Below are 56512 nucleotides of genomic sequence, written 5' to 3' on the forward strand. Positions count from 1 at the left end.
CTCACGACCCCTTTTCGCACCCCGCCACCGAGCCGCACCAGCCCGCGCCACCGCTCCCGCTGCGCCCCGCCCCGCTCCCGCCCCGCCCCGCTTCCGCTCCGCCTCGCTCCCGCCCCGCGCCCCGCGCCCCGCGCCCCGCGCTCCCGCTTCCGCTCCGCCTCGCTCCCGCCCCGCGCCCCGCGCCCCGCGCTCCCGCTTCCGCTCCGCCTCGCTCCCGCTCCGCTCGCGCTCCCGCTCCGCTCCCGCTCCGCCGCCTCCTGCCCGGCCCCCGCGTCACAGACCACCCCTCCCCGCTGGTCTGGACCGCGCACCCTCCGCGCTCACCCAGTCACCCTCCGCCGGTCGCCGACATTCCGCGGTATCAAGCCGTTACCCCGCCGTTTCCCGAGCCCATTGACGACGTGTGGCCGCGCTCACTACAGTCCCGGAAAACCGTCTGTAAAGTTTCCTAATAAAGGAGCAGCCAGGTGCGAGCCGGCAGTCCGCGAACGTTGCGCGAGATGAACGACCGCGCGGCGATCGAGGCGTTGCTGCGGAACGGGCCGCTCACCCGGGCCGAACTCGAGGCCGCCATCGGGCTGTCCAAACCGGCCACCGCGCAGCTGCTCACCCGGCTGGAGCAGGACAATCTCGTCGGCAAGGCGGGGGAGCGGGCCGGCGGCGGACGCGGGCCGCGCGCTCAGTTGTGGGCGGTCAACGGCGGGCTCGCGCACGTCGCGGCCGTCGACCTCACCCCGCAGGTCGCGGACTTCGTGGTCGCCGACGTCGCCGGTGCCGTGCTCGCCGAGTACCGCGTGCAGCTCCCGGTCGCCGAGGACGCGGACGTGGTCGGCTCGTTCGGCCAGGCGCTCCGGCGGGTCACCAAGGCCGCCGGGATGCAGCTCGACGATCTGGCCAATGTGGTCATCGGCGCGCAGGGCGCGTTCGACCCGCGCACCGGGTTGCTGTCCTCGGCCCCGCACATCCCGGGCTGGCTCGGGTTCAACGTGCCGGCGCGGTTGAGCGACGAACTCGGCGTCACGGTGAAGATCGAGAACGACGTAAACCTGGTCGCGGTGGAGGAAATGACCGTCGGCAACGCGCAGGACGTCGACGACTTCGTGTTGGTCTGGCTGTCCGAAGGCGTCGGTGGCGCGGTCGTCATCGGACGGCGGCTGCTGCGCGGCGCGACCGGTGGCGGCGGCGAGATCGACTGGATGCGCGTCCCCGATCCGGCCACTGTGGACACTGGCGACAGCTGGCCCGCGGCAGGCGCGCGGTTCGGCAATCTGGTCGACTCGTCCGCGATCACCCGGCTCGCCAAGGCGCACGGCATCTCCGCCGACAACGGCTGGGACGCCGTCGCGCAGGCACGACGCATTGCGCACCATGGGTTTCTGGACGATCTAGCGCGCCGCGTCGCCAGCGGAGTCGCCAGCCTGGTCGCGGTCGCCGACCCGCAGCTCATCCTGCTGTGCGGCGAAACCAGCCGGGCCGGCGGCGACGAGTTCGCCGGGATCGTCGCCGGAAAACTGCACGAACTGGTGCTGCCGCGCACGCCCGTCGGCGTCGCTTCGGTACAGGGCAACGCGGTGCGCGCCGGTGCGCTGCAGTCCGCGCTCGCCACCGCCCGTGAGGACGTCTTCGGCGTCGTCACCCCCACGCTCCTCGGGCCGCGCCGGTCCGCGGGAGAGCAAGCCCCGTCCCCGACCGAGTAGACCCACCCGAAGGACAGGAGGGTTCATGTCCGCTCCCACCCGCATCCGGAGGCTCGCGCGCAGGCGCGGTTCTCTGCTGCTCAGCGCCGTCGCGGCGAGCACGCTGCTGGCGACCGCCGCGTGCGGTGCCGCCGCGCCCGCTGGCGGCGGTGACGCCGCGGCCCCGCCGAACAAGGACGACAAGCTCACGATCACCGTCTACAGCAAGTTCACCGACCGCGAGTACGGCGTGGTCACGAAGGCGCTGGACAAGCTGAAGGCGAAGTTCCCCAACATCACCATCAAGCACGAGGGGAACCAGGACGACGACAAGCTCACCCAGTCGATCCGCGGCGGCAACCCGCCGGACGTGGCGATCTCGTTCTACACCGACAACCTCGGCGCGTGGTGCTCCACGGGCAGCTTCCAGGACCTGAAGCCCTACATCGACCGGGACAAGATCGATCTCGAGCAAATCCCGCAGGCGGTCCGCGATTACACGTCGTACCAGGGCAAGCGGTGCGCGATGCCGATGCTCGCCGACGTGTACGGATTCTTCTACAACAAGAAGCAGTTCGAGGCCAAGGGCATCGCCGGCCCGCCGAAGAACACCACGGAACTGTTCGAGGACGTCAAGAAACTCACCGAGTTCAACCCGGACGGTTCGATCAAGACCGCGGGCTTCCTGCCGTCGATGCCGTTCTACGCCAACCAGGCGCAGTACTGGGCACCGAACTTCGGCGCCAAGTTCATCGGCCCGGACGGCAAGTCCTCGCTCGCTTCCAGCCCCGGCTGGAAGGAAATGTTCGAATTCCAGAAGAAGCTCATCGACTTCTACGGCGGGCACGCGAAGGTCGAGAAGTTCAAGGCCGGTCTCGGCGACGAATACTCGAAGGACAACGGTTTCCAGACCGGCAAGCTGTCGATGATCTACGACGGCGAGTTCCGCACCGCGTTCATCAAGGACCAGGCGCCGTCGCTCGACTACGGCACCGCGCCCGCCCCGGTTCTCGACAGCCTGGCCAGCCAGTACGGCGGCGGCTTCGGCACCGGCACGATCATCGCGATCCCGAAGGGGGCCAAGAACCCCGGTGCCGCGTGGGAGCTGATCAAGCAGGCCTCGCTCGACACCGACACCCTCGTCGAGATGGCCAACGGCCTGAACAACGTGCCCAGCACGAAGGATTCGCTGAACTCGCCGAACCTGAAGATGCCGCCGCAGTTCAAGACCTTCACCGACATCTACAACAGCGGCAAGCTGGTCGCCAACCCGACCACGCCGATCGGCGACGCGTTCCTCAAGGCGGTCAACGACTTCGCCGAGAAGTGGCAGGCGGGCTCGGTGCCTGACCTGGCCGCGGGCCTGCAGAAGGTCGACGCGCAGATCAACGACGCACTGGCGCAGAAGGGCGCCGGCGGATGACCACGCTGACCGCGGCGGAATCCGGAACCTCCTCCGCGCCGAACCAGGCGCGGAGGGGGTCTCCCCGGGCCAAGCGCAGGCGCACGGTGTTCTACTTCATGGCACCGGCCACTCTCGGGTTCCTGATCTTCTTCGCCTACCCGCTCGGCGCGACGCTGTTCTACTCGTTCACCCGCTACGACCTGATCAACCCTCCACAGTGGATCGGGTTCGACAACTACGTGCGCATGTTCACCAGCGAACCGCTGGTGAAAACCGCCGCGTACAACACGTTGTGGCTGGTGATCATCCTGACCGTCTGCCGGGTGCTGTTCTCGCTCGGCGTGGCGTCGGTGATTTCGCGGCTGAAGAGCGGCGTCGGCATCGTCCGCACGCTCTGCTATTTGCCCGCACTCGCCCCGCCCGCGGCCGCGACGCTCGCGTTCGTCTTCGTGTTCAACCCGGAATTCGGCCCGGTGAACCGGTTCCTGCGGCTGGTGGGCGTCGACGGCGGACTGTGGTTCAACAGCCCGGAAATGTCGAAGCCCGCGCTGACCCTGCTCGCGCTGTGGGGTTCGGGCGAGCTGATGATCATCATCCTGGCCGCGCTGCTGGACGTTCCGCAGGAGCAGTACGAGGCCGCGGAACTCGACGGCGCGGGCCCGGTGCGCCGGTTCTGGCACGTGACGCTGCCGTCGATCTCGCCGGTGCTGCTGTTCGGCGTGGTCAACTCGATGATCTACGCGCTGCAGTTCTTCACCCAGGCAATCGTCGCGGCGTCCGCTTCGGCGGGCACGGCGGACGTCGCCGGAAACTCGAAACTGATCGGCGCGCCGGAAAACTCGACGCTGACCTATCCGATCTGGTTGTACGTGCAGGGTTTCCGGTACTTCAACATGGGCTACGCGGCGGCGATGGCCGTGCTGCTGTTCCTGGTTTCCGCGGGCTTCACGTGGATTCTCGTGCGGCAGATGCGTAAGTCACAGCATCAGGAGGAGGGGGCATGACCACGATTACGGCCCCTGCGCCCCCGGCTCCTCCGGTGCATCCGCGAGAGAAGTTCAAGCGGCGCTGGGACAAGAAACTGTCCTTTGTGGCCACCCATGCGGTCGGCATCGCGCTCGGCGTGATCTTCATGCTGCCGTTGCTGTTCGTCTTCCTCACCTCGGTGATGAAGAGCGACCAGGCGATGACGTCCAGTCTGTGGCCGACCGAATGGCACTTCGAGAACTTCATCGAGGTGTTCCGGAAGGCTCCGTTGCTGGAGTACTTCGGCAACAGCTTCCTTTATTCGGCACTCGCGACGATCGGGGCGCTGGTCTCGGCGATCCCGGCGGCGTACGGGCTGTCGAAGCTGAAGTGGCGCGGGCAAAACCTGTTCTTCATGCTCACCGTTGTCGCGATGATGCTGCCCCCGCAGGTCACCGTCGTTCCGCTGTACGACCTGTGGGTGCGGCTCGGTTTCACCGGCACTCTGGTGCCGCTCATCGTGCCGTACTTCTTCTTCGACGCCTTCTCGATCTTCCTGCTGCGGCAGTTCTTCCTCACCATTCCGAAGGACTACCTCGAAGCGGCGAAGATCGACGGCTGCAACGAGTTCCGGGTGCTCACGCGGGTGCTGATCCCGATGGCGAAGCCGGGTATCGCGGCCACCGCGATGTTCTGCTTCCTGTTCACCTGGAACGACTATTTCGGTCCGCTGCTCTACACCGGCGAGAACAAAGACAACTGGCCGCTTTCACTGGCGATCGCGTCCTTCCGAGGCATGCACCACGTCGAATGGAACCTCACGATGGCCGCGACCGCGCTGATCATGCTGCCGGTGATCGTGCTGTTCGTGTTCGCGCAGAAGTCGTTCGTCAAGGGCATCACGTTCACGGGAGTCAAGGGATGAAACTGGCAGTGGTCGGCGGTGGGTCCACCTACACGCCGGAGCTGATCGACGGCATCGCCGGACGGCGCGCCTCGCTCGACGTCGACGAGATCGTGCTGATCGACCCGGACGCCTACCGGGTCGAAGCGGTCGGCGGGTTCAGCCAGCGGCTGCTGGACCACGCGGGGCATCCGGCCCGCGTGCGCACCACCGCGAATCTGGAGGAGGGCGTCGACGGCGCGTCGGCGGTCCTCATCCAGCTGCGCGTCGGCGGGCAGAAGGCACGCGCGTCGGACGAGACGTTCCCGCACCTGTGCGGTTGTGTCGGCCAGGAAACGACCGGCGCGGGCGGCCTGGCGAAGGCGCTGCGCACGGTGCCGGTGGTGCTCGACATCGCCGAGCGCGTGCGCAAGGTCGCCGGGGACGACACCTGGATCGTCAACTTCACCAACCCGGTCGGCATCGTCACCCGCGCATTGCTGCAGGAAGGCCACCGCGCGGTCGGCCTGTGCAACGTCGCGATCAACCTGCAGCGCAAGTTCGCGAAGCTGCTCGGCGCGTCGACCGGCGACGTCAAGCTCGTCCACACTGGACTGAATCACCTGAGCTGGGAACGCGGCGTCCTGGTCGACGGCGTCGACCGGCTGCCGGAACTCCTCGCGCAGCACGCGGAATTCCTCGGCGAAGAGGTCAGCGTGCCGGTCGAGTGGATGCAGCGAATGCAGGCCGTGCCGTCGTACTACCTCAAGTACTACTACTCGCACGACGCGCAGGTCGCGAAGCAGCAGACCGAACGTCCGCGCGCCGAGGTGGTCAGCGACGTCGAGGAAGAGCTGCTGAAGATCTACCTCGACCCGGACCAGAACACGAAGCCGGAGTCGCTGGAGAAGCGCGGCGGCGCGTACTACTCGGAGGCGGCGGTGCAGCTCGTGCACGCGCTCACCTCCGGCGGTGCCGCCGAGGAACACGTGGTGAACGTCCGCAACAACGGCACCTTCGATTTCCTGCCGGACGACGCGGTCATCGAGGTTTCGTCCACTGTGGATTCCGCGGGCGCGACCCCGATCCCGCAGACCCCGGTCGACCCGCGGTTCGCCGGCCTGATCGCCGGCGTCACGGCCTACGAGCATCTGGCACTGGACGCCGCGGTCAAGGGCGGCCGGGACCGGGTCGCGGACGCACTGCTCGCGCACCCGCTCGTCGGCCAGTACCCCAAGGCGGACAAGCTGGCGGACGAACTCGTCGCACGCAACCAGGATTTCCTGCCCTGGGCGCGAGCATGAGCGACACCGTCGTCGCGATCGACGGGGGGAACAGCAAGACCGAAGTGCTGGTGGTTTCGCGGGACGGTGCCGTACTCGGCGCGTCCCGCGGCCCCGGCGTTTCTCCCCAGCGCGTCGGAGTCGACGGATGCGTTGCCGCACTGGAAGAATTCGTCCTGGAAGCACTCCATTCCGGTGGTCTGCCGACGGAGCCGCCGTTCGCCGTGCACACCTCGGCCTACCTCGCGGGCTTGGACTTCCCCCGAGAAGAAGCCGCGCTGCACCGTGCCTTGTCGGCACGCGGCTGGAGTTCCACTTTGGACGTCGGCAACGACGTGCTGGCTTTGCTGCGTGCAGGAAGCTCTGACGGCACCGGCGTGGCAGTGGTATGCGGCGCGGGAATCAACGGTGCCGGCTTCGCCCCGGACGGCCGGTCGTACCGATTCCCCGCACTGGGCAAGGTTTCCGGCGACTGGGGCGGTGGCTACCGCCTAGGCGAGGAAGCCCTGTGGTGGGCAGTCCGAGCCGAAGACGGCCGCGGCCCGCGCACCGCACTGGAATCGGCGGTGGCGGAGTATTTCGGTGCCTCGACGCTGCTGGATGTGGTGCAGGGCCTGCACTTCGAGGAAATCGACTCCGCCTCGATCCACGGCCTGTGCCCGCTGCTGTTCGAGGTCGCCGCGGCAGGCGACGAGGTCGCGCAAGACGTGGTGACCCGGTTCGCCGAGGAAGTAAGCCTGCTGGTAGCTGCGATCATGCGCCGCCTGGACCTGACGTCGGCCGCCCCCGAAGTCATCCTCGGCGGCGGCGTACTGACCGGCGTCGGCACATCGGTGATCGCGGACATCGAACGACGGTGTTTAAAGGTGGCACCACGCGCACAGGTACGCGTGGTGGAGGTGAACCCGGTCGTCGGAGCCGCACTGTTCGGTTTGGACAAACTCGGGGCATCCGCCGCTGCGAAAGCCGCACTGAAAGCCGCGACGCAACGCGCGTGAAGCCGTGGGGTGGCCGCACTTTCGCGCGGCCACCCCACGTTCGCGTCAGGCCGTGAGACCCTTGCCGGTCTCCAAAACGGACTTCAGATCCGACAGGACCCACGCCCAGCCACCACCCGCGTTCTCGCCCGGGCCAGCGTTGACGTCCTCCTGCGAGCCAGACACCAGCGCCGCGTGATTAGGCGCACCGGTGACGTCATGGGTGACGGTGAGGCGAGTGCCCGCCGTCTTCGTTTCCTCGATGTCGTAAGTGAGCGTGGTGTACGGCTCCGCGACGAGGCTCGGATCCATCTGCAGTTTCCAGGTGAGCACGAGCTTCCGCGGCGGATCGACCTCGAGCACCTCGCCGTCGAGAAGATCGGTCGTGTACCCCGAGTCGATGAACTCCTGAGTCGGCTTGGTGCGATGCTTGCCGCCGCGCTTGAGGTCGAACTCGGCCAGGCCGGTGTAGCCGTACTTCGCGGTCCACTCCGGCTTGGTGATGGCGTCCCACACCGCCTGCGGGGTCGCCTTGATGTACACGCGGTTGACCTGAACAGTCGTGGTGTCAGTCATTTTCCGGGCTCCTTCTGGGTTTCTTCGGCTTCGAGCCGGGCCTTGAGGTCCAGCAGCGCCGAGGTGTGGTGTGCGGTGTACTTGTCGATCCAGCGATCGTGGATTTGCCGGATCGGGATCGGGTTCAGGAAATGCCGTTTCTCCCGCCCCTCCTTGCGCGAGACGACCAGCTCGGCCTCCTCGAGCAGCTTGAGGTGCTTCATCACCCCGAACCGCGTCATGTCCACTTCGGACTCCAGCTCGGTGAGCGTGCGGCCGTCCCGCGCGTAGAGCAGGTCGAGCAGGAACCGGCGGGTCGGATCCGCCAGAGCCTTGAAAACCAGGTCCTCGTCGGGCACGCACCGAGAATAGGTGACCAAACGGTCACATGTCAACCGGGCAAAGCGCCGCGACCGGACTTCACCTGAGTGAAGGCCGGTCGCGGTCGTGAAGGGGGTTAACCCGAGTGAAGCCTTGCACTGCCATGAACCGGATTAGCCGGAGTGAAGCAACTACGCGGCAGTTAAGGGTGTTAATCAGGGCAAACTAGCGACACTGCCGTGAAGCAGGTTAACCGGAGTGAATCGACAATGCTTCCGTGAAGCTTATTAACTTGAGCGAAGCAGCGACCTCGCGGTGAAGTGGGTTAACTGAAGTGAAGGGGCGACCCTTCGGTGAAGCTGGTTAATCAGGGTGAAGCGGTACCCCGGCCGTGAAGCGGGTTGACCAAGGTGAATCGGCGACACCGCTGCAAAGGGGGTTGACCAGCGTTAAAGCAGCGCGCCCAAGGGGAGGATCAACGCGATCGCGACCACCGAGATCACCGTCTCCATCACCGACCAGCTCTTCAGCGTCTGTCCGACCGACATCCCGAAGTACTCCTTAACGAGCCAGAACCCGGCGTCGTTCAGATGCGAGAAGAAGAGCGACCCAGCACCGATGGCGAGGACCAGGAGGGCGTTGTGTGTCGGATCGAGAGTCGCGGCCAGTGGGGCGACGATGCCCGCCGCGGAGACCGTCGCGACGGTTGCCGAGCCGGTCGCCAGGCGGATCGCCACCGCGACCAGCCAGCCGAGCAGCAGCGGTGACAGGTTGGCGCCTTTCGACAGGCTCGTGATCACGTCGCCGACCCCGGCGTCCACCAGCGTCTGCTTGAACCCGCCGCCCGCGGCCACGATCAGCATGATCCCGGCGATCGGGGCGAGGGAATCGCCGACGATGGACGACAGGCGCTCCCGGTTCAGCCGCGCCGGGCGGCCGAGCACGACCATCCCGACCAGGACCGCCAGCAGCAGTGCGACGAGCGGGTCGCCGATGAAGTCCAGGACCCGGCGGACCGGGTTTCCCTTGTCCGCCAAGATGTCCGCCAATGCCTTGGCCAGCATCAGGACCACCGGCAAGAGCACAGTGGACAGTGTCGCGCCGAAGCTCGGGCGGTGCTTGTCGTCCGTACCCTCCGACTCCGGGACCAGCCGGGCGGGTGGCTCGGCGTCGGGCACCATCTTCGCGGCCAGGCGGCCGAACAGCGGTCCGGCGATCACCACCGTGGGCAGGCCGACCAGGAGACCGAGCGCCAGGGTGAGGCCGACGTTGGCGTTCAGCGACCCGGCGGCGGCCAGCGGGCCGGGGTGCGGCGGGATCAGGCCGTGCAGCACCGACAGTCCGGCCAGCGCCGGGATTCCCAGCAGCAGCACCGGTTTCCCGCTGCGCTTGGCGACCAGCAGCACCACCGGGATCAGCATCACGAGCCCGATCTCGAAGAACATCGGCAACCCGATCAGCGCCGCCACCAGCGCCATCGCCCACGGCAGCCCGGGGCCGCGGACCCGGCCGAGCACGGTGTCCACGATCCGGTCCGCGCCGCCGGAATCGGCGAGCAGTTTGCCCAGCATCGCCCCGAAAGCGATCAGCACGCCGACCGACGCGACCGTGCTGCCGACGCCGTTCGTGAAGCTCTTCAGCAGCTTGTCCACCGGCATCCCGGCGACCAGTCCGAGCACGCCGGAACCCAGCGTGAGCGCGAGCAGCGGATGCAGTTTCACCTTGCTGATCAGCACCACGATCACCGCGATGGCCAGCACGGTGGCGAGGATCAGGCGGGTGTCGTGGCCGGTCCAGCCGGCGGCGAGGGTGTTCATGCGCGCTCCCGGAACGTCTTCAGCGCCGACGCGACGAGGTCGGCGGGGGAGAGGCTGATGTCGAAGGTCGCCCCCGGCTCGTCCGCCTCCAGCGGTTCGAGGTCGGCGAGCTGGGAATCGAGCAGCGAGACCGGCATGAAATGGCCGGTGCGGGTCTTCATCCGCTCGGCGAGCACGTCGCGCGAGCCGTTCAGATGCAGGAACCACACGTCCCAGCCGCCGCGCAGCACGTCGCGGTAGCGCCGCTTCAGCGCGGACGAGCTGACCACGCCGCCGCGTTCCTGGTGCTCCGCGATCCACAGCGCGATCGAGGCCAGCCACGGCTCCCGGTCCTCGTCCGTGAGCGGGTGGCCCGCGGTCATTTTCTCGATGTTCGCCTGCGGGTGGAAGGTGTCCGCCTCGGCGTACTCGACCCCGAGCGCCTCCGCGACGGCCGAACCGACCGTCGTCTTGCCCGAGCCCGACACGCCCATCACCACGATGACCGTCATCCGCACCTCCCACGTCTTTGTGCCCTGGAGAGTCAAACTCAAAAGTACTACTTAATCAAGAAGAAGTAGTACTTAATCGAGTCAGAGCGTTACGTTAACCCAGTGGGCAATGATCGGCACGAGGAGATGCTCGACGAGCTGGGCGCGGCCATCGCGAGCGGCGAGCTGCCGCCGGGCGCGGTACTGCGCTCGGAAGAGCTGCAAGAGCGGTACGGAGCTTCGCGCACCGTCGCCCGCGAGGTCGTCCGGGTTCTGGAGACGATGGGGCTCACCAGCAGCCGCCGCCGCGTCGGGGTCACCGTCCGCGAGCCGGCCGAGTGGAACCACTATGACCCGAGACTGATCCGCTGGCAGCTCGACGGCGCGGACCGGCCTGCCGCGCTGCGCACGCTGACCGAACTGCGCTCGGCCGTCGAACCGTGTGCCGCTCGCTTCGCCGCGATCCGGGCGACCCCGGAGGAACGCGGCCGCATCCGCGCGCTGGCGGTGCACCTTCAGCGCACGGCCCGGGCCCGCGATCTGGACACCTTCCTCGGCCACGACATCGCCTTCCACGATCTGTTGTTGTCGGCGTCGAGGAATCCGATGTTCGCGCAACTGTCCTCAGTGGTCGCCGAGGTGCTCGCCGGCCGCACCGGGCACGGCCTGATGCCGGACGAACCGCAGCCTGAGGCGGTCGCGCTGCACGTCGAAGTCGCCGAGGCGATCGACCTCGCCGACCCGGTGCGCGCCGAACGCGCGATGCGCGACATCGTGGAGCAGGCACGCGAGGAAATCGCCGCCGCGGTGTCGAGTAATCTCGGCGACTGAATCGTCCACGTTCGGGGGGCTGCAAGTGAGCGCGGCGCGCGCGATCGGCTTGATTCTCGGTTTGGCCGCCGACGGTGCACTCGGCGATCCGCGGCGACGGCCGCCGGTCACCGCGTTCCGTCAGGTGGTCGCGTCCACCGGTTCGCGGCGCGCGACCGGGCTCGGAATCGCTGGCGCGGCAGTGGCCGCCGGCGTGCTCGTGGAGCGAACCGGGCGGCGCAGCCCGGTGTTGCAGGCGACTGCGACGGCGGTCGCGACCTGGGCGGTCGTCGGCGCGGCCGGGCTGGCCACGCAAGGCACCGAGCTGGCCCGTGATCTCGAAGAGGGCCGCCTCGAACCCGCGCGCGACACACTGTCCGAACTGGACTCGCGCGTCACCGACGGACTCGGCACGATCGGGCTTTCCCGTGCGTCCGTGGAAACTCTGGCCGAGAACACGTCCGAAGTGGTCGTCACGCCGCTGCTGTGGGGCGCGGTCGCGGGCGTGCCCGGGCTCCTCGCGGCCCGCACGATCGGACTGCTGCGCCGCCTGCTCCCCGGACACTGGGCCATCGACCGGCTCGACGAACTCGTCCACCTCCTGCCCACCCGGGTCGCGGCCGCGCTGACCGTGCTGGGCGCGCCGGTCGTCGGCGGTTCCGCGGGCGGGGCGTGGCGGGCCTGGCGGCGCGACACGATCGCGCACCCGAGCCCCAACGCCGGGCGCGTCGAGGCGGCTTTCGCCGGTGCACTGGAGATTCGCGTCGGCGGGAGGACCGAGTATCCGCAGGGCGTGGTGGAACTGCCGGTGCTCGGGGTCGGGCGGAATCCGGACGCGGGGCATGTGACGCGTGCGGTGGAGCTGTCCCGAGTGGTCGGTTGGCTGGCGGCTGGGACCTCGGTGGTCGTGGCGGTGCTGAGCGGGGTGCGCCGCCGAAACTCCTGAGCTGTCAGGGTTTCAGGTGTGCCACGGCTTCCGCGTCGTTGAGACCGTCCCTTTCGGACAGCAACGCGCCGATCCGCTGCCGGTCCTCGGACTTCTTGTTCCCGCCGTACTTGAACTTCGCCCGCACCTCGGTCACGGTCAGCTCGATCCCGCGAATCCCCGGCAGCAGCCGCCGATCCGGAGCGTCCACAGCGGACACTGGAGTGCGTTTGCCGTCCGGCTCGAAGTGCGCCAGCTGAAGGTTCAGCAGCGCGGCCTTCTCCGCCGGATCGTCGACGAGCCGGACGTCGCAGGCCAGCTGCACGCTCGCGTAGTACGAAGTGGGCACGCCGAGCGCGGGGTCGTCGGCGGTGTTCCAGTCCGAGCGGATGTAGGTGTAGTCGCCGGTCACCGTCAGCAGCGCGCGCGGGTGTTCCTCCAGCAGCGGCCACACCGGGTTCGGCCGGGCGAGATGCAGCCGTACGGTCGCGTCGCCGTCGAAGACGAAGTGCGTCGGCACCACCACGGGCAGATCACGGCCGCGGCCGCCGGCGACCAGCTCGCCGAAGTCGTGTCCGGCGAGCCAGTCCCGCCATTCGTTCTCGTCCGCGGAGTCCCAGGGGTGGATCAGCATGCCGCCAGTATCGGCTCCGCGAATGGACCTGCCAAAGGGCCATTTTCCAGCGAAACGACCAGGCCACTCAGTCGGTCGGCGTGTACTCGTCCTCTTCCTCGGCGAGCATCTCCGCGACGGACTTGCGGCGACCGCGCTGCGGCCGTTCGGTCGTCAGCGCGCCGCCCGGGCGCAGCTCGCGGATCGTGAAGTACAGCCAGCCCAGCAACGCCATCGTGCCGAACGCCAGCCACTGCAGCGCGTACGAGAAGTACGGGCCCGACTCCAGCTGCGGCAGCGGCAGCGCCTTCAGCACGCCGGGTTGGTTGCCGTCGAGCTGGAAGTAGCCAGGCCGGATAGTGAGGCCAGACGCCTTCGCCACTACGCGTGAGTCGACGGTGTAGCTCTGCAGCTTCCCGTTCGTCGACGCGTCGGAGAACGCTTCGCGGTTCTTCGGGTCTGTCTCGTCGCTTCGCACGCGCGCGACGACCGTGACCTGTCCGCCCGGCGCGGCCGCGTACGGGAGCACGCCGGAGTCGCTGTTGAGCCCCACGTAGCCACGGTCGATGAGGTACACAGTGCCGTCGGTGGCGCGAAGCGGCGTGAGGACTTCGTACGCGCCTTGGCCCTGCACAGTGCGCAGCCGCGCGACAACCTCCGCCGAAGGCAGGTACGTGCCGGTGATCGTCACGAGGTGCCACTCGGTGTTCTTGTCCGGCTTCGTCCCGGGCGGCAGCAGTTGCGCGGCGGGGGCGGGCTTCGCGGTGAACGACGTGCTCAGCGCGTTGTTCTGGGTGACCTGTTCGCCGTCGCGGCGGAACTGCCACGGGGCCAGCAGCGTGTAACAGCAGATGGCGAACGTGAACACCACCACTGTCAACGCCAGCCATCCCGGCCGGAGCAGAAACCGCAACCGCACCCCTCTACGGTAGGCCGTCGCGTTCCGTGCGCGCACCCGGACCGGACGTCACGCCTGTTCGCGGACCCAGTCCAGCAGACCCGGCACGCTCCGCTCGATCATCCCGAGCACGTCCTCGAAGCCGTCGCCGCCGCCGTAATACGGGTCCGGCACCTCGGCGCCCTCCGGCGCGGACGGGTCGAACGAACGCAGCAGCCGCACCCGCGAAGGGTCTTCGACCCGGGACTGCAGGAAGTCAAGATGACTCTCGTCGGCGGCGAGCAGCAGATCGGCTTCGAGGTCTTCGTCGCTGACTTCGGCCGCGATGTGCTCGGTGGGGTAGCCGTGTGCCTTCAGCGTGGCGCGTGCCCTTCGGTCGGCTGCCTCGCCGACGTGCCACGGCCCGGTGCCCGCGCTCGACACGCGCACAGCGTCGGCGAGACCCGCGTCGGCGAGCTTCGCGCGGAACACCAGCTCCGCCATCGGGGAGCGGCAGATGTTTCCGGAGCACACAAAGACGACGGAAGGCATGGCCGGAAGTCTTCCAGAGCGACCGTGCGAGGATCCCCAGGTGCCTGCATTAGCCGAGATCATCGCCGTCCTCGAACGCAGTTACCCGCCCCGGCTGGCGGAAAGCTGGGACGCGGTCGGGCTCGTCTGCGGAGACCCGGCCGAGGACGTCGCCCGCGTGCTGTTCTGCGTCGACCCGGTCGAGGAAACGCTCGCCGAAGCGGAGGAAATCGGCGCGCAGCTGATCGTCGCGCACCATCCGCTGCTGCTGCGCGGCGTGCACGGCGTGCCGGCGGACACCGCCAAGGGCTCGCTCGTGCACCGCATGATCCGCGGCGGCATCGCGCTCTACTGCGCGCACACCAACGCCGACTCGGCCGACCCCGGCGTGTCCGACGCGCTCGCCGCGGCCATCGGGCTGGAGGTCGACCGGCCGCTCGACCCGCACGAACCGGGCGGCCGCACCGGGATCGGCCGGATCGGGCACCTGCCCGCCGCCGAACCGTTCGCGCAGTTCGTCCAGCGGGTCGCCAGCGCGTTGCCGGCCACCGTGCCCGGCGTGCTCGGCGCCGGCGACCCGGACCGGCCGATCCGCACCGTCGCGGTGTCCGGCGGCGCGGGCGACTCGTATCTCGCGAAGGCGACGGCCGAGGGCGTGGACGCGTACGTGACCGCGGATCTGCGCCACCATCCGGCCGGCGAGCACCTCGCCGCCGCGGCCGCCGTGCCCGCGCTGGTCGGCCTCACGCACTGGGCCAGCGAGTGGCCGTGGTGCGGACAGGCCTCGGCCCTTGTCGGCGGCGCCTTTGCGGGTACCGTCGAAGCTCACGTCTCCACGCGGTGCACCGACCCGTGGACCATCCGCGCTACCGCCCAGTAACTAAATCAGGGAGCACAGTGAAGGCCGACCCCGCCGTCCAGCGTCAGCTGCTCGAACTCGCGAAGGTGGACGCTGAGCTTTCGCGCGTCGCGCACCGCCGCCGCACCTTGCCCGAGCTTGCCGAGATCGAGGCCGGGGAAAAGACCGTCCGGGAGAAACGCGACGCGCTCGTGTCCGTCGAGACCGCGTCCTCGGACCTCGACCGGGAAATCGCCCGGCAGGAGAAAGAGGTCGAATCGGTGCGGGCGCGCGTGGACCGCGACCGCAAGCTGCTGGAATCCGGATCGATCGGCGCCAAGCAGATGACCGACGTCGAGCACGAGCTGCAGACCCTCGGCCGCCGGCAGGGCGCGCTCGAGGACGACCTGCTGGAGCTGATGGAGCAGCGCGAGGCACTGGGCCTGGACGCGCAGCGCACCAGCGCCGAGGTCGACAAGGCGGCGCAGGAGGTGCAGGCCGCCGAGGGCCGCCGCGACGAGGCGTTCAAGGACCTCGACACCACCGAAGCCCGGCGCAAGGAGGACCGCGCGAAGCTGCTGCCGCGCTTCCCGGAGCCGCTGCTCAAGCTGTACACCCGGGTCTACGACCACAAGGGCATCGGCGCGGCGCTGCTGCGGGCCCGCCGGTGCGGTGCGTGCCAGCTCGAACTCGACCGCAACACCATCTCCGAGATCAAGGCCGCGGCCGAGGACAGCGTCGTGCAGTGCGACAACTGCGGCGCGATCCTGGTCCGCACGCTGGAGTCGGGCCTGTGACCGACCGGGTGATCGTCGAGGCCGACGGCGGGTCGCGGGGCAACCCCGGCCCGGCGGGCTACGGCGCGGTCGTGAAAGACGCGGCCACCGGCGAGGTGCTCGCCGAACGCCACGAATACCTCGGCGTCGCCACGAACAACGTCGCGGAGTACTCCGGGCTCGTCGCCGGGCTCGCCGCGGCCGCCGAACTCGGAGTGTCCACTGTGGACGTCCGGATGGACTCGAAGCTCGTGGTGGAGCAGATGTCCGGGCGGTGGAAGATCAAGCACGCCGCGCTGCAGCCGCTCGCCGCGCAGGCGCGCGAGATCGCGGCGGGCTTCGACCGCGTCGGCTACACCTGGATCCCGCGCGCGGAGAACTCGCACGCGGACCGGCTCGCGAACGTCGCGATGGACAGCGCGGGGTCCGGCGCCACCGCGCCCGCCCCGGCTCCCGCGAAGGCGAAAGCCAAGGTCGTCGAACCGGACCGGGTGTCCCCGGCAGGCTGGACCGGAGCCCTCGGCACGCCCACCAAACTGCTCCTGCTGCGGCACGGCCAGACCGAGATGTCGGTCGACCGCCGCTACTCCGGGCGCGGCGACGTCCCGCTCACCGAACACGGCCGGGGCCAGGCCGCCGCGGCGGCGAAACGGCTGGCCGCGATGCCGGGGCTGATCGGCGAGGACGGCGAGCCCGCCCCGATCGTCGCGTCGCCGCTGATCCGCACCAAGCAGACCGCGCAGGCGGTCGCCGACGCGCTCGGCGGCCGGGTCGAGACGCACCCCGGGCTCATCGAGACCGACTTCGGCGAATGGGAGGGCCTCACCTTCGGCGAGGCCGCGAAGCGGGACCCGGAACTGCACCGCTGCTGGCTGAGCGATTCGTCGTGCCCGCCGCCCGGCGGCGAGAGCTTCGACGCGGTCCACGAGCGGGTCGGCAACGCCCGCCGCGACCTGGTCGAGCGGTACGACGGGCGCACGGTGCTCGTGGTCAGCCACGTGACGCCGATCAAGACCCTGCTGCGGATGGGGCTCGACGCGGGGCCGTCGCTGCTGTTCCGGCTGCACCTGGACCTGGCGTCGCTGTCGATCGTCGAGTTCTACCCGGACGGCAACGCCTCGGTCCGGCTGGTGAACGACATCTCGCATTTGTCCTGAACGGGACATTTGTGAGGTGGATCACGCTCGGGGATGACGTGTGAACCGGCCCGGATGAGGTATTGGCTAGAGTGCGGTGTCGACCGCGGCGCCGCGGCGCAGGTCCCGGCCGGGACTTCAAGGGGGGCGCAGGCTCGTGCGTTTCTTCGGCAGCATCCGCAAGTGGAAACAGTGACGAGGACATGACGGCTAGCGCACTCACCGCAGTATCCGAGCCCGACCTGCCGGGGGAGAAGACGTCCGATCCGCCCGCGCGGTTCCGGCTCAGCTGGCTGGCGTCGACGCTGGCGGTGCTGGCCGGCGTGGCCGCGGTCGCGTGGCACGCCACCCGCTACGGGCACTGGATCGTCGACGACGCGGCCATCACGTTCTCCTACTCGCGCAGCGTCGCCGACGGGCTCGGCCCGGTGCTGGCCCCCGGCGCGCCGCCGGTGGAAGGCTTCTCGGACCCGACCTGGATGATCCTGCTCGCGCTGGGCAAGGTCGCCGGCCTGTTCGACAAGGGCCTGCTGTTCGGCATCCCGGACTACGTGCTGTTCCCCAAGCTGCTCGGCCTGCTCTTCACCGCGGGCATCCTGGTGCTGTGCCATCTGGTGGCCCGCCAGGTGTTCCGCAGGCACGCGTGGGCGATCACGCTGGCCACCGGCCTCGGGCTGGCGGCGATCCCGTCGTTCGTGATCTGGGTGGTCTCCGGCCTCGAGAACTCGCTGTTCGCGTTCTTCGTCACCGCGCTCGCCGCGCTGGTGTTCACCGCGCTGCGCAAGGAAAACCCGCTGTCGTTCAAGGTCGCGATCGGGGCAGGCGCGCTCGTCGCGGCGGCCGCGCTGACCCGGCCGGAAGGCCTGATCTACGCCAGCGCGTACCCGATCGTCCTGCTGTTCGGCGTGAAGCGCGAAGGGTTCTGGCCCAGCTTCCGGTCCGCGCTGGTGTCCATCGCCGCCTTCGCCGTGCTGTTCGGCGGCTACGTCGTGTGGCGCTACACGGAGTTCCACCGGCTGCTGGCCAACCCGTCGGTCGCGAAGAAGCAGGGCCTGCCCACCTTCGCCTCGATCATCCGGCCGCACCAGCTGGTGGAGTACGCGGGCGTCGCGCTGACCCTCGTGCTGGTCGCCGTGGTCGTCTGGGCGCTGGTCAAGGCCCCGTGGCGGCGTCCGCTGCTCGCGCTGGTCACGCCGCTCGTGCTCGGCGTGATCGCGTACGGCGTGATGGTGCCGGACTGGATGGCGCAGTACCGCTTCGCGACGCCGGTGTGGGTGCTCGGCACGCTGTGCGGCGTGATGGCCTTCGCGGAGCTGATGCGCAAGCTGCCGCAGGTGCGCTGGCGGGCGCTCGGGGCGGTCGTGCTCGTGGCCGCGTCGGTCCCGTCGGCGATCGGCTTCGTGCAGCAGTCCGACGAGTTCATCAAGGCCCCCACCGTGCCGGCGTGCCTGATCGCGGACCGGTTCGGCCGCGGCTTCAACACCTACGCGGACATGCTCGGCATCCAGCAGGGGTCGCTGCTGCTGCCGGACCTCGGCGGCTCGTCGATGACCAGCAGGCTCGAACTGGTCGACATGGCCGGGCTGGTCAACGCGCCGATCGCGGACCTCACGCACAAGGAAGACATCGCCGGCCTGCGCGACTACGTGTTCGACACGGTGAAGCCGACCTTCATCCACTCGTGGGGCCCGTGGGCGGACGGCAACGAGATCAGCATCGACCCGCGCGTCGACCGGGACTACGTTCCGATTCTCGTGTACCCCGGCCCGGGCAAGCGTCAGGGCGACTTCGTCCGCAAGGACGCGGTCAGCGATCCGGCCAAGCTGGCGGCGGTTCAGCACTATGCGCAGGTCACGATGATGAACGTGGAAGCGCAGCGGTTCGGGGACGGTCTGGACGACTGTGGTCCGACGTTGTCGCGGGGGAGCACGATCGCGCCGCGCGGTTAGAGCACCAGCCACAGCGCACACGTCGCGGCGGCTAGCGACAGCGGAGTCGTGAGTGCGCCGAGCTTCAGGACCGCGCCTACTGGCGGGTGCTGTCCGTGGCGGACGACGCGGTGACCGACCCAGTGAAGCTGGCGGCTGTCCAGCACTATGCGCAGGTCACGATGATGAACGTGGAAGCGCAGCGGTTCGGCGACGGTCTGGACGACTGTGGTCCGACGTTGTCGCGCGGCAGCACGATCGCGCCGCGCGGTTAGAGCACCAGCCACAGCGCACATGTTGCGGCGGCTAGCGACAGCGGAGTCGTGAGCGCGCCGAGCTTCAGGAACTCGCCCACCGGCGGATGCTGTCCGTGCCGCACGACGACGCGGCGCCACAGCAGCGTCGCCAGCGAGCCGAGGTAGGTCGCGTTCGGGCCGATGTTCACGCCCAGCAGGACGGCGAGCAACACGCCCTGATTCGGGTGCGGGCCGAGGACCGACAGCAGGATCAGCGTCGCGGGCAGGTTGTTGACCACGTTCGCCAGCACGGCCGCGATGCCTGCCGCGAGCAGCAGTTCGGGCAGTCCGGCTGTCGTCGGCAGGATCGTGTGCAGCAGCCCGCCGAGGACGTGCTCGTTGACCGCCTCGACCACCACCGCGAGGGCGAGCACGAAGAGGATCAGCAGCGGGGACGCCTCGGTGATCACCTGCCACGGGCGGATCTTCCGCTCCGCCAGCGCCTTCGAAGTCAGCACGAGCGCGGTCAGCGCGGCGATCCAGACCGGCTCGACGTGCACCAGTTCCCCGGTCGCGAATCCGGCCAGCATGACCGCCAGCACGACCAGGGTGAAGACCGGCGCTTCACGGTGTTCCGGCCGACGGGTGCTGGCCGGTTCACGGAGGTCCTTGCGGAAGAACCAGGCGAACGCGGCGAGTTCGACGGCGAGGGTGACCAGCCACGGCAGGGCCATCAGCGCGGTGAACCCGGCGAAGGTGAGGCCGGAGGCGGTGAAGGCGAGCAGGTTGGTGAGGTTGGAGACGGGGAGGAGCGTCGACGCCGAGTTGGCCAGGTGGGCGCAGGCGTAGACGTGCGGGCGCGCGGTGAGCTTCAGCTCCGCGGCGGTGGCGAGGACGACCGGGGTCAGCAGGACGACGGTCGCGTCGAGGCTGAGCACGGCCGTGACGATCGCTGCCGCGGCGAAGGTGAGCAGCAGGAGCCGCGGTTGGCGGCCGCGGCAGATTTCGGCGAGTTCGGCGCCTAGCCAGGTGAAGACGCCTTCGGCCGCGGCGAGATGGCTGACCAGCAGGATCGCCGCGAGAAAGCCCATCGTGGGCAGCATCTGGACGACCCGTTCGCCGGCTTCGTGCGGCGAAGTCAGGCCGAGCGCCAGTGCAGCACCGGCGGCGGGGACCGCGAAGACGGCTTCGGGAAGGCCGCGCGGGCGCGCCATGGCGAACCAGAGCGTTCCTGCCAGAAGAAGCAGGGACAGGGGAGCGTTCACCCCCGAACGTTAGACGGCGCGGCGGATCAGATCCCCGCCGGTTCCGGGACTCCCGCGCCGCGTTCCAGCACCCGCTCCTTCTCCCGGATCACCGGCAGCACCGCCCGGCCGAAGTGCTCGACGTCCTCCAGGTAGTGCAAAAACCCGAGCAGCAACAGGTTCGCGCCGCGCTTTTTGTACTCGATCGCCCGGTCCGCGATCTGTTCCGGAGTCCCGATCAGCCCGGTCCGGAATCCGTCGTTGTACTGCACGAGGTCCGCGAACTCCGAATCCGCCCACATGCCCTTGGTGTCCGAAGTGGACTTCCCGGCCTGCGCGACCGCCGAGCGGAATCCTTCGACGGCGGGCACGTTCGCCTTCGCCACGATCTCCCGCAGGACCTCGCGTGCCTCGGCTTCGGTCTCGCGGGCGATCACGAAGCCGTTGAGCCCGAAGCGAACCGTGTGGTCGTTCCCGGCGGCATACCCGCGCACCTCGTCGACCTGCTCGCTGAACCCGGCGAAATCCTTGCCATTGCTGAAATACCAGTCCGAAACGCGACCGGCCAGCTTGCGCGCGGCCGTCGAGTTGCCGCCCTGGAAGATCTCCGGATGCGGCCGGCCCGGCCCGGCGACCGGCTTGGGTTTGAGGTCGAAATCGTGCACGCGGTAGAAATCGCCGCGGAATTCGGCGTGGTCGTCGGTCCACAATTCCTTGAGCACGCGGATGAACTCCTCCGAGCGGCGGTAGCGCTCGTCGTGTTCGAGCCAGGGTTCGCCGAGCCCGGTGAACTCGTCTTTGAACCAGCCGCTGACCACGTTGACCGCCGCCCGGCCGCCGGAGATGAAGTCCGCGCTGGCGACGAACTTCGCGAGCACGCCGGGCTGCCACAGTCCGGGATGGACGGCCGCGATCACCTTCAGCCGCTGCGTGGCGAGCAGCAGAGCCAGGCTGAAACCGGTGGATTCGTGCTGGTAGGCGGCCCCGTAGCTGGCGGTGTAGCGGACCTGGGTGAGGGCGTAGGAGAAGCCGTTGTTCTCGGCGAGCACGGCGAGGTCGCGGTTGTACTCGTAGCCCCAATCGGTGCGCTGTTCGATGTCGCTGGTGACCAGGCCGCCGCTCACATTCGGGACCCAGTAAGCGAATTTCAGGGGTGCTGGTGGTTCTGGTGCGGACATGGCGGGAGTGAAACAGCGGCCGGGAAGAGGGTCAACGCGCGTCCACGCGGTGGAATGTGCCAACCCGTGCCGAGGCCCGCGCCGTCTCCCGGGTAATCTGCTCCGGCGGACGAGCTGGCAGGACGGTCGCGGCCCGGGTTCTCCCGGTCCGAGGAAAGTCCGGACTCCGCAGGGCAGGGTGGTTGCTAACGGCAACCCGGGGCGACCCGCGGGACAGTGCCACAGAAAACAGACCGCCCCCGTCTCCGGACGGGGGTAAGGGTGAAACGGTGGTGTAAGAGACCACCAGCATCCCGGGCGACCGGGATGGCTCGGTAAACCCCACCCGGAGCAAGGCCAAGAGGGAGTTCGCTCCTGCGCAGGCGATCGAGGGCGGCCCGCCCGATGCCTGCGGGTAGGCCGCTGGAGCCTGCCGGCGACGGCAGGCCGAGATGGATGACCGTCGCCCGGTCCGCCGCGAGGCGGCCCGGGAACAGGATCCGGCTTACATGCCAGCTCGTCCGCCCGATCGCTACGATCGGGCGCATGGGTCAAGCCGTCGCCGCCGCTGTCGCCTTCCGGACCACTTTCGACGCTCTGCACGCCCCGGTCTACTTCGCGCCCGAGACACAGGAGCGGCTCGCCGCTGTCGGGCTCAAACCGGGGTCCATGACGTACTTCGCCAGCCGCGCCGCGGCCATGGGCCAGGTCGGACCGGGCACGGTCACGGCCACCTTCTACAGCTTCAGCCCCGGGCTGATCAGCCACTTCATCCCGCGCGTCTGGACACTCGCCACCCCCGAAACCGTCCTGGAAGCCCGGCTCGCCGCCGTCGACGAGATCTACCGCCGCCTGTTCGGCGACGAGACGCTCGCGTCCGCGGAGGTCGCCGAAGCCGCCGCGCTCGCCCGGGAAGCCACCGAGGGCTGCCGTCCGGAAGGCCGCCCGCTCTACGCCGCCCACGCGGACCTGGCCTGGCCCGAGCAGCCGCATCTCGCGCTCTGGCACGCGATCACGCTGCTGCGCGAACATCGCGGAGACGGGCACGTCGCCACGCTGACGGTGCACGATCTGTCCGGCCTCGAAGCATTGGTCACGCACAGCGCGACCAGCAACGGCACCCCGCCGGACACCGCCAAGCGCACTCGCGGCTGGAGCGACGAGGAGTGGGACGCGGCTGCGAAGCGGCTGACCGCCGACGGAATCCTCGACGCGGACGGCGCGCTCACTGAGCGCGGACTGGACCTGCGCGAGCGCGTGGAAACGGCGACGAACGAGGCGGCGCGGGGCCCGTGGCGGCACCTCGGCGAGGAGAAGACGGCTCGGCTGGAGCAGTTGTGCGCTCCGCTGAGTCGTCGGGTGATCGAGGCGGGGGCGATCCCGAGCGCGGCGTTCCGGGCCTGATCGGCGAGACGGTCCGGAACTGCCCGGGATCACGCTTTGTAGTGAACAAATGCGCAGATCGGACGCGACGGTGACGGTTATCGCATCGGAGAGTGATCAATTCCGGATTGTTTTCCACCCCGGTTGTCACTCACCGGACTCGCGGCGGAACGCCGATCGGGGCATGCCACACTGGTGCCTGCCCGACACGCCGGTCCGGGGCGCACCGAGAGTGAGCGCCGCGCGTTTTGCGGAGCCGCTCGGCCGGAACACTGCGCAATCCGGGTGGCTTGGGTTATTCCGGAGCACCCTTGCCACGATGATGGAGGGCGAGGAATCCTGACCGTCGGACCCGCAGCACCCGCCCCGTGACCACAAGTCGACATTCACCGATATCTACGCAGCGCGCTTTGACCATTACCCCTCGTAACGCCATGATGGTGTTCGTAGCTTCGCCGAAGCCAGAACAGCGCGGCGCCCGCCGTGCACCGGGAGTATCGCGATGACCAGCATGACCGCCCTCGCCGACGGACTGAGCACCGGCAACGTCCGCACCTGGCTGCTCGACAACATCATCCCGCTGGTGCTGCTCGCGGTGGCGCTGCTGCTGTTGTGGCTCGGCGGCGGCAAGGGCGACAACGCGGGGGTCATGCGGCGGCTCGCCGGCGTGGTCATCGCGCTCGCGATCATCGGGCTCGCGGTCAGCGGCGCGGGCGTGAACGTGGGCCAGTGGATCGCCGGCCTCTTCACCGGCTGAGGCGGAGCAGGCGTGCGGATCAGGACCGATGACGAGGTGTACCGGGTCGATGCCGTCTGGCTCGGCCCGCCGAAGGCGACTTTTCCCTGGCGAGCCCGCTACGTGGCGTGGCTCGTCGGCATTCCGGTCTTCCTGGTCGTGCTCACCGTGGAGCGGTGGCTCGGCTGGAGTTTCGGGTTTTTCTCCACGGCGTGGGCGTTCGTGGCCACGATCGTGATCACCCGGCTGATCACCGCCAAGATCAGCCACGAGCGCCCGCTGGGCGCGGTGATCGCGATGATGGGCCAGGAACTGCGCGCGCCGCGCGAGCGGACCTCGGGCACCGGCGGCGCGGTGAGCGCCAGCCGGGTCCGGGTGCGGGCGCAGCGCCCGCTGCCGAAGCACAAGAGAAGGCGGCAGTACCAGCACCGCGACGTGCGTCGCGGCGCTGGCACGAATGCCGGGAAACAGGGAGCACCACGAGCGCGCCGGAGCCGCCCCGCGGCTCGGGCCGGGAGGTAGTCGTTGTTCGGTCGCGGCGGAAGCCGAGGGAAACGGGAGCAAGACGTCCCCGCCGGCGCGTGGAACGCGCCACCGCGGGGCCGTCCGCCGTCCGGCGGCACAAACTCCGGCGGCAAGGGCCGCCGGCTGACCGGTGAACAGGCGATACCGGCGTACACGCCGTCGATCGCCGCGCGCAGCATCGACGGGCACCTGCTGCGGACCGGGTACGAGGTGTACGCCTGGTACCGGCTCGCGCCGCAGCGCTGGTCGTTCCGTTCCGATTCGCAGCGCCGCGACCTGATCGCGGCCATCGCGGGCCAGTACGCCGAACTGCAGGGCCGCTGGCTGCACCTGCGCGTCACCAACCGGCCCTACCCGATCCGGATGTGGGCCGAGGCGCACGTGCACAACGCGGTCGGCAGGCCGAACGACGTGCCCGGCGCGCTGTCGTTCGACGACTACCTGATCGGCGAGCAGCAGCAGCTGATGGGCCGCTCGATGGCGGAAAAAGAGGTCTACCTCGGCGTCCAGGTGCAGACCCGGCGCATGGTGGACCGCGCGGTGGAGCGCGCCGCGCCGGTGCTGCGCCGGATCCTGCCCGAGGCGGTCGACGCTGAACTGGCCGCGCTCGACTCCGAGATCGAGCACCTCGACCAGGTCATCGGCAGCGCCGGGCTGGAAGGCCGCCCGGTGCACGCCGAGGAGATGTCCTGGCTGATGCACCGCTCGTGCTCGCTGGGCCTGCCCGCGCCGCGGAACATGCCCGCGGTGCCGGGCGCGGCGTGGGAGCCCGAGGACCTCGCCAGCTTCACCGACGCGGCGGATTTCCACGCCGACCCGTACGCGCCCACGGTCACCGTGCGCGGCCGGACCGGGTCCAACGCCGGGGTGTCGCGGCATCTCGCGGTGCTCACCGTCGGCCAGATGCACGGGCTGCAGATCCCCGAGGTCGACGACCCGTGGATCCAGCACGCGGACCGGCTGCCCGCGGCGGTCGAGGTGTCCGCGCGGATCTACGTGCGGCGTCCGGAAGAGGTGTCCGGCGAACTGCAGCGGCAGATGAACAAGGTCCGCTCGCAGGTCAAGCACTACACCGACGAGCACGAGCTGGAACCGCCGCAGTCGCTGGCCCGCCAGGCCGGCCGGGTGCTGGAGATCGACGACGAGATGACGTCGGGCTTCACCGCGCTGGCCACGCGCGTGCGGTCGTGGTGGCGGCTGGCGGTGTCCGGTCCCACCGAGCGCGACGCGCTGCGGCTCGCTCAGCAGCTGCTCGACCTGTACAAGCCGAAGATCGCCATCGAGCATCCGGAAGCGCAGTACGCGATGGCCCGGGAGTTCATCCCGGGCGAGCCGCTGGCCTCGGGCGCGTACATGCGCCGCGGTTCGGTGGTGTGGACGGCTTCGGCGGTGCCCACCGCGACCGCGGAGGTCGGCGACCGGCGCGGCATCCTGCTCGGCGAAACGGTCACCGCGACCCGGCGGCCGGTGGCCTGGGACCCGTGGATGGCGCAGGAGATCCGCGACGGATCGGGCCTCACCGCGATGGTCGCCGGGCTGGGCGGCGGCAAGTCGTTCCTCGGCGGCGGCATCGTCTACAAGACGCTGCGGGCCGGGGCGCACTGGACGATCCTCGACCCGTCCGGCCCGCTGTCGCGGCTGTGCGACCTGCCGGAGATCCGGCCGTACGCGCGGCCGATCAACCTGCTCAACGCCCAGCCGGGCATCCTCAACCCGTACCGGGTGGTCGCCGATCCGCTGATCGAGCACTTCATGGACGAGGAGGACCCGGAACGCTCGTGGCGGCGCGAGAAGGCGCTGGCCGGCGCGACCCGGCGGCGGCTGGTGCTCGACGTGCTCACCGGCGTGCTGCCGTACGAGGTGTCGCGGATGGCGCAGACCCGGATCGTGCTGCTGCGCGCGGTGCGCGCGGTCGGCGGCCGGTTCGACGCCGACCCCGGCCAGGTCATCGACGCGCTGCGGCGGGATTCGAGCGAGCACCACGAGCACGCGGTCGTGGTCGCGGACTTCCTGGACGAGATGCGCGAGCGGATGGCGCTGCTGATCCCGGAAACCGACGCGGACCCGTACGCCGAGACCCGCGACGACCGGATGACCGTGCTGACCATGGCGGGCCTGACCCTGCCGAAGGACGGCGTGCCGCGCGAGTACTGGACCGACGCGGAATCGCTCGGCGTGGAAATGCTGAACCTCGCGGCGTGGCTGACCCAGCGGTCGGTGTACGAGAAGCCGAAGGAACTGCGCAAGGGCGTCTGGATCGACGAGGCGTTCTTCCTGTCCGAGGTGCCGACCGGGCGCGTGCTGATGAACCGGTTCGCCCGCGACTCGCGGAAGTGGAACGTCCGGGTGCTGCTGTCCTCGCAGATCCCGGCGGACTTCCTGAAGATCCAGGGTTTCGTGGCGCTGCTGGACTCGGTGTTCGTCGGCCGTCTCGACGACGACGACGCCCAGGCCGACGCGCTGCGGCTGCTGAAGGTGCCGGTCGGCGTTGGCTACGAGCAGGTCGTCGCCGCGCTCGGCCGCCGCCCCGGCGCCCAGCGCGGGCTGGAGCGCGACATGGAGCCCCGGCAGTTCATCTTCGGCGACGGCGCCGGCGGCGTGGAACGCATCCGCGTCGACTTCTCCGGCCCGCATCTCGACCCGCTGCGCTCGGTCATGGACACCACCCCGGGTTCGCCCGACGCGCGCGGCAAGCCTGGCAGCGAACTCGTGGTACCCCACGAGGACGAGGCCAAGCCGTACGTCCCCGCCCCACCGGAGGACGACGAGCTGGAACACGACTTCGAACTCCAAGCGGAACTCGAGGTCGGTCTCGCCGACGAGCAGCTGCTGGGCTCGCCGGACCCGCTCGCTTCCGAAACCGGCGAGGTGGAGGGTGCAGTGCGCAACGGACGGCAGGAGGACCGGCACGCCCGCGCCGGCGGCAAGGGCGGCGGCACCGGCAGGGATGCCGCGTGAACCCCGGTGATCCGGGCCGGCCGGCGCCGGCCGTGAGGAGGCCTGCGTGAACACCGTCTTCACGCTGGCGTTCGTCCTCGCGTTCGCCGCCGGCTGGCACACGCTGCGCAAGCGCGTGAAGGAAGGCCCCAAGCCAGGTGGCGGCCGCCCGAGCAGGCGGGCGTCGCTGCTGGCCGTGGTGGCGGTGATCGGGCTGCAGACGGTGCTGTTCGCCCCGTCGGCGAACGCGGCGGCGTGCGGGGAATCGCCGAACCCGGAGCGGCCGGGAGCGGGCATGGTCGGCGCGCTCGACCCCGCCGAAGGCCACGGCGAGGCAGGCAGCCCGTACATCGATTACAGCTACGCCGGGTTCGTGTGGAACACCTACCAGACGAACTGCACGGCGTTGTCGGCCATCGCCTCGCCCAGCTCCACGATCGACACCTGGGCGGGCAACCAGCTCTTCAACGTCGGCAAGAACATCGTCGGCGCCACCAACTCGCTGCACTACACGGTGCTCGAGGGCGGTCTGCTCAACCCGATCTACAACGCGGTGAAGTCAGGCGCGGAGAAGGTCTACAACAACATCTACGCGCAGCTGTTCGGGCTGGTCGCGCTGATTTTGTCGATCATGCTGTTCCGCAACATCTGGCGCGGCGATCTGGCCGGGGTCAGCAAGCGGGCGCTCTACGCGATGGCCGGGGTGTGGCTCGCCGCCTCGTCGCTGGCGATGCTGAGATATTTCGATCCGATCGACAAAGCGATCGTGCAGACCACCACGAACATCCAGGCCGGGTTCGTGGACGAGTCGGAGAACCGGGTCGTGCGGCACATCCTGCCGACCGACCTGCACACCGAAGTGGTCTACAAGAACTGGATGCGCGGGGAGTTCGGGTCACCGGACGCACCGCAGGCGGCCCAGTACGGCCGCCCGTTGCTCGATGCCCAAGCCTTCACCTGGGATCAGCTGCGCAACGGCGATGACGCCAAGCAGAACGTCGTCGACGCCAAAAAGGCCGCCTTCAAGGACATCTCCACCAAGCTCGGCCCCGCCACCGGCTACTTCACCGGCGAGGCGGGCGGCCGCACCGGCGCCGGGTTCCTCGCCCTCGGCCAGAGCCTCGTCTACTCGCTCTTCCAGCTGCTGGCCAAGGCGTCCGTGCTGCTCGCGCAGGTGCTGATCCGCCTGTTCGCGCTCACCGCGCCGCTGATCGGCCTCGTCGCGCTGCTCAACCCGGAGATCCTGCGCCGCGTGCTCAAGGTCGCCGGCGGCATCGCGTTCAACCTGGTCGTGCTGTCGGTGCTGGCCGGCGTGCACGCGCTGCTGCTGCAGGCGATCTTCGCCGCGGGCGACGGGCTCAACCTGCTCACCAAGATGGTCCTCGCCGGGCTCATCACGGTGCTGCTGTTCCTCGTCGGACGGCCGGTGCGCCGGCTGTGGCAGATGGTCGAGATGTCGGTCAGCATGGTCGGCGCGGCGGCGCCCTCGCCCGGCGGGCTGTTCTCCCGGTTCCGCCGGAAGAACGGGCCGACGCCGCAGGACGAGTTCTGGCAGAACGTCCGCGACACCGACGACGTCGTCGACGGCGACCAGCGCGGCCCGATCGGCGCGACGGTCGGCGGCGGCCGGTACCGGCCCGAGGCGGCGGTTTTCGCCAGCTCGCAGCGGCTCGACAACGGCTCTCGCGCGGCCCGGCCCGCCGCGGCCTGGTCCGGTGCGCCGTGGCCGGGCGCGGTCGGTCCCGCGCAGTCCGCCGCGGGCGCGCTGCCCGCGGGCGGCGGGGGCGGTTCGCCGGTGTTCGGCCAGTACCACCCGGTCGCCGGCGCGCCCGGCGACTACGTGATGGCAGGCGGACGCTGGCCGGTCAAGGAGAGCAGGCAGGTCGACACTTCCCCGGTCGCCGACCGGCGGTGGAGCGACGAGCCGGAGCCGGTGGTCGTCCCGTCGCGGATGAGCGCGCCCGATCGCGGGTACTCGGCCCCGGCCCCCGACCAGCCCGGGTTCACGGTGCCGACGCAAGGCATCCGGGCCCAGCCGCGCCGGGTGGATCCCGAGGTGGTGGCCGGGAAACCGGTGTTCGTGCTGTACCGCCCGTCGCGCGGCATCGAGGTCCGCGACACCGACCAGGCCATGGGGCGGTGACCGATGCCGATCCGCACCAACCGCGGCCGGACCGCGGTGTACCGCCGCCTGTGGGGCTTCCCGCTCCGCTCGCCCCGGCATCTCGTGGGCACGCTGGTGTTCCTCGCGCTGGTGATCACCGCGCTGGGCATCGGCCTGCCGAAGGTGCTGGGCAAACCGGCGGCCGCGCAGCCCGGCGCGGCCCCGCCGAACTCGTCGGCCGCGCCGCACACCGGCGTCGCGGCCCCGGTGCCGAGCACTGAAACCCTGCCCACCCGGCTGTCCCAGCCGCTGGTCACGCCGACGTCGGCGCCCCCGAGCCCGGACGCGCTGAACGTCGCGAAGCAATGGGCGACCGCCTGGGTGCGCCATCCGGCGGGCATCTCGAACGCCGACTGGCTCAACGGGATGCGCGCGCTCACCACCGACGAGTACCTCCCCGTCATGTCGACTGTGGACCCCGCGAACATCCCGGCCACCAAGGTCACCGGCGATCCGACAGTCGCGCAGTCCTACTCCAGTTCGGTCAAGGTCGTGGTCCCCACCGACGGTCCGAAACTCAGCATCACCGTGGTCAAAACCGGCGCGGGATGGCGAGTGTCGGACTACGACCAGGCGAGCTGACCGTGAAGCTGGCCATCCTCGTCTCGGTGGTGATCGCCGCCGTTTTCGCCACGGTGCTCACCACGAACGTCGTGACGAAGGTCGTGAACGACCAGCAGCAGGCCGCGGCCGGCGGGATCGCGCTGACCTCCTGTGATGCCGCGATCGGCCCCACCCAGCCCGGGCAGCCGGAGCAGGGCGGGTCGGACGCCGCCGAACTCGACCAGGAGTCGCGCGGCACGGTGTCGCTGATCATCGCGATCGGCAAGCAGCGCAGCCTCGCGCCGCGCGCGTGGCAGGTCGCGATCCAGGCCGGGATGACCGAATCGCGGCTGCACAACGTGAACTACGGCGACCGCGACTCGCTCGGCATCTTCCAGATGCGCCCGTCGATGAACTGGGGCAGCCCGGCGCAGGTCACCGACCCGAACTACGCGATCAACAAGTTCTTCGACGTCCTGCTCGGCGTCCCGGACTGGGAAAACCTGCGCCCCGGCGACGCGGCGCAGCGGGTCGAGCGGTCCGGCTTCCCGGATCGCTACCACCGCTGGGAGGCGATGGCGGCCTCGCTGGTGCAGAACATGGGCCAGATCGCGGACGTGGTCGGCTGCGGGCAGGGCATGGGCGCCGCGCTGCCGCCGAGCCAGGCCGCCGCGCAGGCGATCAAGTTCGCGCTCGGCGAGCAGGGCAAGCCCTACATCTGGGGCGCGACCGGCCCGGACTCCTACGACTGCTCCGGCCTGATGCTGCGCGCCTACGAGTCGGCGGGCGTGATCCTGCCGCGCGTGTCGAAGGACCAGTACAAGGCGGGCGCGATGCTGCCGGTGCGCGACGCGCAGCCCGGCGACCTGATTTTCCTCGCCAACGACCCGGCCGACCCGACCACCATCCACCACGTCGCGATGTACCTGGGAGACGGCAAGATCGTCGAGGCACAGCAGACCGGCGTCCCGGTGCACATCCGCCCGTTCTCGTTCGACGAGAACCAAGTCGTGCCGCAGGCGGTGCGCCCCGGCGTCTAGCATGGGTGCGGGAGGCACCGGCTCTTGACCCGCGGTGACTCGGTGCCGCGGGTCCGGATTCACCCCGAAGTCGCGGCCTGTCCACGAGCACGTGGCCGCGCGCTGGCAGAGGATGGCACACGTGGCACGGAAATTCGGCAAGCGCGGCAAACCAGGCCAGAGCGAGCCCCAGGACCCGGCGGCGCTGTTCGGCGCACCGCAGCCGCCGCGCCAGTCCGCGCACCCCGCGTCCAGCACCCCGCTCGCGGACCTGCTGAACCAGGGAATGCCCGGCGTCGACGGCGGGTACGTCGTGCTGCCCCGTTCCCTGGCCGAGGGCATGTCGCTGCCGTGGCAGCAGCAGATGGCGGCCTTGCTGGCCCAGTTCCACGGCGAGCACGCCCGGCTGTCGTGGCCGGTCTACCGGGTCGTGCCGTCCCGGTACGAGCGCCTGGTCGATCTCGACGAGGAGCAGCTGGCCGAGGCCGGCTACCTGGTGGAGATGGACGCCGAGGGGGAGATGGTCTACCGGGAGCGCAGCGGCCGGAAGGTCCAGGACCCGGACCGGACGACCGTGCTGGTGTCCTGCTTGGACCCGATCCCGCGACCGGCCTCGGCCGGGCCTTCGGCGGAGGCACCGCCGGTCGGCCCGCTGGCCGCTCCGGTGCCGATGAACATCGGCCCGGCTCCGGTGTGGCGATCGGCGGCTGGCGAGGGTGGGCCCGGTCCCGCCGGTGGCGGTCCGGCGCCACGTCCGCCGGAGGAGGTGCGGCCTGAGCCGGTGAGGAATGGCCAGGCTGAGCAGGTCTCGGAGACTACGGCCGCCGCGGAAGAGATCCCTCAGCCGGAGCCCGCGGCTGGCTCGGGCACGCCTGCCGAAGAGCATGACCCGGGCGCTGCTCAGCCCGCACCGGCGAGTCCCCAGGCCGATCCGCAGGTGCGGGCGAGGCAGTCGTGGCAGCCGAAGCCGTACGTCCACGAGCCGAGGCAGCCCGCCCGCCCGGCGGAAACTTTGCCGCCACAGGGAAATCCGGCGCACGGGCGGCACGAGGCAGACACTCCTGCGGCGACGGGGTGGCAGGGCCAGAATCCGGCTTCGGGGCAGGTTTCTCAGCCTGGTCCGGGGGCGCAGTATGCTCCGCCGCCGGCCGCTCAGGCTCCGGCGCAACCGGTTTCCGGGACCTCGCAACAGGTTCCGCCGACTGCTCCGGTCACAGAGCAGCCGACGGAGCCGTCCGAGTCCGGCAGGTCGCAACCGCTTCCGCCCGCGAATCCTGCGGCAGCGCAGCAACCACTGCCGCCTGCGAATCCTCCCGCACCGGCGTCGCAACAACAGGTTTCGCCCGCACCCGGCGGGCAACCTGCTGCGCAGCAACCCCCGGCTCAGCCGAGTGCGCCTCCGCCAGCGAATCCTCCTGCGCCGAGGGCACCGCAGCCTGCCCCTGGTGCGCAACCGGCTGCGCCCGCGCAGTCATCCTCAGCTCAGCCGCATCCGCCGGCGAATCCTCCCGCATCGGCGGTGCAGCAGCCTGCCCCCGGCCCGCAACAGCCTCCGTCCGCGCAGCAACCTCCGGCCCGTCCGGCAGAGAATGCCCCTGCACCGGCACCGCAGCCTGCTCCCGGCGCGCAGCCGGCTGCGCAGGATTCCCCGGCACAGCCGCATCCATCAGCGAATCCTTCCGCACCGGCGGTGCCGCCGCCTGCCCCTGCCGCGCCACCGGCTCCGCCCGCGCAGCAGCCCCCGGCTCAGCCCCCCGCGCAGCCGCAGGCAACCCCACCCGAACCAGCGCAGCCGGCCGCCGCCGGGACGCCCTTCCAGCTGCCGCAGCCCAGCGGCCGTCGGCGGAGCAGCGAGACCGGGCCGGACGGGCGTCCGCTGCCGGTCTTTCCGGGGCAGGAGACGGGGACGTCCGGGCCGCCGCCGTCGCGGACGTACCGGGACGAGCTTCCGGTCTTTCCCGGCAAGGACCCGGCCGTCCCGCTGGTGCCGGACTACGGCGCGCCCTCCCCGGCGGACGACGCGGCGACCCCGCCTCGCGGCATCCCCGTCCCGGACAACCGCGGGTGGTTCGACGAGCATCCCGACCACGAGGACGACGGCCCGTCCGACTTCGGGCCCACCGGGCAGCCCACCGAGGTCCCGTTCCGCTGGCGCAAGTGAGCGGCGAAGTGTCAGGCTGAACCCATGTCTGACGACCCGAACCCGGACCAGGGCTGGTACTACAACACCCGCACCCACGAGGTCGAGCACCTCGAACGCAGCCGCGGAGTCGACCTCCTCGGCCCCTACCCGGACGAGGCCACGGCCCGCCGGGCGCTCGACATCGCCCGCGAGCGCACGCGGCAGGCCGATGCCGCCGACCGTTCCTGGGACGGCGACTGAGCGGCGCGAAGAATCGGGGCCGGTGGGCGCTCTGCCGGTCACGTCGCTCGTGAGCGCACGCGCGGGGCCGATGCCGTCGATCGTTTCTGGGACGGACCGATCGGCGCGAAGAACCGAGGCTGATGCTGCGGTTCGTTCTTGGGCCTGGTGCGGGAAGGCCGGGCCGTGGCGTCCCCGGCCATCGCCCGTGAGCGCACGGCCCTGGCCGACGCCGCCGATCGTCTCTGGCATGGCGACTGATCGCCGCGAAAAGCCGGTGCCGCCCCAGAAATCAAGCGGGGCGTAGCGGCTTGGTGCGAGGCTGCCCCCACATCTGCAGCAAGCACCCAGACTCCGCGACGTGAAACCGGATCCGGTAATCGCCGTGGCCAGACGGCAGCGGCGGCAGCGGCAGCTCCCGCCCGGCCAGTTCGCGCAGGACGACGTGGCCGGAGTGGAAGCGGCAGCTCACCTCCGCGATCCGGGCATAGGCCGGGGAAGGGCCCGGGTCCTCGGGAGCGAGGACTACCGCCAGAGGCAGCTCACCGTCGTCGAGCGGGGGCCAGAACAGGGCCGCGCCGGGGACTGCGTCGATCAGGTCCGCGGAGTCGGCGGACGGCGGGACCGGCAGGATGTCGCCGAGCGGGCGGCCCCGGTCCAGGAGCATGAACTGGCTTGCCCGGACCTGCAGGCGAAAGTCCAGGTGCGTAGTCGTGTGCCGGACGGGGGCGAAGTCCTCGGGGACGCCGTCGGGGAAGCCGTGTGCGGCTAAGAAATCGGCGAGTTCGGCGTCAGTCACCTGGCGGGCGCGGTCGGCGAGGCCGGGGACGTCTCCTGGCTCCGGACGCTCGTATCTGCTCGCTACCGCCACGAGGCCCTCTCCGGTCGGCAGAGGGCCTTGCCATTGCCGGACCGAGACCATCCCGCAGGTACGGCACGCGTCCCGCCTGATGTGGACGGTCCTGCCGGACGGGTCGGTGTGCGTTTCGGTCGCTTCCAGCGCGAAGTCGGGGAAGTCGTGCGGGCGGCCGCAGGCGTTCAGGATTTGTTCCATCGCGACGTCTTCCCGGGTCGGGACGGGTCTCATCGGTCACCTCGGGGTCGAGTCAGCAGTTCGCGGCCGTGTTCGCGGGTGAATGTCGCGGCCAGCGCCGGGTCGGCGAGCAGGGCGACCGGGGCGATGTGGTCGACGGACCTGGGCTGCCATTGGGCCAGCGCCGTCCGGATGGCCTGCCACAAGGTGTCCGGGTCGTCTGCGTGTTCGGCCAGCGCCGTTCTGGCCAAGCGGTCGAACGCCGGATTGCCGAAGTTCGGGCGCGGGCCTTCGCGGCGGAGCCGGGCCTGGCCTTCGCCGATGGCGAGCTGGATTTCCGGGCGTTCGCCGTACATCGCCGTCTGCAGCACGGAATGGCGATAGCCCGTCGCGGAGCGGGCGTGCTCGGTCAGCAGCCACGGCATGAGTTCGTCGGTGAACAGCGGGTCGGCGAGAAAGCCGTCCGGCACTTGGCGCAGCAGGCGGCGGAGCGACTGGCTGGCTTGGTACTCCTGGCCGAGCAGCAGGTGGAGCTGGGCGAGCAGGACCGTGGCGCGGTCGCGGCCGAACTCCTCGGCTTGCGCGAGCACGGTCGCGGCACCGTCGACGTCGCCGGCGAGCGCGGCGAGCCTGGCCTGTTCGACCTTGGCGTCCCACTCGTCGCGAGTCTCGCCTTCCGGCTGGCGCATCTCGTGAAACTCGGCGTACAGGCTCTCCATCAACGCGGTGAACGACGCGAACCGGGTGGGCGGCTCAGCTCGCCAGGAGAACAGGCTGTACGCCGCCCACTCGCCGGATTCGTCGACGTCGCCCGGATCGAGGAACAGGATCCCGGCGTCGGCGTCGCGCGAGATCATCAGTCCCCGGCTGAACTTGTTGCCCCCGTCCGGATCCGGTTCGGCGTCGGAGAGGTCTTCCCACTCCTCCCAGTACGGCTCGATGTCGCGCAGCCACCCGAGGTCAGCGGTGTCCCGCATCCGCCAGACGAAGCACCCGGCATGCCGCCAGCCGTCTGTCGTCAGCAGGAAGTCCCGGTAGGACGGCGGCAGCGGCTGCCCCAGCCGGGCTTCGGTCGCCGCGATCGCCGCCTCGCTCGCCGGGGCGAAGCCGAGCCATCGCTCGCGCTGCACGTCCGGATCGAGTTCGTCGGGTTCGGCGCTCCGGACCCATTCCGCGCTCCAGCGGGACAGCCATGGCTTCCAGTCCATGGCCGCCATTATGTCGGCGGAGCTTCGGCCGGTGGCCGGTTTGCGCTATCCCGCCATGGCCGCCGGATCCAGCACGAATTCCGGATCCACCTGGTCCGCCAGATCTGTCCCCGCGCGCCCGTTGCCCCAGGCCCGCGCGTTGCGGAGGTGGAATTCCACGCCTTGGCGCTGGTAGCGCGCCCAATCCCGCGGCGTCGCGTCCACCTGGGACCGCATCGCGGTCAGCGTGGCCAGGTTGCGCGGCTCCAGTTCGCCGATCGGGCGGATGGTGCCGCGCTCGGCGGCCCGGACGTGGCCGGACGTGGTCATCCAGCCCAGCAGCGCCGAACCCAGCTGTTCGGTCAGGAAGTCGACGTCGTCGCTGTCGGTGACCTTGTTGCCCACGGCCACCAGGTGCACCCCGAAGTCCCGCGCGTGATCCGCGTACTGGCGGTAAACGCCGACGCTGCGCAGGGTCGGTTCGCACACCAGGAATGTCACGTCGAAGCGCGTGAACAGGCCCGAGGCGAACGCGTCGGCCCCGGCGGTCATGTCCATCACGACGTACTCGTCCGCGCCGTCCACCAGGTGGTTCAGCAGCAGTTCCGCGGCGCCGACCTTCGAGTGGTAGCAGGCGACGCCGAGGTCGTCCTCGTCGAACTGGCCGGTGACGCCCAGCCGGACCCCGCCGAGCGGGCGGAAGCAGGCGTCGAAGATCGGGTTGTCCTCGAAGGGGCGCACGAGGCGCGAGCCCCGGCCGGGCGGGGTCGTTTTGATCATCGCGTCGGCGGACGGGATCCGCGGGTTGTCGCCGCGCAGGTACTCCTTGATCAGCGGCATATTGTCGCCGAGCGTCGGCCACGCCAGTGCCTGCTCCTCGGTCGCGCCGAGGGCGACCGCCAGGTGCTGGTTGATGTCGGCGTCGATGGCCAGCACCGGCTTGCCCGCGGCGGCCAGGTGGGCGACGAACAGCGACGAGAGCGTGGTTTTCCCGCTGCCGCCCTTGCCGACGAACGCGATCTTCACCGATTCGGCCCCTTCTGAAAATGAAGACGATTATCAATGCCAGGCAGGCTACACCCGACCGGCCCGCGCCCGAACGGGCGATCACCGGCGCTCCGGCGGGATAGTGTTGGACCGTGCCGCCACTCGTGCTGAGGACGTCAGCGTCGGGAGGGGACTTCGGTCGTCTCCGGGCGGAGTTCGCGCTGCCGGAGTCGTTCGGTCCGGCGGTGCTCGCGGAGGCCGAGACGGCGGTGCTCGATCCGCTCGCCTCCGCCGGCGGCCGCGAGGACGCCACCGACCTGCCGTTCGTCACGATCGATCCGCCCGGGTCCAAGGACCTCGACCAGGCGATGGTGCTCGAACGGCGCGCGGGCGGGTTCCGGGTGCAGTACGCGATCGCGGACCTGGCGGCGTTCGTCCCGCCGGGCGGGGCGCTCGATCACGAGGCGCGGCGGCGCGGGCAGACGCTGTATCTCCCGGACGGCAACGTCCCGCTGCATCCGCCGGTGCTGTCCGAGGGGGCGGCGAGCCTGCTGCCGGGCGAGGTGCGGCCCGCGGTGCTGTGGACGATCGACGTCGACGGGGGCGGGGAAATCCTCGCCACGCGGGTGCGGCGGGCGCTGGTGCGTTCGACGGAACAGCTTGACTACGAAGGGGTCCAGGCCTCGCTGGAGGCCGGGCGGCCGCATCCGTCGGTGGCGGCGCTGCCGGAGCTCGGCCGGTTGCGGCGCAGTCTGGCGGTGCGTCGCGGGGCGGTCGAACTGCAGTTGCCGGAGCAGGAAATCAGCGGCGACATCGACGGCGGCTGGATTCTCGCGCGCCGGCCGCGCACGGCGGTGGACGCGTGGAACGCCGAGATCTCGCTGCTGACTGGCATGGCCGCGGCGCGGATCATGATCGAGGCCGGGATCGGGGTGCTGCGGACGTTGCCGTCGCCGGAGCCGGACGCGGTGGAATGGCTGCGCCGGTCCGCGTCGGCGGTGGGGCTGGCCTGGCCGATCGAGCTGGGAGTGTCCGAGTTCCTGTCCACTTTGGACCCGGGGCAGCCCGCGTCGATGGCGCTGTACGCGGACACCACGCGGCTGTTGCGGGGCGCGGGTTACACGGCGTTCGCCGGGGAATTGCCTGCGGTGACGACGCATGCGGGCATCGGCGGGGCGTACGCGCATGTCACCGCGCCGATCCGGCGGCTGGTGGACCGGTTCGGCACCGAGGTGTGCCTGGCGGTGACGGCCGGGCGCGAGGTGCCGGATTGGGTGCGCGAGGCGCTGGCCGAGGTGCCCGCGCAAATGTCCGCTTCGGACAGTCTGGCGGCACGGGTGGAACGGGCGTGCATTGATCAGGTGGAGGCGTGGGTACTCGCTGAACAGGTGGGCCACGAGTTCACCGCGGTGGTGCTGCGCGCGGACGAGACGCGGGCGGAGATCCTGGTGGAGAATCCGCCGGTGATGGCGAAGTGCTCCGGCGAGAAGTTCCCGGAGGGCGAGCGGATCGCGGTGCGGCTGACCGAAGTGGACGTCGAGCAGAGGAAGGTGTCGTTCGAACGGGTATGAGGAACGCGGAACTGGTGGACGATCTCGGCGAGCCGGTGCCGATCGAGGGGCCGCCGCGGCGGGTGGTGTCGCTCGTGCCGTCGCTGACCGAGGCGGTCGAGGTGAGCGCGCCGGGGCGGCTGATCGGGGCGACGGACTACTGCACGCATCCGGCCGATCTGGACGTGGCACGGGTCGGCGGGTCGAAGTACCCGAAGCTCGACCGGGTGCTCGCGCTCGAACCGGATCTGGTGCTGGCGAACTCCGAGGAGAACCGGCCGGAGGACGTGGAAACCCTGCGCGCCAACGGGATTCCGGTGTTCGTCATGGCCGCGGCGGAGTCCGTGCCCGCCGCGCTCGGGTCGTTGCGGCGCATTCTCACCCAGGTGTACGGGATCGACGAGCCGGAATGGCTGGACACCGCCGAAGAACTGTGGCGAGAGGTAGCACCGGTCCGGTACCGGGCGGTGATCCCGGTGTGGCGCAAGCCGTGGATCGTGCTGGGCCGCGACACTTTCGCCGGCGACGTGCTGCGCCGGGTCGGAATCGAGAACGTCTACTCCGGACACTCCGAGCGCTATCCCCGGCCGTCGCTGGAAGAACTCCGGAAGACCGGGGCCGACCTGGTCGTACTGCCCGACGAGCCGTACGAGTTCACCCAGGACGACGGCCCCGGCTTCTTCCCGGAGATGCGCCCGGTGCTGATCTCCGGGCGCTACCTCACGTGGTACGGACCGTCTCTGGTGGACGCCTACGCGGCGCTCAGAGAGTCAGTCCAGTAAGGACAGTCACGCGCTCCTCGGTGAAGTCCGCCATCGCCGCGGCCGGGCCTTCGCGGCCCACACCGGAGTCCTTCACCCCGCCGTAAGGCATCTGGTCGGCGCGGAAGCTCGGCACGTCGCCGACCAGCACGCCGCCCACCTTGAGCCGCGCCGACACGTCGAACGCCGTCGGCAGGTCGCGGGTGAACACCCCGGTCTGCAGGCCGAAACGGGACGCGTTGATCCGCTCCACGCCGTCGTCCACAGAGGACACGCGAACCAGCGAGACCACCGGGCCGAACACCTCGTCCGCCATCACCGAAGCGTCCTCGGGGGCTTCGGCGAGCACAGTCGGCTCCACCGTCGCGCCCTTGCGGCCACCGCCGGCCAGCAGCTTGGCACCGGCGACAACCGCGTCGGTGACCCAGGACTCGACCCGCGAAGCGGCCGCCTCGTTGACCAGCGGGCCCACGTCGACGCCGTCCTCGCGCGGGTTTCCGGTGCGCAGCGCGGCAACCTGCTCCAGCACCTTCTCCTGCAGTTCGTCGTAGACATCGGTGTGCGCGTACACGCGCTGCACCGAGATGCACGACTGCCCGGCCTGGTACATGGCGAACGTCGCGATCCGCTGCGCGGCGAAGTCCAGGTCAGTCCAATCCGGACAGACCAGCACCGCGCCGTTGCCGCCGAGTTCCAGTGCGACGTGCTTGCGCGGCACGGTGTCGCGGATCGCCCAGCCGACCGGAACCGAACCGGTGAACGACACGACCGGCAGCCGCGGGTCCTTGACCAGTTCGGCGGTTTCCTCGTTGCCCAGCGGCAGAATCGACCAGCTGCCCGCCGGAAGGTCGGTCTCAGCGAGGATTTCGCCGAGCAGCAGCGCGGTCAGCGGCGTCGCCGGGGCCGGCTTCAGCACGATCGGCGCGCCGACCGCGATCGCCGGGGCGACCTTGTGCGCCACCAGGTTCAGCGGGAAGTTGAACGGCGTGATGCCCAGCACCGGGCCGCGCGGCACGCGCCGGACGAGCGCGAGCCGTCCGGTGCCGCCGGGGTCGGTGTCGAGCCGCTGCAGTTCGCCGGAGAACCGGCGGGCCTCCTCGGACGCCCAGCGGAACGTCGACACCGCACGGCCGATCTCGCCGCGCGCCCACTTCAGCGGCTTGCCCGATTCGGCGGTGATCAGCTGCGCGATCTCCTCCGCCCGCTCGGAAAGCCGGCGCGAGATGTGGTCGAGCGCGCCCGCGCGGACGTGCGCGGGCAGCGTCGCGAACTCGTCGGCGACGTCGACCGCGGACTGGACCGCAGCCTCCACATCGGACGGTCCGGGCAGGTAGTGCTGACCGGCTTCGGAACCGTCGAACGAATGCCGGACGACGGTCGTTTCGCCACTGGTGACCGGCTTTCCGGCCACCCAGAACGGGAAAGTCACTTGCGGGCCTCCGTGCGGATTGCGTACTCGAGAACGGCGAGGCCTTCGTCGAGCAACTCGTTGGACAGGGACAGCGGGGGGAGCAGCCGGACGACGTTGCCGTACGTGCCGCAGGTCAGCACCACGACCCCCTGCGCGTGGCAGGCGGCGGCAATGCGCTTGGTGAGGTCGGCGTCCGGCTCGTTCGTACCCGGATTCACGAACTCGGCGGCCAGCATTGCTCCTCGCCCGCGCACGTCGCCGATCACGCCGGTTTCCGTTGCCAGCGCCCGAAGCCGCGGCAGCACCAGGTCCTCGATGCGCTTCGCAGAACCGGCCAGGCCGTCGCTCCGCATGGTCTCGATCGCGCCCAGCGCCGCGGCGCACGCGATCGGATTGCCGCCGTACGTACCGCCGAGCCCGCCCGCGCCGACCGCGTCGAGCAGTTCCGCGCGTCCGGTCACCGCGGCGAGCGGCAGCCCGCCCGCGATGCCCTTGGCGGTGCACACCAGATCCGGGATGACGTCCTCGTGCTCCGAGGCGAACCAGTTTCCGGTGCGGCAGAAGCCGGTCTGCACCTCGTCGGCGACGAACACGACGCCGTTCGCCTTGCACCACGAGGAAATCGCGGGCAGGAAGCCGGGCGCGGGCTCGATGAAGCCGCCCTCGCCCTGGATCGGCTCGAGCACGACGGCCGCGACCTGGTCGCCGCCGATCTGCTTCTCGATCCGGTCGATCGCCTGCCGCGCGGCCTCCGGCCCGGCCAGTCCGTCGCGGTACGGGTACGAGCCCGGCACGCGGTACACCTCGGGCGCGAACGGGCCGAAACCGTGCTTGTAGGGCACCGATTTCGCGGTCATGCCCATGGTCAGGTTGGTGCGGCCGTGGTAGGCGTGGTCGAACACCACGACGGCCTGGCGACCGGTGGCGGTGCGCGCGATCTTCACCGCGTTCTCGACCGCTTCCGCACCCGAGTTGAACAGCACCGACTTCTTCGCGTGGTCGCCCGGCGTCAGCTCGCCCAGCGCTTCGCACACCTCCACGTAGCCCTCGTACGGGGTCACCATGAAGCAGGTGTGCGTGAACAGGCCCGCCTGCTCGCGCACCCGGTCGACCACCTCGGGCGCGGAATGCCCGACGCTCGTCACCGCGATCCCGGAACCGAAGTCGATCAGCACATTGCCGTCGGCGTCGGTGAGCAGACCGCCGGTGGCGGAGGTGATGTAGGCGGGCAGCGTGGACGCGACCCCGGCGGCGACCGCGTTCGCGCGGCGTTCCTGCAGCGCGCGGGAGGCGGGCCCGGGGATCTCGGTCTGCAGCCTGCGCTGCCGGGGTGCCGGAGCCTGCGGCTCGGCGGCGGTGCTGGTGGTCACGGCGCTCCTACGTCGCGGGTCGTGAGTGCTGGTGCCGGTGAGAACCGGCGCAGGCACTCACGAGCTTCGAGTGGTTCGCCCCTCAGGATGGGCCCTCCGCCCCTCCCCGTCAGCTGGCCGTTCTGTCCAACTTGGCAGCTACACTTGGCTGTTATGGCACTCACCCTGCGCACCCTCGCCGCCGAACCCGCGCTCGCCCTGCGCGTGGTCGCGGGCGAGGCCGGGCTGGACCGCCCGATCGGCTGGGTGCACCCCACCGAGCTGACCGACCCGCAGAGCTTCCTCGAAGGCGGGGAACTGCTGCTCACAACCGGTCTGACGCTCTACAGCGCGACGTACGCGGCGTACGTCCGGCGGCTCGTCGACGCCGACGTCGCCGGGCTCGGCTTCGGCGTCGGGCTGAGCCACGCCAAGGTCCCGGACGCGTTGGTGGCGGTCGCCGACGAGGTCGGGCTGCCCGTGCTGGAGGTGCCGCGGAAGACGCCGTTCATCGCGATCACGCGCGCGGTGTCCCGGTCGGTCGCCGCCGACGAGTACGCCGCGACGGTGCGGATCGGCCGAGCCCAGCAGGAGCTGACCCGCACCGCAGTCGGCCGCGGCGGCGCCGGGGGAGTGGTGCGGCGGCTCGCGCGGCTCATCGATGGCTGGGTAGTGCTTTACGACTCCGCCGGACGCGTTCGCGAGGCTTCGTCCGCTAAGGCGCGTAGTGCCGAACTGGACGTCACCGGCCTTCGCGCGGGCACGCGCGTGGTGTCCCATGGCGACGACGAGGTCGTGCTCCAGACTCTGCACACCCGTGGCGCGTTGGCGGTCGGTACCGCGGAACCGTTGGACAGCACCGGACAGCACATCGTCAACACGGCTGTGTCGCTGCTTTCCCTTGCCCTGGAACAAGATCGCGCGCAGCGGGTTTCCCTGTCCCAACTGCACACTGGCGTACTGGAACTGCTTGCCGCCGGACACCATGAGCTGGCCCACGAGGTAGTGCCTGATCTTCCTCCGGAACCGTGGACGGTGCTCGCGGTGGCCGGGAGCAAGGCTGCCAGGAACACGCTGTACGAACGGCTGGAAACCCTGGCCGGGCAAGTGTTCGCCGCACATCGCGGAGATAAGCTGATCGTGCTGGCGGAGAACGACGCGGTACGCGAGATCGTCGCGGAGACCGGCGAATTCCACAGTGGACTGTCCACTGGGGAATTCCCGGTCGCGCTCCGGCAGGCGGAGGAAGCGGCCGAGGCGGCGCGGACGCAGCGCGTGCCGATGCTGCGCTACGCCGACCACGCCGGGGCCGGGCTGCTGGGCCTGGTCGATCATCAAGCCGCGCAAGCGTTTTCTGATCAGCTCCTCGCGCCGGTGCGGGAGTTCGACCGCGCCGGTCGCGGCGACCTGGAGCTGTCGCTGCGCTGCTGGCTCGAACACCACGGCCACTGGGATCTCGCCGCGACGAAGCTCGGCGTGCACCGGCACACCTTGCGCAACCGGGTCACCAAGGCTGCCGAGCTGCTCGGCCGGGACCTCGACGCACCCGGCGTCCGCGCGGAACTGTGGTTCGCTCTCCAGGTCAGGTCGTGACCAGCAGCGTGATCGGCGAATCCCCGCAGCGCCGCAACGTCATCCCGCCCGGAGCCGTATACGGTTCCGCCCCCGACGCCCACCAGGCCGGCACGTCGATCTCGCGCACCAGCGACCCGGTCGCCTTCCGCGCGCTGTTCGACACGATCACCCGCCCCTGCGCGTTGAGCAACGCGGCCGTCCGGCCGAGCGCGCGCAGCCGGCGACTCACCGTGCGCTCGAACTCGCGCACATACACGTCCGCACCAACGACTCCGGCGAATTCCTCACCGCGCGTGACAGGAATGGTGAAGGTGAGCGTGTACTCGTCGGTGCACAAATAGTCCACGTACGGCCCATTGACATGCCGCCGCCCGCTGTCGCGCGGGACGGTGAACCACGATTGCCGCGTGTAGTCAAGGAAATTGGGGCTCTCCGGATCGAGGCTGATGAACAGCTGTTCCGGCGAACCGTCGTCGGTGCGGCACGACGTCCACCACTCGAAGCCGAGTTCTTGATCGGCAAGGACATTCGGCGCGCTCACGAAGCCCGCGCCGACCACGAGGCCGCCGAGCGCCTCGATGACCTGCGGCCGGATCGCGTGCAGCGCTTCGGCCGAGAGGTCGGCGGTTTCGCCGAGCAGCGTTTCCGCGGCGGCCAGAACTGGTTTCAGGCGCGCGAAAATCTCCTCGACGAGGGCGGAAACCTGGGTCACTACCTCTTCGCCGGTCAGCGTGCGGGTATCGGTCACGATGCTCACCTCGTGATGCGGGTCATCGGAGCTTACGGCGTTTCGAGGGTCAGGTGCAGATCTGCGAGCCGATCAAGCGCGCCCAGCAGGTGCTCTTCGGTCAAGGCGCGCGCCCGATCGCCGTCGGCCGAGGCGATCGCGGAGACGATCGCCTGGTGCTCAGCGTAAGACCCGCGGCAGGTTTCCTTGTCGCCGAGGGGCGCCCAGAGCAATACGCCGTGTTCGCTCTGCAGCTGAACTTCCTGGTTGGTGAGCCGCGGGGACTGTGCGGCGGCGGCGACTTCGAGGTGGAAGTGCCGTTCCGCGCGGGTCGCGTCGGGGCCGCTCGCGCCGAGGAGGTCTTCCGCGGTTAGCCGCAGCCGTTCGAGATCTTCGGGAGTGCTGCGTTCCGCGGCGAGTTTCGCGGCCGAGCCCGCGACGGCGAGGTAGTGGTCGCCGAAGTCGCGAAGTTCAGCCATTGAGACCAATCGCAGGCGTTCGGCCCACGAACTCTGCGCGGGCCAGTCCGGGGTGCGCACGAAGCTGCCGCCGCCGCGGCCGCGCCGCGTTTCGACAAGGCCCTGCTGCCGCAGCACCGCGAGCGCCTCGCGCACGGTGACCGTGGAGACGCGGAACTGGGCGGCGAGTTCGGCCTCGCTCGGCAACTGCTCCGCGTCGTCGAGGAGACCGAGCGTGATGGCGTCGAACAGCCGCGCCGCGACCGCCTCCGCGCGCCCCACCTGTTCCAGCGGGGCGAACATCGCCAGTCGTGCGCTGTTCGACATCTCCTTGCGCATCGTGGGTCCACCCGTCTCGGCATCCGTTGGAGCCAATCCTGCCCCAGGGCCTTGTCATATGAAATATGGAGTTATATGTTTCATCCTGCCACGGAGAGTCAGGAGGCGCACGCGTGCAGGAGTTGAAGCACTACGTCGGCGGGACCTACGTCGACTCGCTGTCCGGAAAGGTCGCCGAAATCGTCGACCCGGTTACTGGACGTGCATACTGCACCGCGCCGGTGGCCGGCGCCGAGGACGTGGACCGCGCGCTCAAGGTCGCCGCGGAAGCGTTCGAAAGCTGGCGCGAGACCACCCCGGCGCAACGGCAGTTGGCACTGCTGAAGATCGCTGACGCGCTCGAGGCGCGCGGCGAGGAGATCATCCGCGTCGAAGCGCAGGACACCGGCAAGCCGTTCGCGCTCACCATGGAAGAGGAGCTGCCCGCGGTCATCGACCAGGTGCGCTTCTTCGCCGGTGCCGCGCGCGTGCTCGAAGGCCGTTCGGCCGGCGAGTACATGGAAGGCCACACGTCGTTCGTCCGCCGCGAGCCAGTCGGCGTCTGCGCGCAGGTGACGCCCTGGAATTACCCGCTGATGATGGCGATCTGGAAGATCGCGCCGGCGCTCGCCGCGGGCAACACCATCGTGCTCAAGCCGTCCGACACCACGCCTGCCTCCACGCTGCTGCTCGCCGAGATCTTCGGCGAGCACCTGCCCGCGGGCGTGTTCAACGTGATCTGCGGCGACCGCGACACCGGACGGGCGTTGGTAGAGCACGACATTCCGGCGATGGTGTCGATCACCGGCTCGGTGCGGGCGGGCATCGAGGTCGCCGGTTCGGCCGCGCACGACGTCAAGCGCGTGCACCTCGAACTGGGCGGCAAGGCCCCGGTGATCGTGTTCCCGGACGCCGATCTCGAAGCCGCCGCCGAAGCCATTGCCGCGGCGGGGTATTTCAACGCCGGCCAGGACTGCACCGCGGCCACGCGCGTGCTGGTGCACGACGACGTCCACGACACTTTCGTCAACGCGCTCACCCGCCAGGCCGAGGCGAACAAGACCGGCACCGGCGACGACGTCGCCTTCGGCCCGCTCAACAACGCCGCACAGCTGGAAAAGGTCGCCGGCTTCATCGACCGGCTGCCGGAGCACGCCACTGTCCACTGTGGAGGACGGCGCTCCGGCGACGAGGGCTATTTCTACGAGGCCACCGTGGTTTCCGGCGTCCGCCAGGACGACGAGATCACTCAGAACGAGGTCTTCGGCCCGGTCATCACGGTGCAGCGGTTCACCGAGGACGACGAAGCGCTCAAGCACGCCAACGGCGTTCCCTACGGCCTGGCGTCCTCGGTGTGGACCAAGGACCACCAGCGCGCCATGCGGTTCTCGGCGAAGCTCGACTTCGGGTGCGTGTGGATCAACACGCACATTCCGCTCGTGGCCGAGATGCCGCACGGCGGGTTCAAGCGGTCCGGCTACGGCAAGGACCTCTCGCTGTACGGCCTCGAGGACTACACCCGCGTCAAGCACGTGATGAGTGCGCTGTAGCCGTCGTGACCAGATCCATGGGAAGGCCCGTCATGCCCCATCAAGCCCCCGCCGAGACCCGGCCGCAGGGAAGGCGCCCGCAATCGGCGCAGCCCGCGATCCGGCTCACCGGCCTGGAAAAGCACTTCGACAAGGTGCGCGCCGTGGACGGGGTCGACCTCGACATCCCGCCCGGCGAGTTCTTCTCGATGCTCGGCCCGTCCGGTTCCGGCAAGACCACCGTGCTGCGGATGATCGCCGGCTTCGAACTGCCCACCGCGGGCACGATCGAACTCGAAGGCAAGGACGTGAGCCAATTGGCTCCGTTCGACCGCGACGTCAACACGGTCTTCCAGGACTACGCGCTCTTCCCGCACATGACGGTGCAGCAGAACGTGGAGTACGGCCTGAAGGTCAAGCGGGTCGCGAAAGCCGAACGCCGCGACCGCGCGAAGGAAGCGCTGCGCACGGTGCGGCTGGAGGACTTCGGCGACCGCAAGCCCGCGCAGATGTCCGGCGGGCAGCGGCAGCGGGTGGCGCTCGCCCGCGCTCTGGTAAATCACCCGAAAGTGTTGCTTTTGGATGAACCGCTCGGCGCACTCGACCTGAAGCTGCGCCAGGCCATGCAGGTCGAGCTCAAGCAGATCCAGCGCGAGGTCGGCATCACCTTCGTCTTCGTCACCCACGATCAGGACGAGGCGCTCACCATGAGCGACCGGATCGCCGTGTTCAACGCGGGCCGCATCGAACAGGTCGGTACTCCGGTCGAGGTCTACGAACGCCCGGCAAGTGCTTTCGTGGCAGGGTTTGTCGGCACATCTAACCTGCTCAGCGGGCGTAGCGCGGAGGCGGTGATCGGCAAGCCGGGCGTGTACAGCATCCGGCCGGAGAAGATCCGCATCGACGGCGATCTCGCTTCGCCGGCGGGCCCCGGCGAGACGTCCGCGACCGGTTCGGTGACGGATGTCGTCTATGCCGGATCGACGGTGCGCTACGCTGTCGCGCTCGATGCCGGGGGCCAATTGTCCGTTGTCCGCCAGAACACCAGCGAACCGGCCGAGTTCGCCGACGGTCGCGTCCGCCTGCGCTGGCGCCGCGAACACAGTTTCCGGGTCCCCGAAGCCGGCTAGTTCCTCACGGGAAGGTTTCTCTCGCTATGAAGAACAGGAAGACGCTGCTCGCAGGGCTGTGCGGCGTGAGCCTCCTGCTCGCCGCCTGCGGCACCTCGGGCTCCGACTCCAAAGCGGGGTCGGCGCCGGGCGCACAGGGCTTCACGCCGCCGAAGCTCAACGCGATGACGCAGCTCGGCCAGCCGGAAGGCCAGCTGAACGTGCTCGCGTGGCCCGGTTACGCGGAAAACGGCTCGAACGACGCGAAGGTCAACTGGGTCACGCCGTTCGAACAGCAGACCGGGTGCAAGGTCAACGTCAAGCCCTTCGGCACCTCGGACGAGGCCGTGACGCTGATGAAGACCGGGCAGTACGACGTGGTTTCCGCGTCCGGCGACGCCTCGCTGCGGCTGGTCGCCTCGGGCGACGTCGAGCCGGTCAACACCGCGCTCGTGCCGAACTACAACGACATTTACCCGTTCCTCAAGAACAAGTCGTGGAACAGCGTCAACAACGTCGCCTACGGCATCCCGCACGGCTGGGGCGCGAACGTCCTGGCCTACCGCACCGACAAGGTGCAGCCGGAGCCGAAGTCGTGGTCGCCGATGTTCGACGAGAAGTCGCAGTTCAAGGGCAAGGTCATCGCGTATGACTCGCCGATCTACATCGCCGACGCCGCGCTGTACCTGATGGCGCACCAGCCCGACCTCGGGATCAAGAACCCGTACGCACTGGACGACAAGCAGTTCAAGGCGGCCACCGACCTGCTCAAGAAGCAGCGCCCGCTGGTCGAGGAGTACTGGTCGGACTACCTCAAGGAAACGCAGTCGCTCAAGAGCGGCGACGGCGTGATCGGCACGGCCTGGCAGGTGACGGTGAACCTCGCGAAGAGCGAGGGCGCGCCGGTCGCGGCCACGGTGCCGAGCGAGGGTGCCACCGGCTGGTCGGACACCTGGATGGTGTCCGCGAAGTCGCAGCACAAGACGTGTGCGTACAAGTGGATGGACTACATCACGAGCCCGAAGGTGAACGCCCAGGTCGCCGAGTACTTCGGTGAGGCCCCGGCGAACTCCAAGGCCTGTGCGGAGTTCAAGGACAAGTCGCTGTGCGACACCTACCACGCCAACGACGCCGCGTACGCCGCCAAGATCCAGTACTGGACCACGCCGATCCCGCAGTGCCTCGACGGCCGCACGGACGTCAAGTGCAAGGACTACGGCGACTGGACCCGGGCCTGGACCGAGATCAAGGGCTGATCGACCCTCGCGGATGCCGGTACCCACCGCGCCGGCATCCGCGAGCCCGCCGGGGGCTGCGGGCCCTCCCCAATGTTCCCGCAGCTCCCGGCTTTTCTCCCTTCCGCACCCGAAAGCGCTAAGACATGACCGCCGTGAGCCCGCCGAGCCATCGCATCTCGGCCTTCTTCCACCGCAAACCCCAGCTGCGCCTCGGACTTCTCCTCACCGCGCCGATGCTCTGGCTCGGCCTGGCCTACCTCGGCGCGCTCGCCGCCCTCTTCATCACGGCCTTCTGGTCCACCGACGTCTTCACCGGCAAGGTGGTCACCGACTGGTCCTTCGACAACTTCGTCACTCTTTTCAGTGATTCGGTCTATCGCACGATCACGTTCCGCACCGTCGGCATCGCGCTGCTGGTGACGGTGATCGACGCGGTGATCGCGTTCCCGATGGCCTTCGCCATGGCCAAACTCGCCTCGCCGAAGGCACAGCGGGTGCTGGTGATCATGGTGATGACGCCGCTGTGGGCGAGCTACCTGGTGAAGGCGTACGCGTGGCGGACCCTGTTGTCCGGCAACGGAGTGCTCAACTGGCTGCTGGACCCGCTCGGCCTGTCCGGCCCGGGATACGGCGTCACCGCGACCGTGATCACGCTGTCGTATCTCTGGCTGCCGTACATGATCCTGCCGATCTACGCGGGCCTCGAACGGCTGCCGACGTCCCTGGTGGACGCTTCCGGCGACCTCGGCGCGAAGTCCTTCCGCACGTTCCGTTCGGTGATCCTGCCGCTCACGTTCCCGGCGATCGTCGCGGGTTCGATCTTCACCTTCTCGCTGTCGCTCGGCGACTACATCGCGGTGAAGATCGTCGGCGGCACTTCGCAGATGCTCGGAAACGTCGTGTACGACAACATCGGCGCGGCCAACAACCTGCCGTTCGCCGCGACCGTGGCGACAGTGCCGGTCGTGATCATGCTCGTCTACCTGGCCGCGGTGCGTCGCACCGGTGCGCTGGACAACCTCTAGGAGACCGCCGTGCGGATGTCGAAACCCGCCCGGGTGCTGCTGTGGACCGCGCTCGGCGTCGGATTCGCGGTGATTTACTTCCCGCTGCTGGTGGTCCTGCTGAACTCGGTCAACGCGGACACCACGTTCGGCTGGCCGCCGAAGAGCTTCACGCTGGAATGGTGGGGCCGCGCGGTCACCAACGAGGGCGCCCTGCATGCCTTGTGGACCAGCGTCATCGCCGGTCTTTCGGCGACCGCGATCGCCTTGGTGCTCGGCACGATGGCCGCGTTCGCGTTGCAGAAATACCGGTTCTTCGGCCGGAACTCGCTGTCGCTGCTGGTGGTCCTGCCGATCGCGCTGCCCGGCATCGTCACCGGGATCGCGCTGAACAACGCGTTCCGGACGATCTTCGGGCTCGACCTCGGGCTGATGACGGCGATCGTCGCGCACGCCACGTTCTGCATCGTGGTGGTGTTCAACAACGTCGTCGCCCGGCTGCGCCGGATGGGCGGGAATCTCGAAGAAGCGTCGATGGACCTCGGCGCGGACGGCATGACGACGTTCCGCCTGGTGACCTTCCCGATGCTGCGATCCGCTTTGCTGGCGGGTGGTTTGCTGGCGTTCGCGCTGTCGTTCGACGAGATCATCGTGACCACGTTCACCCTCGGCACCGGCATGGAAACGCTGCCGATCTGGATCTACAACAACCTGTTCCGCCCGAACCAGGCCCCGGTGGTCAACGTGGTGGCCGCGGTGCTGATCATCGTGTCGACGGTGCCGGTTTACCTGGCACAACGGCTTTCCGGCGGCGACAGCTCCAGCGGCGGCCGGATTTAATCCGGCTGCCGGGACCGACGCCCGGCCTGCACAGTGCCGCCATGGATCTGCGTGATCATGGCGGCACTGGCGCGCCGGTCGTCCTGCTGCACGGCGGCGGGGGCCGCACGAGGCACGACTGGGACGACCTGGTCCCGCTGCTGCCCGAATTCCGGATCGTCACGTACACCTTCCGTCCGGGCCCCTGGGACTGGCAGCGCGCGCTGGCCGATCTCGCCGACGTCATCGGGCATTTCGGCCTCGACCGGCCCGCGGTGGTCGGCCATTCGCTCGGCGGCATGCTGGCCGCGTTGTGGGCCACGGAGCATCCCGAATGCCCGCTGGCGGTCAACCTCGACGGGCACACGAATCCCACCGGCCCGGTGCTGCGCGCCTTTGTCGACGAGCAGGTCCGGCTCTCCGACGATCCCGACCTCGGCGCGCTGATCGCGGCGTTCGACGAACTCGACCTGATCGCGGCTTACCGGGCCACGCAATGCCCGCTCGTGGTCGTTTCCTCGCTGCGGCCCGAAGCCGGGATGATGCTTCCGGAAGACGTCGGCGTCGAGTTCGCCCGCTACCGCGAGGAATTCGCCGAACAGCTCACCGCCGCGGCCGCCGACACCCCGCTGCTTTCCTTACGGGAGACGGATACCGGGCACGACGTGCACTTCGAAGCGCCGGAGGAAGTCGCCGGCCTGATCCGCGCCGGGCTGGCTACCGGAACCCGTCCGTAGCCTCGCGCAGCGCGGGAATCACCCCCGGATCGCTGATCGCGTGCCCGGCGCCCTCGACCAGCTTCAGCTCCGACCCGGGCCAAGCCCGATGCAGCTGATGCGCGGTGATCGGCGGGCACACCGCGTCGTACCGCCCTTGCACCAGCACGCCCGGGATCCCGGCGAGCTTCCCCGCGTCCCGGATCAGCTGGCCTTCTTCAAGCCACGCGCCATGCCCGAAGTAGTGCACCGCGAGACGAGCGAACGTCAGCGCGAACTGCGGGTTCGCGTATTGGTTCACAAAGGACTGTTGCGGCAGCAGCGCCACCGTCGCGCCTTCCCAGACGCTCCACGCGATCGCGGCCCGCTCGCGCACTGCGCGGTCGGGGGAGTGGAGCAGTTCCGCGTACCCGGCGAGCGGATCTTCCGTATTTTCCAGCGGCTCCAGGAACGCATCCCACTCCGCCGGGAAGAGATTCGCCGCGCCGCCGCGATAGAGCCAGTCCAGTTCCCGTTGGCGCACGGTGAAAATCCCGCGCAGCACCATCTCGGACACCCGTGCCGGGTGGGTCTCCGCGTACGCCAGGGCCAGCGTCGAACCCCACGATCCGCCGAAGAGCTGCCAGCGTTCGATGTTCAGCCGTTCGCGCAGCAGCTCCATGTCGGAAACCAAGTGCCACAATGTGTTCGCCGACAGATCGTCGTCGCCGGCGTTGGGCGTGCTGCGGCCCGCCCCGCGCTGGTCGAAGAGGATGATCCGGTACGCCTCGGGGTCGAAGTGCCGCCGGGTCATCGGGGCGACGCCGCTGCCGGGCCCGCCGTGCAGCACCACGACCGGTTTCCCCCGCGGGTTCCCGGCTTCCTGGCAGTAGATCCGGTGCCCGTCGCCGACGTCCAGCATGCCGTCGGCGCGCACCGGGACCGGCGGGTAAAGCTCGTCCATGCCGGACACTCTTCCCGAAGGCCGGCGGCTGCACCACACCTGGGGTCGTGAGTGGCAATGCCGGTTAGAACCGGCATTGCCACTCACGAGGAGGTGGGTGGGGGCCCGCCCCCGCCGCCGGGCTGAGCGGGCCCCCGTCTGTGATCGCGGTCAGCAGCCTGATGCCGTGGCTACGTTCGCGAAGCCCTTCCCTGCGTTCGTCACCTTGTTGCTGACGCAGACCTTGTTCCCAGTGGCCGCTTTGACCACGTAGAAGCCGTAGGCCGACGGCGCCTGCACGTCCGCGGTGTTGTCCGAGAAGGTGTTGTCCCGGCCCCAGCCGTCGAGCTGCACATGGACCTCGAACGCCCCGTAGGTCGCGTCGTGCACGAAGACCTTGCTGCCCTTGTTGCCAGTGACCAGGTATCCGTTGCCCTTCAGGTCGACCCAGCTGTCGGCGTAGTTCTCGCCGCTCTGCCCGGTGCCGTCGAAGGTGTTGCCGCGCAGTTCGCCGCCGGTGGTGCCTTCCTTGACGTCGATGGACTCCGCGCGCACATTCGGGCCGATCTTGTTGCCGATCGCCTTGTTGCGGTCGCTGTGGTCGGGCTGCCCGTCCGGCCAGTTGCTCTTCGCCGAGCCGAAGTAGACGCCCTCGCCGAAGCCGCCGTTTTCCTTGCCGGTGTCGGAGATTTCGGAGTTCTGCACGACGTTGTCGCTGCTGCCGTGCTGGAAGTGGATGCCCTCGTGGCCGATGCCGGTCACCTTGAGCCCGTCCACGAGCGTGTGGTTGACGCCCAGCGCCATCACGCCCTTCTGGCCGCCGGTGACGGTGAACCCGGACAGCGTCCAGTAGCTGCCGGTCAGTTCGATGGTGCGGCCGCCGGACGCCTGCACGACCGCGCTGCGCGGGCCGGCGAGCGTGATGCGGCCGGACTCGGTGCCGTTGGCGGTGGCCTTGAAATTGCCGGTGTAGGTGGTGTTTTCGGCCAGCTGGATCGTGGTGCCGGGTTTGGCCGAGGCCAGCGCGGCTTTCAGCTCGGCGGAAGTCTTGACCGGGACTGTCCCGGCGGACGCCGCGGGTGTGGCGAGTGCGAGCAGTGCTGCGGTTCCGGCAGCGGCTGCCAGAACTCGGTCGCGGACACGCATTCCAACCCTCCTCGTCGAGGCTCGATGACTTCGGATGCGGCGTGCGCTCACGCTAAGACATCGAGAGAACACTGGTCAAGTACATGATTGATGTTCACGGATGTGAACAAGGTGAACAAACGGCGACGGAAAAGTGTCGCGTCCGAGTGTTTCCGCCCGGCTTGCTCAGCGTTAACCCGGCCCTCGGTAGCTTTTCGGGGAATGCCCGAACTGCGGCGAGAAAGGCTTCGTGAATGTCCGCGGTCAGCTACCTCGAGTCCATTGTCGTCGGCGCTTTGCAAGGCGTGTCGGAATTGTTTCCGGTGTCCAGTCTCGGGCACAGCGTCCTGGTGCCTGCTCTCGTCGGCGGAAGCTGGGGCCGCGACCTGAGCATCGGAAAGGATTCGCCGTATCTCGCGGTGCTGGTGGCCATGCACGTCGCCACCGCGATCGCGCTGGTCCTCTTCTTCCGGCGCGACTGGGTGCGCATCGTCACCGGGCTGTGGACGTCGATCCGCCGCCGTGAGGTCCGCACCGCCGACCAGCGCCTCGCCTGGCTGCTTATCCTCGCCACGATTCCGGTCGGGATCGCCGGGCTGCTGTTGGAAAGCCTGCTGCGCGACATCCTCGGCAAACCGGTGCCGTCGGCGATCTTCCTCGCGCTCAACGGCGGTGTGCTCTACGCCGCGGAGAAGTTCTCCCGCAAGCCCGCCAAGGCGGTCGCGCGCGAGGAGGAGACCGTCGACTTCAGCGCCGAGGACACGATGGTGATGCGCGCGGTCACCGTCGACGAGGCCACCGACGTCCGGCTGTCGAAGCTGAGCGTGAAGGAGGCCGTGCTCATCGGTTCGGCACAGATTTTGGCTCTGCTGCCCGGAATCAGCCGTTCCGGCATCACCATGGTGGCCGGTCTGCGGCGCGGGCTGGACCACGAGGACGCCGCCCGGTTCGCCTGGCTGCTGGCCACGCCGGTGATCCTCGCCGCGGGCGCGTTGAAGATGCCGACGCTGTTCACGCCGGAGAACAAGCCGTCGCTCGGCCCGGCGCTCGTCGGCAGCGTGGTGGCGTTCGCGGCGTCCTACATTTCTGTCCGTTTTCTGACGAAATACTTTGAAACGCGCACCTTGACCCCGTTCGCCATCTACTGCGCGGTCGCCGGAATTGGCAGCCTGATCTTCTTCGGAGTGTCGGGGGCGGCGTAAAGCGCAATTTCGCCGGGTGCACACTGAACGCATCGAAAACGTGCCTGACCTGCCCCCGCTGAGCGGATCGACGCTCTTCACGGCCTGGACCCTCGACGTCCCGGCCGTCCTTGTCGCGCTCGCGCTCGGCGTCGGTTACGTCGCGGCGGCCCGCCGGCAGGAGTGGGCGGCCGGGCGGACTGCAGCGTTCCTCGCCGGGCTGGCCACGCTCGTCGTTGTCACGTGCTCGTTCCTAGGGGTGTACGACACGACGCTGTTCTGGGTACGCGCGACGCAGAACACTGTGCTGCTGATGGTGACGCCGCTGCTTCTCGCGCTCGGCGCGCCGGTGACGCTCCTGATGCGCACCGCGCCGCCCAGGCTCGCCGCATGGTTGCGTACGCACGGCCGTGGCCCCTTCGCGCAGTTCATCACTTTCCCGCTGGCAGTCACCGTGGTGCTGATCGCGCCGTTCCTGCTCATCTACCTCACGCCGCTGTACGAGCTTTCGCTCGACTCAGCGGTCGTCGGCGGCTTCGTGCGCGTAGCGCTTGTACTCGCCGGCTTCCTCTACTTCTACAGCCGTGTGCAGCTAGACCCGACGCCACGCGGCGGCTCGCACCTGGTGTCGGTGTGGATCTCGTTCGCCGAAGTGGTCTTCGACGGCGCGCTCGGCCTCGTGCTGTGGCTCGGCCCGCTGCTCGCGCCCGCGCACTACGACGCGGTGCACCGCGACTGGGGACCGGACCGCCGGACCGACCAGATCATCGGCGCGGGCGTGCTGTGGATCGGCGGCGACGTCGCCGGCCTGCCGTTCGTCGGCGCGCTGTTCCTCCGCTGGGCGCGCGACGACGAGAAACGGGCGAAACGGCTCGACCGGAAGCTGGACGAGGAGGCGGCGGCAGGCGAGGCACCGGCGAAGGGGCTGTGGTGGGAGAACGATCCGGAGCTGGCCGAGCGGTTCCGCCGCTCGTGAGTGCCGGTTCGCACCGGCACTCACGAGACAGCTCAGTGGAACGCGTGCTCGGGCGCGGGGAACTCGCCGCGCCGGACGTCCTCGGCGAACGCCGTCGCGGCACTCTGCAGCACCCCGGCGACGTCGGCGTACCGCTTCACGAACCGCGGCGCCTTGCCGCGGCGCAGCCCGGCCATGTCCTGCCAGACCAGCACCTGTGCGTCGCAGTCCGGACCGGCGCCGATGCCGACCGTCGGGATCTTCAGCTCGTGCGTGACGCGCTTCGCCGCTTCGGCGGGCACCATCTCCATCACGACCGCGAAGGCGCCGGCTTCCTGCAGGGCCAGCGCGTCGGCGAGCAGCTTCTCCGCCGCTTCGCCGCGCCCCTGCACCCGGTAGCCGCCGAGGTTGTGTTCACTCTGCGGAGTGAACCCGATGTGGCCCATGACCGGGATGCCAGCCGAGGTGAGCGCCTCGACGTGCGGCGCGAACCGGTGCCCGCCTTCAAGCTTGACGGCGTGCGCGCGGCCCTCCTTCATGAACCGGACGGACGTGGCCAGCGCCTGCTCCGGGGACAGCTGATAGGAGCCGAACGGCAGGTCAGCCACCACGAGCGCGCGTTTCGCCGCCCTGGTGACCGAGCGGACCAGCGGAAGCAGCTCGTCCACCGTGACCGGCAGCGAGGTGTCGTAGCCGAACACGTTGTTCGCCGCGGAGTCGCCGACCAGCAGCACGGGGATGCCTGCTTCGTCGAACAGCTCGGCGGTATACATGTCGTAAGCGGTGAGCATCGGCCACGGTTCGCCGCGGTCCTTCAGCTCGCGCAGATGATGAATCCGGACTTTTCGCGGCTTGCTCGGGCCGGCGTTGCTAGCCGGGCCGGTTCCGTAAGGGGCGGCCACCTCGCCGGCGGCGCCGTCGGGTTGGGCAGACTGGGCAGACATCGTCGTCGACCGTCCTTCCCTCGAGGCCTCGCGGAGGTCCCCGGGTCGTGGAGTCAGTACCGGACACAGCCTGACACGCGCGCGGGAGGGTCCCAAGGTCGTGCGACCAGCTTCACACGGCCGGGTAGCGACAACCGTTTTGCCTCCTGTGACGTCTTGATAGGCACCGGGCCGATATGCGCCCGGTGGTGAGAAAGTCCGGCGCCTCGACGGAGTGCCGCGCCGCAAGAAAGCCCTGCTGCCGCCCCACCACCTCCCTCAACGGAGCGGCTGCGCCGCACAGAAAGGCTCCAATGGGAACCCCAGTGAGCGCCCGCCCGCGCGTCCTTGGCTGGAAGGCCCGCGCCGGCGGTCTCGTGGCCACTGTCGTGCAGCTGGCGGCGATTTTCTCGGTCGTGCTGCTGCTCACCGGCGGCCGTCACGGGCACCTGCTGAACGGCGTCGACATGGCGTTCGGCGTGCTGAGCGTGCCGACCAGTTCGAGCCTGGTGATCGTGCTGCTGCTGGTCGTGCTCGGCGCG

Annotated in this window: 53 protein-coding genes and 1 other RNA gene (1 of these 54 cut by a window edge); 35 read left to right on the plus strand and 19 right to left on the minus strand. The window is 69.6% G+C overall.

Annotated elements, in window-relative coordinates:
• Positions 1-467 precede the first annotated feature (467 nt).
• Genes ACFSVL_RS27980 through ACFSVL_RS28005 form a run of 6 tightly spaced genes read left to right on the plus strand, consistent with a single transcriptional unit; the run spans position 468 to position 7211 of the window.
• Positions 468-1697: an ROK family transcriptional regulator gene (locus ACFSVL_RS27980; protein WP_378308532.1), complete on the plus strand. Its 1230-nt coding sequence runs from the start codon at positions 468-470 to the stop codon at positions 1695-1697.
• A gap of 25 nt (positions 1698-1722) precedes the next feature.
• Complete coding sequence (locus ACFSVL_RS27985) at positions 1723-3099, plus strand: extracellular solute-binding protein (RefSeq protein ID WP_378308533.1); 1377 nt, start codon at positions 1723-1725, stop codon at positions 3097-3099.
• Positions 3096-4085: a carbohydrate ABC transporter permease gene (locus tag ACFSVL_RS27990; protein WP_378308534.1), complete on the plus strand. Its 990-nt coding sequence runs from the start codon at positions 3096-3098 to the stop codon at positions 4083-4085. The genes ACFSVL_RS27985 and ACFSVL_RS27990 overlap by 4 nt, the downstream gene beginning before the upstream one ends.
• On the plus strand, positions 4082-4972 hold the full coding sequence (locus ACFSVL_RS27995) for a carbohydrate ABC transporter permease (protein WP_378308535.1): 891 nt from the start codon (positions 4082-4084) through the stop codon (positions 4970-4972). Before ACFSVL_RS27990 ends, ACFSVL_RS27995 begins: the two co-directional genes overlap by 4 nt.
• Complete coding sequence (locus ACFSVL_RS28000; RefSeq protein ID WP_378308536.1) at positions 4969-6234, plus strand: 6-phospho-beta-glucosidase; 1266 nt, start codon at positions 4969-4971, stop codon at positions 6232-6234. Before ACFSVL_RS27995 ends, ACFSVL_RS28000 begins: the two co-directional genes overlap by 4 nt.
• Entirely contained in the window at positions 6231-7211 is a 981-nt protein-coding gene (locus ACFSVL_RS28005; protein WP_378308537.1) for an N-acetylglucosamine kinase, read from the plus strand. Before ACFSVL_RS28000 ends, ACFSVL_RS28005 begins: the two co-directional genes overlap by 4 nt.
• Positions 7212-7256: 45 nt before the next feature.
• On the opposite strand, the gene ACFSVL_RS28010 is transcribed toward ACFSVL_RS28005, so the two are convergent.
• The 4 genes from ACFSVL_RS28010 to ACFSVL_RS28025 all read right to left on the minus strand — a co-directional run bounded on the left by ACFSVL_RS28010 (position 7257) and on the right by ACFSVL_RS28025 (position 10374).
• Positions 7257-7766 carry an SRPBCC domain-containing protein gene (locus ACFSVL_RS28010; protein WP_378308538.1) on the minus strand — a complete coding sequence of 170 codons (510 nt, stop codon included), beginning with the start codon at positions 7764-7766 and terminating at the stop codon, positions 7257-7259.
• Positions 7763-8104, minus strand: coding sequence for an ArsR/SmtB family transcription factor (locus ACFSVL_RS28015; RefSeq protein ID WP_378308539.1), 342 nt, complete (start codon positions 8102-8104; stop codon positions 7763-7765). The genes ACFSVL_RS28010 and ACFSVL_RS28015 overlap by 4 nt, the downstream gene beginning before the upstream one ends.
• A gap of 411 nt (positions 8105-8515) precedes the next feature.
• Positions 8516-9883 carry a GntT/GntP/DsdX family permease gene (locus ACFSVL_RS28020; protein WP_378308540.1) on the minus strand — a complete coding sequence of 456 codons (1368 nt, stop codon included), beginning with the start codon at positions 9881-9883 and terminating at the stop codon, positions 8516-8518.
• Positions 9880-10374, minus strand: coding sequence for a gluconokinase (locus ACFSVL_RS28025; protein WP_378308541.1), 495 nt, complete (start codon positions 10372-10374; stop codon positions 9880-9882). The genes ACFSVL_RS28020 and ACFSVL_RS28025 overlap by 4 nt, the downstream gene beginning before the upstream one ends.
• 126 nt (positions 10375-10500) lie before the next feature.
• Here ACFSVL_RS28025 and ACFSVL_RS28030 point away from each other — a divergent pair, with 126 nt between their 5' ends.
• Positions 10501-11184 carry a FadR/GntR family transcriptional regulator gene (locus ACFSVL_RS28030; protein ID WP_378308600.1) on the plus strand — a complete coding sequence of 228 codons (684 nt, stop codon included), beginning with the start codon at positions 10501-10503 and terminating at the stop codon, positions 11182-11184.
• 25 nt (positions 11185-11209) lie between these two features.
• Positions 11210-12109, plus strand: coding sequence for a cobalamin biosynthesis protein CobD/CbiB (locus ACFSVL_RS28035; protein ID WP_378308542.1), 900 nt, complete (start codon positions 11210-11212; stop codon positions 12107-12109).
• A gap of 4 nt (positions 12110-12113) precedes the next feature.
• Here ACFSVL_RS28035 and ACFSVL_RS28040 read toward each other — a convergent pair whose 3' ends face one another.
• From ACFSVL_RS28040 to ACFSVL_RS28050, 3 genes are all read right to left on the minus strand, one after another.
• Entirely contained in the window at positions 12114-12722 is a 609-nt protein-coding gene (locus ACFSVL_RS28040) for an FMN-binding negative transcriptional regulator (RefSeq protein ID WP_378308543.1), read from the minus strand.
• A gap of 67 nt (positions 12723-12789) precedes the next feature.
• On the minus strand, positions 12790-13620 hold the full coding sequence (locus ACFSVL_RS28045) for an SURF1 family cytochrome oxidase biogenesis protein (RefSeq protein WP_378308544.1): 831 nt from the start codon (positions 13618-13620) through the stop codon (positions 12790-12792).
• A gap of 48 nt (positions 13621-13668) precedes the next feature.
• Complete coding sequence (locus ACFSVL_RS28050) at positions 13669-14130, minus strand: low molecular weight protein-tyrosine-phosphatase (protein ID WP_378308545.1); 462 nt, start codon at positions 14128-14130, stop codon at positions 13669-13671.
• A gap of 40 nt (positions 14131-14170) precedes the next feature.
• On the opposite strand from ACFSVL_RS28050, the gene ACFSVL_RS28055 reads away from it, so the two are divergent.
• The 5 genes from ACFSVL_RS28055 (at position 14171) to ACFSVL_RS28075 (ending at position 19062) form a co-directional block, all read left to right on the plus strand.
• Complete coding sequence (locus tag ACFSVL_RS28055) at positions 14171-14989, plus strand: Nif3-like dinuclear metal center hexameric protein (protein WP_378308546.1); 819 nt, start codon at positions 14171-14173, stop codon at positions 14987-14989.
• A 17-nt stretch (positions 14990-15006) separates the two neighbouring features.
• Positions 15007-15744: a zinc ribbon domain-containing protein gene (locus ACFSVL_RS28060; protein WP_378308547.1), complete on the plus strand. Its 738-nt coding sequence runs from the start codon at positions 15007-15009 to the stop codon at positions 15742-15744.
• A complete protein-coding gene (locus ACFSVL_RS28065; protein WP_378308548.1) occupies positions 15741-16880 on the plus strand; it encodes a bifunctional RNase H/acid phosphatase in 1140 nt (379 codons plus the stop codon). The genes ACFSVL_RS28060 and ACFSVL_RS28065 overlap by 4 nt, the downstream gene beginning before the upstream one ends.
• A gap of 182 nt (positions 16881-17062) precedes the next feature.
• The gene (locus tag ACFSVL_RS28070) at positions 17063-18808 is read left to right on the plus strand and encodes a hypothetical protein (protein WP_378308549.1); all 1746 of its coding nucleotides are present in this window, start codon (positions 17063-17065) and stop codon (positions 18806-18808) included.
• Between the two features lie 95 nt (positions 18809-18903).
• Positions 18904-19062 (plus strand): hypothetical protein, encoded by a 159-nt coding sequence (locus ACFSVL_RS28075; protein ID WP_378308550.1) that lies wholly within the window; start codon positions 18904-18906, stop codon positions 19060-19062.
• Here ACFSVL_RS28075 and ACFSVL_RS28080 read toward each other — a convergent pair.
• Both ACFSVL_RS28080 and sfnG read right to left on the minus strand, forming a co-directional pair.
• Positions 19059-20288: an SLC13 family permease gene (locus ACFSVL_RS28080; protein ID WP_378308551.1), complete on the minus strand. Its 1230-nt coding sequence runs from the start codon at positions 20286-20288 to the stop codon at positions 19059-19061. The genes ACFSVL_RS28075 and ACFSVL_RS28080 overlap by 4 nt on opposite strands.
• A gap of 26 nt (positions 20289-20314) precedes the next feature.
• Positions 20315-21445 carry a dimethylsulfone monooxygenase SfnG gene (gene sfnG, locus ACFSVL_RS28085; RefSeq protein ID WP_378308552.1) on the minus strand — a complete coding sequence of 377 codons (1131 nt, stop codon included), beginning with the start codon at positions 21443-21445 and terminating at the stop codon, positions 20315-20317.
• Positions 21446-21555: 110 nt separating this feature from the next.
• Here sfnG and rnpB point away from each other — a divergent pair.
• From rnpB to ACFSVL_RS28135, 10 genes are all read left to right on the plus strand, one after another.
• An RNA gene (rnpB, locus tag ACFSVL_RS28090) (RNase P RNA component class A) lies at positions 21556-21948 on the plus strand.
• Positions 21949-21970: 22 nt separating this feature from the next.
• Entirely contained in the window at positions 21971-22828 is an 858-nt protein-coding gene (locus ACFSVL_RS28095; RefSeq protein WP_378308553.1) for an SCO6745 family protein, read from the plus strand.
• Positions 22829-23309: 481 nt separating this feature from the next.
• Positions 23310-23564, plus strand: a complete 255-nt coding sequence (locus ACFSVL_RS28100; RefSeq protein ID WP_378308554.1) for a hypothetical protein — start codon at positions 23310-23312, stop codon at positions 23562-23564.
• A gap of 12 nt (positions 23565-23576) precedes the next feature.
• Entirely contained in the window at positions 23577-24065 is a 489-nt protein-coding gene (locus ACFSVL_RS28105) for a hypothetical protein (protein WP_378308555.1), read from the plus strand.
• 3 nt (positions 24066-24068) lie between these two features.
• Entirely contained in the window at positions 24069-27026 is a 2958-nt protein-coding gene (locus tag ACFSVL_RS28110) for an ATP-binding protein (protein WP_378308556.1), read from the plus strand.
• A gap of 46 nt (positions 27027-27072) precedes the next feature.
• Positions 27073-29148: a magnesium transporter gene (locus tag ACFSVL_RS28115; protein WP_378308557.1), complete on the plus strand. Its 2076-nt coding sequence runs from the start codon at positions 27073-27075 to the stop codon at positions 29146-29148.
• A gap of 3 nt (positions 29149-29151) precedes the next feature.
• Entirely contained in the window at positions 29152-29751 is a 600-nt protein-coding gene (locus ACFSVL_RS28120) for a hypothetical protein (RefSeq protein WP_378308558.1), read from the plus strand.
• Positions 29752-29753: 2 nt separating this feature from the next.
• Positions 29754-30752, plus strand: a complete 999-nt coding sequence (locus tag ACFSVL_RS28125; RefSeq protein WP_378308559.1) for a C40 family peptidase — start codon at positions 29754-29756, stop codon at positions 30750-30752.
• 121 nt (positions 30753-30873) lie between these two features.
• Positions 30874-32892 carry a hypothetical protein gene (locus tag ACFSVL_RS28130; protein WP_378308560.1) on the plus strand — a complete coding sequence of 673 codons (2019 nt, stop codon included), beginning with the start codon at positions 30874-30876 and terminating at the stop codon, positions 32890-32892.
• 24 nt (positions 32893-32916) lie between these two features.
• A complete protein-coding gene (locus ACFSVL_RS28135) occupies positions 32917-33114 on the plus strand; it encodes a hypothetical protein (protein ID WP_037815747.1) in 198 nt (65 codons plus the stop codon).
• Positions 33115-33385: 271 nt separating this feature from the next.
• On the opposite strand, the gene ACFSVL_RS28140 is transcribed toward ACFSVL_RS28135, so the two are convergent.
• From ACFSVL_RS28140 to ACFSVL_RS28150, 3 genes are read right to left on the minus strand one after another with little or no spacing between them, the layout of a single operon-like run.
• The gene (locus ACFSVL_RS28140) at positions 33386-34180 is read right to left on the minus strand and encodes a hypothetical protein (protein ID WP_378308561.1); all 795 of its coding nucleotides are present in this window, start codon (positions 34178-34180) and stop codon (positions 33386-33388) included.
• Positions 34177-35334 (minus strand): SMI1/KNR4 family protein, encoded by a 1158-nt coding sequence (locus tag ACFSVL_RS28145; protein WP_378308562.1) that lies wholly within the window; start codon positions 35332-35334, stop codon positions 34177-34179. The genes ACFSVL_RS28140 and ACFSVL_RS28145 overlap by 4 nt, the downstream gene beginning before the upstream one ends.
• A 45-nt stretch (positions 35335-35379) precedes the next feature.
• Positions 35380-36339: an ATP-binding protein gene (locus tag ACFSVL_RS28150; protein WP_378308563.1), complete on the minus strand. Its 960-nt coding sequence runs from the start codon at positions 36337-36339 to the stop codon at positions 35380-35382.
• Between the two features lie 113 nt (positions 36340-36452).
• Here ACFSVL_RS28150 and ACFSVL_RS28155 point away from each other — a divergent pair, with 113 nt between their 5' ends.
• Together ACFSVL_RS28155 and ACFSVL_RS28160 are read left to right on the plus strand one after the other, a co-directional pair.
• A complete protein-coding gene (locus ACFSVL_RS28155) occupies positions 36453-37871 on the plus strand; it encodes an RNB domain-containing ribonuclease (protein ID WP_378308564.1) in 1419 nt (472 codons plus the stop codon).
• Positions 37868-38632, plus strand: coding sequence for a helical backbone metal receptor (locus tag ACFSVL_RS28160; RefSeq protein WP_378308565.1), 765 nt, complete (start codon positions 37868-37870; stop codon positions 38630-38632). The genes ACFSVL_RS28155 and ACFSVL_RS28160 overlap by 4 nt, the downstream gene beginning before the upstream one ends.
• Here the strand turns inward: ACFSVL_RS28160 and ACFSVL_RS28165 are convergent.
• On the minus strand, positions 38613-40040 hold the full coding sequence (locus tag ACFSVL_RS28165) for an aldehyde dehydrogenase family protein (protein ID WP_378308566.1): 1428 nt from the start codon (positions 40038-40040) through the stop codon (positions 38613-38615). The genes ACFSVL_RS28160 and ACFSVL_RS28165 overlap by 20 nt on opposite strands.
• Positions 40037-41392 carry a 4-aminobutyrate--2-oxoglutarate transaminase gene (gabT, locus tag ACFSVL_RS28170; RefSeq protein ID WP_378308567.1) on the minus strand — a complete coding sequence of 452 codons (1356 nt, stop codon included), beginning with the start codon at positions 41390-41392 and terminating at the stop codon, positions 40037-40039. The genes ACFSVL_RS28165 and gabT overlap by 4 nt, the downstream gene beginning before the upstream one ends.
• Positions 41393-41545: 153 nt before the next feature.
• Here gabT and ACFSVL_RS28175 point away from each other — a divergent pair, with 153 nt between their 5' ends.
• The gene (locus ACFSVL_RS28175) at positions 41546-42964 is read left to right on the plus strand and encodes a PucR family transcriptional regulator (RefSeq protein ID WP_378308568.1); all 1419 of its coding nucleotides are present in this window, start codon (positions 41546-41548) and stop codon (positions 42962-42964) included.
• Here the strand turns inward: ACFSVL_RS28175 and ACFSVL_RS28180 are convergent.
• Positions 42954-43694: a cache domain-containing protein gene (locus tag ACFSVL_RS28180; RefSeq protein ID WP_378308569.1), complete on the minus strand. Its 741-nt coding sequence runs from the start codon at positions 43692-43694 to the stop codon at positions 42954-42956. The two genes, ACFSVL_RS28175 and ACFSVL_RS28180, sit on opposite strands and share 11 nt — an antisense overlap.
• 32 nt (positions 43695-43726) lie before the next feature.
• Positions 43727-44470, minus strand: coding sequence for a FadR/GntR family transcriptional regulator (locus ACFSVL_RS28185; RefSeq protein ID WP_037815737.1), 744 nt, complete (start codon positions 44468-44470; stop codon positions 43727-43729).
• A 113-nt stretch (positions 44471-44583) separates the two neighbouring features.
• Between ACFSVL_RS28185 and ACFSVL_RS28190 the strand changes: the two genes are divergently transcribed.
• The 6 genes from ACFSVL_RS28190 to ACFSVL_RS28215 all read left to right on the plus strand — a co-directional run bounded on the left by ACFSVL_RS28190 (position 44584) and on the right by ACFSVL_RS28215 (position 50885).
• Positions 44584-45999, plus strand: a complete 1416-nt coding sequence (locus tag ACFSVL_RS28190; protein ID WP_378308570.1) for a gamma-aminobutyraldehyde dehydrogenase — start codon at positions 44584-44586, stop codon at positions 45997-45999.
• Positions 46000-46031: 32 nt separating this feature from the next.
• Entirely contained in the window at positions 46032-47108 is a 1077-nt protein-coding gene (locus tag ACFSVL_RS28195) for an ABC transporter ATP-binding protein (RefSeq protein ID WP_378308571.1), read from the plus strand.
• Positions 47109-47134: 26 nt separating this feature from the next.
• Positions 47135-48343 carry an ABC transporter substrate-binding protein gene (locus ACFSVL_RS28200; protein ID WP_378308572.1) on the plus strand — a complete coding sequence of 403 codons (1209 nt, stop codon included), beginning with the start codon at positions 47135-47137 and terminating at the stop codon, positions 48341-48343.
• Positions 48344-48468: 125 nt separating this feature from the next.
• Complete coding sequence (locus ACFSVL_RS28205; protein WP_378308573.1) at positions 48469-49350, plus strand: ABC transporter permease; 882 nt, start codon at positions 48469-48471, stop codon at positions 49348-49350.
• Positions 49351-49365: 15 nt separating this feature from the next.
• Positions 49366-50169 carry an ABC transporter permease gene (locus ACFSVL_RS28210; RefSeq protein WP_378308574.1) on the plus strand — a complete coding sequence of 268 codons (804 nt, stop codon included), beginning with the start codon at positions 49366-49368 and terminating at the stop codon, positions 50167-50169.
• 41 nt (positions 50170-50210) lie between these two features.
• On the plus strand, positions 50211-50885 hold the full coding sequence (locus ACFSVL_RS28215) for an alpha/beta fold hydrolase (protein WP_378308575.1): 675 nt from the start codon (positions 50211-50213) through the stop codon (positions 50883-50885).
• On the opposite strand, the gene pip is transcribed toward ACFSVL_RS28215, so the two are convergent.
• Positions 50866-51807, minus strand: coding sequence for a prolyl aminopeptidase (gene pip, locus ACFSVL_RS28220; RefSeq protein ID WP_378308576.1), 942 nt, complete (start codon positions 51805-51807; stop codon positions 50866-50868). The genes ACFSVL_RS28215 and pip overlap by 20 nt on opposite strands.
• A 150-nt stretch (positions 51808-51957) precedes the next feature.
• The gene (locus ACFSVL_RS28225; protein WP_378308577.1) at positions 51958-52932 is read right to left on the minus strand and encodes a hypothetical protein; all 975 of its coding nucleotides are present in this window, start codon (positions 52930-52932) and stop codon (positions 51958-51960) included.
• A 233-nt stretch (positions 52933-53165) separates the two neighbouring features.
• Here ACFSVL_RS28225 and ACFSVL_RS28230 point away from each other — a divergent pair, with 233 nt between their 5' ends.
• Positions 53166-54113: an undecaprenyl-diphosphate phosphatase gene (locus tag ACFSVL_RS28230; protein ID WP_378308578.1), complete on the plus strand. Its 948-nt coding sequence runs from the start codon at positions 53166-53168 to the stop codon at positions 54111-54113.
• Positions 54114-54129: 16 nt separating this feature from the next.
• Positions 54130-55068, plus strand: a complete 939-nt coding sequence (locus tag ACFSVL_RS28235) for a cytochrome c oxidase assembly protein (RefSeq protein ID WP_378308579.1) — start codon at positions 54130-54132, stop codon at positions 55066-55068.
• A 32-nt stretch (positions 55069-55100) separates the two neighbouring features.
• Here ACFSVL_RS28235 and panB read toward each other — a convergent pair whose 3' ends face one another.
• Positions 55101-55991, minus strand: a complete 891-nt coding sequence (gene panB, locus ACFSVL_RS28240; protein ID WP_378308580.1) for a 3-methyl-2-oxobutanoate hydroxymethyltransferase — start codon at positions 55989-55991, stop codon at positions 55101-55103.
• Between the two features lie 293 nt (positions 55992-56284).
• Here panB and lysX point away from each other — a divergent pair, with 293 nt between their 5' ends.
• Positions 56285-56512: the 5' end (the start) of a bifunctional lysylphosphatidylglycerol synthetase/lysine--tRNA ligase LysX gene (gene lysX, locus ACFSVL_RS28245; protein ID WP_378308581.1), read on the plus strand. Its footprint extends 3096 nt past the window's final position; 228 of the gene's 3324 nt are visible here — the first part of the coding sequence; it begins with the start codon at positions 56285-56287; its stop codon lies off the right edge, out of view.

Origin of the sequence: Amycolatopsis silviterrae (genome assembly GCF_042684085.1) — a bacterium.
GTDB lineage: Bacteria > Actinomycetota > Actinomycetes > Mycobacteriales > Pseudonocardiaceae > Amycolatopsis > Amycolatopsis silviterrae.

Excerpts from the sequence above, each read along its gene's own strand:
- ACFSVL_RS27985 (WP_378308533.1), top strand. The coding sequence starts at position 1,723 with ATGTCCGCTCCCACCCGCATCCGGAGGCTCGCGCGCAGGCGCGGTTCT.
- ACFSVL_RS27990 (WP_378308534.1), top strand. The coding sequence starts at position 3,096 with ATGACCACGCTGACCGCGGCGGAATCCGGAACCTCCTCCGCGCCGAAC.
- ACFSVL_RS27995 (WP_378308535.1), top strand. The coding sequence starts at position 4,082 with ATGACCACGATTACGGCCCCTGCGCCCCCGGCTCCTCCGGTGCATCCG.
- ACFSVL_RS28000 (WP_378308536.1), top strand. The coding sequence starts at position 4,969 with ATGAAACTGGCAGTGGTCGGCGGTGGGTCCACCTACACGCCGGAGCTG.
- ACFSVL_RS28005 (WP_378308537.1), top strand. The coding sequence starts at position 6,231 with ATGAGCGACACCGTCGTCGCGATCGACGGGGGGAACAGCAAGACCGAA.
- ACFSVL_RS28010 (WP_378308538.1), bottom strand. The coding sequence starts at position 7,766 with ATGACTGACACCACGACTGTTCAGGTCAACCGCGTGTACATCAAGGCG.
- ACFSVL_RS28020 (WP_378308540.1), bottom strand. The coding sequence starts at position 9,883 with ATGAACACCCTCGCCGCCGGCTGGACCGGCCACGACACCCGCCTGATC.
- ACFSVL_RS28025 (WP_378308541.1), bottom strand. The coding sequence starts at position 10,374 with ATGACGGTCATCGTGGTGATGGGCGTGTCGGGCTCGGGCAAGACGACG.
- ACFSVL_RS28030 (WP_378308600.1), top strand. The coding sequence starts at position 10,501 with ATGCTCGACGAGCTGGGCGCGGCCATCGCGAGCGGCGAGCTGCCGCCG.
- ACFSVL_RS28040 (WP_378308543.1), bottom strand. The coding sequence starts at position 12,722 with ATGCTGATCCACCCCTGGGACTCCGCGGACGAGAACGAATGGCGGGAC.
- ACFSVL_RS28050 (WP_378308545.1), bottom strand. The coding sequence starts at position 14,130 with ATGCCTTCCGTCGTCTTTGTGTGCTCCGGAAACATCTGCCGCTCCCCG.
- ACFSVL_RS28070 (WP_378308549.1), top strand. The coding sequence starts at position 17,063 with ATGACGGCTAGCGCACTCACCGCAGTATCCGAGCCCGACCTGCCGGGG.
- sfnG (WP_378308552.1), bottom strand. The coding sequence starts at position 21,445 with ATGTCCGCACCAGAACCACCAGCACCCCTGAAATTCGCTTACTGGGTC.
- ACFSVL_RS28095 (WP_378308553.1), top strand. The coding sequence starts at position 21,971 with ATGGGTCAAGCCGTCGCCGCCGCTGTCGCCTTCCGGACCACTTTCGAC.
- ACFSVL_RS28100 (WP_378308554.1), top strand. The coding sequence starts at position 23,310 with ATGACCAGCATGACCGCCCTCGCCGACGGACTGAGCACCGGCAACGTC.
- ACFSVL_RS28120 (WP_378308558.1), top strand. The coding sequence starts at position 29,152 with ATGCCGATCCGCACCAACCGCGGCCGGACCGCGGTGTACCGCCGCCTG.
- ACFSVL_RS28135 (WP_037815747.1), top strand. The coding sequence starts at position 32,917 with ATGTCTGACGACCCGAACCCGGACCAGGGCTGGTACTACAACACCCGC.
- ACFSVL_RS28140 (WP_378308561.1), bottom strand. The coding sequence starts at position 34,180 with ATGAGACCCGTCCCGACCCGGGAAGACGTCGCGATGGAACAAATCCTG.
- ACFSVL_RS28145 (WP_378308562.1), bottom strand. The coding sequence starts at position 35,334 with ATGGACTGGAAGCCATGGCTGTCCCGCTGGAGCGCGGAATGGGTCCGG.
- ACFSVL_RS28160 (WP_378308565.1), top strand. The coding sequence starts at position 37,868 with ATGAGGAACGCGGAACTGGTGGACGATCTCGGCGAGCCGGTGCCGATC.
- ACFSVL_RS28175 (WP_378308568.1), top strand. The coding sequence starts at position 41,546 with ATGGCACTCACCCTGCGCACCCTCGCCGCCGAACCCGCGCTCGCCCTG.
- ACFSVL_RS28185 (WP_037815737.1), bottom strand. The coding sequence starts at position 44,470 with ATGCGCAAGGAGATGTCGAACAGCGCACGACTGGCGATGTTCGCCCCG.
- ACFSVL_RS28195 (WP_378308571.1), top strand. The coding sequence starts at position 46,032 with ATGCCCCATCAAGCCCCCGCCGAGACCCGGCCGCAGGGAAGGCGCCCG.
- ACFSVL_RS28200 (WP_378308572.1), top strand. The coding sequence starts at position 47,135 with ATGAAGAACAGGAAGACGCTGCTCGCAGGGCTGTGCGGCGTGAGCCTC.
- ACFSVL_RS28205 (WP_378308573.1), top strand. The coding sequence starts at position 48,469 with ATGACCGCCGTGAGCCCGCCGAGCCATCGCATCTCGGCCTTCTTCCAC.
- ACFSVL_RS28210 (WP_378308574.1), top strand. The coding sequence starts at position 49,366 with ATGTCGAAACCCGCCCGGGTGCTGCTGTGGACCGCGCTCGGCGTCGGA.
- ACFSVL_RS28215 (WP_378308575.1), top strand. The coding sequence starts at position 50,211 with ATGGATCTGCGTGATCATGGCGGCACTGGCGCGCCGGTCGTCCTGCTG.
- pip (WP_378308576.1), bottom strand. The coding sequence starts at position 51,807 with ATGGACGAGCTTTACCCGCCGGTCCCGGTGCGCGCCGACGGCATGCTG.
- ACFSVL_RS28225 (WP_378308577.1), bottom strand. The coding sequence starts at position 52,932 with ATGCGTGTCCGCGACCGAGTTCTGGCAGCCGCTGCCGGAACCGCAGCA.
- ACFSVL_RS28230 (WP_378308578.1), top strand. The coding sequence starts at position 53,166 with ATGTCCGCGGTCAGCTACCTCGAGTCCATTGTCGTCGGCGCTTTGCAA.
- panB (WP_378308580.1), bottom strand. The coding sequence starts at position 55,991 with ATGTCTGCCCAGTCTGCCCAACCCGACGGCGCCGCCGGCGAGGTGGCC.